A 57,671-nucleotide genomic window follows, 5' to 3' on the forward strand; every position below is an offset into this window, starting at 1 on the left:
CAGAAAAAGCACCAAATTATGTAAAATGCCACATTGTAGGGGTGTATAGTTCTGGGTTTCAGGATTTGGATAAACAATACCTCATTGGAAATCTGCGCCACATTCAACGCTTAAATAAATGGGATGAAGATGATATAGGCAATTTTGAGGTTTTTATTGACGATTATAGTGAGTTGGAGAAAAAGGGTATTGAAATCTATAAAAACACACCATCAGAATTAAATACCCAAACCGTTTCCGATAAATATTATTCCATTTTTGAATGGATTAAGATTTTCGATACTAACATTTATGGCATTATTGGTATTATGATTCTTATTGCTGGCATCAACATGATAACTGCTTTATTGGTGCTTATTTTAGAGCGTACCCAAATGATAGGCATCTTAAAAGCATTGGGTAGCGATAATTGGAGTATCCGAAAATTATTTATTTATAATGCTTACTATTTGATAATCCTTGGGTTGTTTTGGGGAAATAGTATTGGATTAGGACTTCTTTTTGCTCAAAAATACTTTAAATTGTTTCCGTTGGATCCTAGTGTTTATTATGTTACCGAAGCCCCTGTGTTTATTAACGTGGGCTATATTGTTGCTTTAAATTTTGGTACAATGGCAATATGTTTGTTAATGCTATTAGTGCCATCGTATATCATCACTAAAATTTCACCTGTTAAGGCAATTAGATTTGAATAAAAACTTATAAAATTTGGAGTTTCTTTCGGGCATTCTCTAATTATCTTTAATTTATTGAACCCCTCTTTCTAAACCGCCAAATTAAATGATGGAGCTACAATCTACCTGCGCAAAATAATTCTTAACCTAAAACCGTCTTCACAAAACCAGAAATTGAATTTGTTCCATGCGTCTTTAAATACTTAACGAATGCACTACCAATAATAGCGCCTTTTGCATAAGACGTGGCTTGTGTAAATGTTTGGTTATTACTAATACCAAAACCAACAATTTGTGGGTTTTTAAGGTTTAGATTGGCAATGCGCTTAAAGTATTGGTTTTGCTCATCGCCAAATCCAGATTTAGCTCCCGTAGTGCTGGCACTACTTACCATATAGATAAAACCGTTGGAAACAGAATCGATATACCTAATACGCTCGTGACTGGTTTGTGGCGTAATTAAAAAGATATTGGTTAACCCATATTTTATGAAAGTAGATTGATATTCTTCATGGTATACATCAACAGGAAGATCAGGAATAATGAGTCCGTCGATTCCAAGTTCTTGACATTTTTGGCAAAATGCTTCAACACCGTATTGTAACATGGGGTTGAAATAGCCCATAATAATTAGTGGAATGGAAACGGTTTGTCTAATGTCCTTTAATTGGTTAAATAGAATTTCTGTGGTCATTCCATTTTTTAAAGCCTGTGTTGAACTATCTTGAATGGTAGGACCATCGGCGAGCGGGTCACTAAATGGCAGGCCAATTTCAACTAAATCAACACCATTTTTTTCCAATTCTTGAATGATGGAAACGGTATCATATAGGTTTGGGTAACCTGCAGTAAAATATATGGATAATAACTTTTTGTTTTCTTGTAATTTTTGATTGATTCTATTCATTGTAAATGAATTGTTATTTTATTTCCGCGAAGGCGGAAATCTAAATTTTAAAATATTCAATATAATTCTGTAAATCCTTATCTCCCCTTCCTGAAAGGCTCAATACCACTACATCACTAGGTTTAAACTGTTTTTGTTTAAAAATGGCCAAGGCATGCGAGCTTTCAATGGCAGGGATAATACCTTCCAATTTACAGAGTTCTAATCCTGCTTTCATGGCTTCATCATCGGTAATCGACATAAATTGGGCACGGCCCGTTTTACACAAATGAGCATGCATGGGTCCAACACCAGGGTAATCCAATCCAGCCGAAATGGAGTAGGGCTCTGTAATCTGTCCATCTATGGTTTGCATCAACAAAGTTTTACAACCATGAATAATACCATCTCTACCAAGAACTGAAGTTGCTGCACTCTCCCCTGAATGTACACCTAAACCGGCCGCTTCAACCGAAATGATGTTCACATCTTCTTCATGTAAAAAATGATAATAAGTGCCGGCGGCATTGCTACCACCACCAATACAAGCAACCACGTAATCTGGGTTTTCTTTGCCTTCGTGTTCCTTTAACTGCCATTTTATTTCCTCTGAAATGATAGCCTGAAAACGAGTCACCATATCTGGGTATGGATGGGGACCTATCGCAGAACCGATAATATAATGTGTGTTGACGGGGTTATTTATCCAATCGCGAATTGCTTCATTGGTAGCATCTTTTAAGGTTTTGCTTCCCGATGTTGCAGGAACCACTTTGGCGCCCAGCATTTTCATACGGGCTACATTAGGGGCTTGTCGCGCTATGTCTATTTCTCCCATATATACAATACATTCCAATCCCATTAAGGCACACACGGTAGCAGTGGCCACACCATGTTGTCCAGCTCCTGTTTCGGCTATAATCCGGGTTTTACCCAAACGTTTGGCCATAAGGATTTGTCCAATGGTATTGTTTATTTTATGGGCACCTGTATGGTTGAGGTCCTCACGTTTTAAGTAGATTTTGGTTTTGTATTTTTCTGAAAGGCGTTTGGCATAGTACAAAGGTGAAGGCCGTCCTACATAATCCTTTAAAAGTTGGTTGAATTCCTTTTGAAATTCGGTTTCGGCCATGACCTTTAAATAGTTTTGGCGCAATTCCTCTACATTGGGATACAACATTTCGGGGATGTAAGCACCTCCAAATTCACCATAATAACCCTTTTCGTTTACGTTGTAGTTCATTTTATTGTGTTAATGTATGTTGAACAAAGTGAAGTATTACTGATAAAATGTTTCGACTGCGTTCAGCATGACAGATGTTGTTTAAATTCCTTTAATAATTTTATATCTTTTAAACCAGGTTTAATTTCAAACTTACTGTTAACATCTAGGGCAAAACAGTAATATGAAGCTTTGCTTTGTTGAAATGATTTTATATCATTTATTTGGTCGATACCAATTCCGCCACTTAAAAAGAACGGTTTAGTTGATGGGTATTGGTTTAGTACATCCCAATTAAATGTATAACCATTCCCTCCGGGGAGTTTGCCTTTAGTATCGAACAAATAATAGTCACAAACCGTTTCGTATGGTTTTAAAGCTTCAAAATTAAACTCATCCTTTATGGAAAAGACTTTTATGATTTCGATATCTTCTAAATATTCAATTCTTTGTCTATGTGTATTGGGTTTCCAAACATTATCTTTCCATTGTTGTTTAATTAAATCCAATTTGGATTTTAATTCTGTACAATAATTAGGTGATTCATTGCCATGTAATTGTACGGCCTGTAAATCATGCTTTTTTATGATTTTGAATACATCCTCTAAATCAGCATCCACAAAAACACCTACTTTTTTTATAGTATTAGGGACTTCAGGGATATTAGCATTAAAAAACCTTGCAGACTTATCATAAAATATTAAGCCCAAATAATCGGGTTGCAAAGTAGTAACCTGTTTAATGTTATCTGGATATTTCATGCCGCAAACCTTGAGTTTCATTTTCTTAATTTTCTAATTCATTTATAAAAACTTTTGCACAGGCTCCTGGATTATTGGTGTTCATAAAATTTTCACCTATTAAAAAACCTTGGTAACCATAATGCTGAAGCTCTTTTATGGCTTCAACAGTACTAATGCCGCTTTCAGAAACTTTCACAAAATCATCTGGAATTAAAACGCTTAAGGTTTTGCTGGTATCAAGACTTACCTCGAACGTTTTTAGGTTTCTGTTGTTCACTCCAAGCATATCCAGACTAGGCACTAAGGATTTATATAATTCTTCTTCATTATGAACTTCAAGAAGTACATCCAGATTTAGGCTTTTTGCAAATTCTGAAAAATGTTTGATTTCTTCTCGTGTTAAAATAGAGGCAATCAATAAAATAAGATCAGCACCATAGCTTCGAGCTTCTAATATTTGGTATTCATCAATAATGAACTCTTTTCGTAACAATGGCAAATTACAACTGGCTCTTGCCATTAGTAAATCATCCAAAGAGCCCCCAAAATACTTGCTGTCGGTTAAGACAGACATACCACATGTTCTAGCATTTTCATAACCAGATGCAACATCAAATACATTCAAGTTGTTATTGATAACCGGTTTCGATGGTGAACGACGTTTGTGCTCTGCAATAATACCAGAATTACTGTTCCTTAATTTTGAGGCTAAAGAAATTGTCTTTCTTTCAAATAAAGCAGATTGCTCTAATTGTTGTATTGGGATTAAACTTTTTTTAAGGGCTACTTCCTTACGTTTGTCTTGTACTATTTTATCTAGTATATTCACTCTAAAAGTCTTAATTTTTACTTAATTCAATCAACTTATCTAAGCTAGCTTTTGCTTTCCCAGAGAATAACGATGCTTTTGCAAGTTCAAACCCTTCTCTGTGTGAGATTTGTTTGGTGGTCGCTATGGCTAATCCGGCATTGGCACATACTACATTATTTTGTGCTTCGGATCCTTTACCTGTAATCACATTGATAAATATTTTGGCAGCGTCTTTAACGGTGCTTCCTCCAAATATTTCTTCTTGCTTAATTTCAGATATGCCTAGATCGTTGGCACTAAACATGGTTTCCGCTTGATTTGAAATCACCTTAGTCTTCCCTGTAAGTGAAATTTCATCATAGCCATCAAGAGCATGAACTATGCTATAGTTTTTATTGGTTTGTTGGTATAGATAACCATATAAGCGTTGCAATTCTAAATCGAAAACCCCAACCATTTGATTTTTAGGAAATGATGGGTTAACCATAGGTCCTAACATGTTGAAAAAAGTTTTTACGCCTAATTCACGACGTATAGGAGCAACATTCTTCATGGCGGGATGAAATAAAGGTGCATGTAACACACAAATACCTGCTTGGTCTATAGAACGTTTTAAAAAATCTTCATCATTTGAAAATTTAATGCCCAAAAATTCCATCACGTTAGATGAGCCGCAGGCCGAGGACACACCATAGTTGCCATGCTTGGCCACATGAACACCGGCACCTGCAGTTACAAAGGATGCTAAAGTTGAAATGTTAAACGTATCTTTACCGTCACCTCCCGTACCACATAAATCAATAGCGTTAAAATCTTTTAAATCTATAGCAATACACAGTTCTAAAAGCGCATCCCTGAACCCTTGTAATTCTTCTAGAGTAATACTTCGCATCATAAATACCGTTAAGAATGAAGCAATTTGGTTTTGGTTATACAAGCCGTTGGAAATATTCACCAACACTTGTCTGGCTTCTTCTGTAGATATATTTTCGTGGTTTATGAGTCTGTTTAGTAATTGTTTCATGTGTTTATATATTGTTTTTTAAAGGACACATGCTACATCCAAATGGTAATTATTGCTATGAACAAAAAACTTAGCCATGGATGTTTCATATCTTAACTGTTTACTGCTAACTGGATATCCAGTTTTCTAATATCTTTTTCCCATGAGGTGTTAATACCGATTCCGGATGGTATTGTACTCCTTTTACATCGAATATTTTATGGCGTAAGGACATGACTTGTCCATTAGCATCAAAGGACGTGGCTTCCAATTCCTTAGGTAAATTAGGATGAACTACCCATGAATGATAGCGTCCAACATCGATACTTTTGTCCAATCCTTTAAACAGGATTTCGTCATCAACACAAATATTTACTTTTGTAGCCACACCGTGATAAACTTCATCTAAATTAATGAGAGAACCACCAAAAACCTCTCCAATAGCTTGTTGGCCAAGGCACACACCTAAAATACTTTTTGTAGAAGCATACGCTTTGATGATTGGTTTTAATAGTCCTGCTTCATCTGGGATACCTGGACCTGGTGATAATACAATTTTATCGAATGGCATTACATCGTCCAATGTTAATTTATCATTTCTATATACAGTGACATCACAGTTCAAATCTTCTAAATAATGAACAAGATTATATGTGAAACTGTCGTAATTATCTATAACTAATACCTTTATCATGATTAAATCTCTTCCGCTAGTTTAATAGCTTTGTTTAATGCGCCTAGTTTGTTATACACTTCCTGTAATTCATTTTTGGCATTGGATTTTGATACCAGTCCTGCACCTGCTTGCCAATGTAGTTTATGATTTTTACTCAAAAAGGTACGGATCATTATGGCATGGTTAAAGTTGCCGTCAAAGTCCATAAATCCAATGGCTCCACCATAAAATGTACGGCTTGTTTTTTCGTATTGCTCTATGAGTTGCATGGCTCGATGTTTTGGGGCACCACTTAAGGTTCCTGCAGGAAAAGTATCTGCCACCACCTGCATAGTTGAGGTGTTTTTATGTTTATTCCCAGTTACTTTGCTAACCAAGTGGATAACATGCGAGAAAAACTGAACCTCACGATAGGTCTCAACCGTTACATTGCTGCCATGTCTGCTCAAATCGTTACGAGCTAAATCTACCAACATGACATGCTCGGCATTTTCTTTATCGTCTATGGTTAACTGTTTAGCAAGTTCAGCATCTTTAGAATCCTTTCCTGTTCTTTTAAATGTTCCTGCGATAGGATGGATTTCAGCTTTGCCTTGATTTACTATGAGTTGAGCTTCAGGAGAACTGCCAAAAATTTTAAAATTCCCGTAATCGAAATAAAATAGGTAAGGTGAAGGGTTAATGCTACGCAATGCCCTATAAACGTTAAATTCGTCACCTTTAAATTGTTGCGCAAAACTTTTAGAAAGCACCAATTGGAAAACATCACCTCTTGCACAATGTTTTTTGGCCAATTCCACATGCTCTTTAAATTCTTCATCGGTTAAGTTTGATTCAATATTACCATTAGAAGAAAAACTGTAAGAGGCAAAATTTTTAACTTTTATAAGATGGTCAATATCATCAATGTTATTTTTTGCTTCATAACAATGAGCAAAAATATAAGCTTCGTTTTTAAAGTGGTTGATAGCAATGATGTTTTGATAAACAGCATAATACACATCAGGTATTTGTAATGAATTTTCCTTTTTTGAAATTTCAATATCCTCAAAATAACGAACGGCATCATAAGCTAGATAACCAAACAACCCATTGTTTATGAATTTGAAATCTTGACTAGAACTCGCATTAAATCGTTTTGTGAACCCATGGATTTTCTCAGTAACATTGGTATGGTCGTCTATTATGGTTGTAATGTGGCTCCCATCTGGAAAAGTTTCCATGATTACTTCATTTTCAATCTTGATGGAAGCTATCGGGTTAAAGCAGACGTATGAGAAGCTATTATCGTTAGCATGATAGTCACTACTTTCCAATAAAATACTGTTAGGGAATTTATCTCTTATTTTTAAATAGACACTTACCGGTGTAATGGTATCGGCTAGAATTTTTTTATAATGAGTTTGTATGTTGTATGCTTTCATCTGTTAATGTTTATTTTTTATTGGTCAGATGTAATTCGTAAATAATCATTTTGTTATCAATTAAACTACCATAGCTCATTTCACATATTAAAATTTTAGTGAATATTTTTGATCATCGATTTATCTTACTATCAACAAAAAAGGCTTGTCGTGAATGACAAGCCTTTTATATTTTTTAAGTTTTAAAAATACGAGGTTTACTTCACGAAATTTAGTTTCGTAAGCACCACCACCAAGTATTATTTAAAATCGTTTTCATTTAATTTTTGTTTAACGGTTCAAATATAGAAATGAAAAAATAATTACGCAATAATTAAAACGGTTTTTATTTGTGTTTAATAAAAAAACTACCATAATTAGTATGGTAGTTTTAGATGGTCATAAGGTCTAGGACGAATTCTAGTTTGCTGTTAACCTTATTTTGCCTAATAATCAAATGAGCTCTTAAGCCTCATTGTTACTTCTATATACATTTACCCGTTGTTGTTTATACAGATGTATGCTGATTGCATAAAATTAAACTTTTGTTAAATTAAGTAAGATTCATTTTACGAATATTTAAATTTAATGGTTGTATTGTTTAACAGCGTTTATTCATGAAAATTTTCAAGTCACTTTATTTTTTAACATTATTCTTTTTATTCTCTAACTGTGGTAATAAAAAAAGTAGCCATGATTCTGTTAATTTAATTGGTGATAATCATAATACTGTACAAAGCACTTCTTCTATAGATTTGGAAGTTTATACTTTTGATGAGTTTTCTAAATTTTTAAATAAAAAAGATGATAGGGTTTATATTATTAATTTTTGGGCCACTTGGTGTGCTCCTTGTGTTAAGGAACTGCCTTATTTTGAGAAGATTAAAAAAGAATATGAAGGAGAAAATGTTGAGGTTCTATTGGTAAGCTTGGATTTTCCTCATTTATACGAGACAAAATTAAAGCCTTTTATAGTCAGTAAAAAATTAAAATCTAAAGTTGTTGCTCTAGACGATCCAGATATGAATGGCTGGATACCAAAAGTAGATAGCACCTGGACAGGTTCTATACCAGCTACAATGATATATAAAAATAACGCAAGGAAATTTTTTGAACAATCATTTACTTATGATGAGTTAAATACCGCATTGAAACAATTTTTAAAATAAACATACAGTTATGCAACAGATTAAATATATAGCACTTGTATTAGCCTTATTTACGATGCTTAGTGCTTTTAAAAATTCAAAAACCAGTTTAGACAACGGATATAGAATAGGAGATGTAGTTAACGACTTTAAGTTAGAGAATATAGATGGGAATATGGTTTCCCTATCAGATTATAAAGATGCCAAAGGGTTTATAATAACTTTTACCTGTAATACTTGTCCTTATGCAGTAATGTACGAGGATAGAATTATTGAACTTAATAATAAATATGCACCTAAGGGGTATCCAGTAATCGCCATTATGCCAAATAATATTATTGCCAAGCCAGGAGATAATTTTGAGGCCATGAAAAAACGTGCAAAAAGCAAAGGCTTTACTTTTCCCTATTTAATAGATAAGGAACAAACTGTTTTTCCTCAGTTTGGAGCAACGAGGACACCTCAGGTTTTTGTTTTGCAAAAAACTAAAAAAGGGAGTGTAGTAAAATATATTGGAGCTATCGATGACAATTATAAAGATGCTTCTGAAGTTAATACCAAATATGTCGAAAATGCAGTTAAAGCTCTTTTAGAAGGTAGGGAAGTTGAACAAAAAGAAACAAAAGCTATTGGCTGTTCCATAAAGGCTTAAAGAAAAATACTTCAATAAAAAATCCGAGTTGTAATTTACTCGGATTTTTTTTGTTTATATTTAAATAAGATATATTAATTTTGTATCTCATCCTAATTACTAACCAATGGAAGATTTAACACAAGAAGAATGGGCTGAACAACTTGCTAAAGACAATAATGCAGTTGTTTTAGATGTTCGAACTGATGATGAAATAGCCGATGGAATGATTCCAAACGCCATTCATCTAGATATTTATAAAGGACAAGATTTTATTAATGAACTTGAAGAATTAGATAAGGGCAAAAGTTACTATGTATATTGTAGATCAGGTAATAGAAGTGGCCAAGCCTGCCGCATTATGGATGAGTTAGGTTTTGATAACGTATTTAACCTTGAAGGAGGTATTTTAGAATGGCAAGGGGATATTGTAGATATAGACTAAAACATTATAAAATGAGGTTGGTTTTATTTTTATTTGGGTTAATGGTTTTTGTAGGATGTAAACAACCTACGGCATCCCAGACCAAAATTGTTACCCAAGAAGAGATGGAAGCTTTATTGCAAAACAAGGGCGTTCAATTGGTAGATGTTAGAACACCTGAAGAATATAGTGAAGGTTTTATACCGGGTGCTATTAATATCGATTTTTTATCACCTACTTTTTTAGAAGATATTGAAAGCCTAGATAAGGAAAAACCTATTATTGTGTATTGCCAAAGTGGTGGCAGAAGTGGTAAGTGCTCAAAAAAGCTGGAAGAAGCTGGCTTTAAAAAAATTTACGATTTACAAGGGGGGTACTCCAAATGGAAGTATAAAGGCCCTGATGCTGAAACAAAATAGTACAAAGCTCTCATTATGAGAGCTTTTTTTATCATCTGCTTTTTTTTATTATATTTAGTAATCCAAATTAAGAGCCTGTATCTTAAATAAAAGATTTAGTTTTTCATTTAATATAATTCGATTTTCCCCAAAACATTTTTAGCAATCAATATGGTATAATAGTGTATCATATTTAATCAACTAATTTTTTTTATTATGATTAAAAAAACAATTTCCCAATGTTTAATGGTTCTTTTAATAATGGGAGCCAGTATTACTTTGAGTGCACAAGATGATTCAAAGGATTATGTTATGTTTGAGAGCATGATGATGACTCCAGATTACACCAAACTAAAAATTTTAGGAGACAATATGCGGGCCCATAATGCAAAATATCATAAAGATGGGCCTTACAAAGCAGCTGTATATACTATTTCTACCGGACCAAATTCAGGTAGGATGGTTTGGATGATGGGGCCTACAACTTATACGCATTTAGATTCTCGACCTTCAAATAATGGTCATGATGAAGATTGGAGAGATAATGTTATGCCTTATATCAAAAAAATTCATACTTCAGAATATTGGAAAATGAATGGTGAACTATCTAATACGTCTATGCTAGATGGAGATAACTCCAAGTATCCATTAATATTGGTAAGATATGGTGAAATTGATGAAGATCACGCATATTCACTTCACTCGTTTTTTGAAATGGTAAGTAAAACGGTAAAGGCCATGGAAGGAGAGAATCCTTGGGGCTTATACTATAACGAGTTTAGGCAAGGAAATTTAGGAAGGCATGTGGCATCTGTTAGTTTCTTTAAAAATTGGGCGGAATTAGATGACGACTCAGTAAGCTTTAAGGATACTTTTGAAGCGACCATAGGAAAAAACAAATGGCGAAGCTTTATTGAGATGGGAGATGGTGTTTTTTCAAATTCATGGGACGAAATATGGTCTTATAGTGCTCATATGAGTGGTGAGTAAACCTATTGTAAAATTGTTTGTATTTTATCTATAAAAGTATAATCTTTAACAGTAAAGCATATCGACAATTTTGGTTTTGTCTTGTTTTTGAGTTATTTAACTTAAATATTTTTTAGCTTAAACACTTTTGTTTAATTTTATTGAGTAACTTAAAATATAAGGTTATGAACATGATGAATGGTTGGGTAATTTTATCCATTGTCGCTTTACTTTTTTTAAGCATGTATGTCTATGCTAATATTTTTGTTTTTTTAGAAAGAATTAAAGAAAAGAAAAAAAGGAAGAAAGAAGCACACAAACTTGAGTTAATCGCGCAAGAGAAAGAAAGAAAGCGTCAAATTAGAGAGGAAAAATTCAAGAAAATACGTGATAGAAGTGAGGAAATCAAACAAGAACTAAAGCGTTTAGAGTTATTAAAATCCAATAGGATGAAAGCTGAAAAGGCGCAATAGTTATCTTTATATTTTATTGAGAAACGGTCCCAAAATAATTTTATCTTGGGACCGTTTTTTATATAGTTAGTTAATCAATAATTACTGGTGCTCCAGCCTGTATTAGTTGTTTTTCTATATAAGGAATAGCAACGGCAGCAAATTCTATTATTTTTGGTTTTACTCTATTGTATAATATTTTAGCTATGTCAAAACTTTCTAAATGCATTTTTGTTGGGCCATAAGTACCCTTAAATAGAGCAGATTGGGCAGTAGATAATCTGCCCATAATGGAAATTACATCCTTTTCACCAATTTCTTGTTTTGAAGAGCTTCCCTCTAAAATAGTTTTTATATCCTGCATGGTTTTATTTAAATCAAAAATTTGCTGTTCTAAGTTACCGGGTACTTTTTCTAAGTATGTTAGTGCTTTTTCAAAAGTTTTTAATTTAGTTGAAGCTTTTTCAAACTGATTTTTTGATTGTTGTACAGCAACGAGAAATATTTCCAATTCGTTGATGTAATTATTGATTTCAATATTAGAAATTGGGTTTTTTAATGTATTTTTTCTAATGCGTCCCACTTCAAAAGTTTGAGTAGTTCCTAGTGTTTTTACGCCACCTTCAATAACAGAATACAAAGTCACTTTATAGGTTCCAGGACTAACATGTATTTGCCTGAATTGTGATCTATTTGAATTTGTGTCAAGATATGGTGTAAACGGTTTTTTAAGGTTCCAGGCCACACGGTTTATACCTTTTTTGTATGGTGTATTGATTCTGGTAATAATATTATTATCTAGGTCGCTTATAACTAAGGTTGCTGTAGGTTTTTCTTGATTCTTTTCGGCATCAAGGGCTTCCCAGCCTGGAAAAGGAATATCCTTATTTTCTTTTTTTAGGGTCTTTTCCTTTTTTTGTCTAATAGCTTTCTTTGTATTAAAATTTTCGGGAATATAGAATGTAAAAATAGCGCCATAGTCAGGATTCTTTGCAGTGAAAAAACTTGCGCCTTGACTTGATGTGCCTCCTGTTATAGGTTCATACTGAAGCGCTTTCCTTGGTTTAAATAATTGTGCATTTTGTAATTGCTTTGGATCAATGGTCCTTAGTGGTGTATAATCGTCCAGAATGTAAAACCCTCTACCAAAAGATGCGGCAACCAGATCATTTTCTCTTTTTTGAATGGCTAAATCCCTTATTGGAATAGTTGGAAGTCCACTGGAAAATTTATGCCATGAATTCCCTTGGTCTAAGGATGTATAAATGCCATACTCTGTGCCTAAAAACAAGAGGTTAGGATTGATGTGGTCTTGAACCATTCTCCAAACCAAACTATTGTTGGGAATACCTTTGGTCATTAAGGTCCATGATTTACCTCCATCATTACTCTTTAAAAAATAGGGTTTGTAATCTCCAAATTTATGATTGTCTAAAGCAACATACACTTTGTTAGTATCGTGTAAATCTGTTTTAATATCATTTACAAAAGCGGTAGCTGGCACTCCAGGCAGGTCATCAACTAAAATTTTATTCCAAGATTGGCCACCATTCTTGGTGTATTGAATAATACCGTCGTCAGTTCCAACAAAAATAAGGTTTTCATCAATTGGTGACTCCGATATTGAAGTAATGGTATTATAAGTAGACATGGCATACACATCCCAAGCTTCATCCCAACTTTGTACTTTACCCATAATAGGCAAACTTAAACGCTCTTCATTTTTAGTTAAATCTTCAGAAATAGGCGTCCAACTATCGCCTCTGTTGTTGGAACGCCAAACACGTTGAGAACCAAAATACACCCGTTTAGGGTCATGTTGACTAACTAAAATAGGGGAGTCCCAATTAAAACGTTCGTAAGGATCATCAGTACTAGCTTGCGGTTTTATATACACAGATTCAAGGGTGTTGCGTTCTATTCTCCTAATTTCACCTTGTTGGGATTGGGCATATAAAATGTCTGGATTACCAGGTTCGGTGGCAGGTTGGTGTCCGTCGCCACCAAGTACCACATACCAGTCTGAATTTGATATACCGCTCGATTTGAATGTTCTTGATGGTCCTCCCTGCGAATTATTATCTTGGGTGCCACCATAGATATTGTAGAAGGGTTCTGAATCGTCTACTGCTAGTTTATAAAATTGTGTAATTGGTAAATTGTTAACAAATTTCCAAGTCTTGCTATCATCAAAAGATTCATATATGCCACCATCAGTTCCAATTAAAAGATAGTTAGGATCATTAAGTTTGAAGGTCAATGAATGGTTATCCGAATGTTTATCTGCCTCTTTCATGGTGTAAAAGGTTTTACCGCCATCTTCAGAAACCAACACCCTAACATTCATTAAATAAATTTTATCCAATACGTGTGGTGATGCCACTAACTCTTGATAATAATGTGGTCCCGTGCCACCTGAAACAGTATTAGACATTTTGGTCCAACTGGCACCTTGGTCACTCGATCTGTAAACAGCTCCCTTTTTTCTTTCAAGCTCTATAGCGGCATATAGAATATCAGGATTTATGGGTGAAATAGCCAAACCTATTTTCCCCATGTTGGTATTTGGTAAGCCATGGGATAACTTATCCCAAGTTTCTCCTCCGTCAATACTTTTGTAAAGCGCAGTGCCCTCTCCACCACCTATATAGGCCGCTACATTTCTATGACGCTGCCAAGTGGCAGCATATAGTATCTTTTCATTTCTAGGGTCGATAACAATATCTGTAACACCAGTCCATTCATTGCTTTTTAAGGTTAGTTTCCAGGTTTTACCCCCATCAACAGATTTATAAAGTCCCCTTTCGCCACCAGAACTCCATAAAGGCCCTTGTGCTGCTACCCAAATTTCCTGAGAGTTTTTTGGGTTGACGATTATTTTAGAAATGTGCTCCGATTTTGTTAATCCACTTTGCTTCCAGCTTTTACCACCATTATAGCTAACATAAATACCATGACCAATGCCCACATGGCGACCACCAACATTTTCTCCTGTTCCCAACCATACAGTATTGGAATTATTAGGATCTATCGTTAAGCAGCCTGTAGAATAAAAAGGTTGGTTTTCTGTAAGACAGGACCATGTTGTACCGGCATTTACGGTTTTCCATACACCACCAGAGCCTACAGCGACATACCAAACATTTTGATTATTAGGATCTATAGCAATATCGGCTATTCTACCAGACATAAATGCTGGGCCAATACTTCTAAATTTTAACCCATTTAACGCTTGTTCTATTTTGGTGGTGTCTTTGTCTTTTTCTTGAGCTGTTGCTGTTATTTTAGCAGATAAGAAAAGTGAAAAGAACAATAAAAATACTATTGAAGAAGTAATTCTTGAGATTATCATATTAGTTTTTTAAGGGGCAATTTAACCAATAACCGCTTTCCATGTCATTGTTTTAAAGTAATTTTAACATCAGAAAATTTTAGATTCCAGTTTCCATCTGCATTTTTATGATCCAGAGCGATTTTAATACCTTTAAAATCTTTATAATTTTCAAATGTGTTAATCAGTGAAGGAGTTGTACTATTTCCTTTTCTAAAGATCCATTCTTTTATAAGGTATGTATCGTCAAAAAACAGATCGTATGCGTCCCCGGGTGTATAACCTCCTATATTGGAGTAGGTTAGGGTTACTTTATTTAGGCTGTCTTTACTAATGGGAGCCTCAACTTTAGTTGGATTTGAAATTTCTAGACCATCATCCCAAACCAACTGAAAAGGGATTAGCAGCCAAAACTTATCATTTATAAAAGCACGGTCTATTTGTATTACTGTTGAATCTATATTAGAACGGTTATAATTTAGGGTAATGGTGTCTTTGGTATAGGTAACGGCATTAGTTTTAGGGTTCCATTTCCAATGTCTTTTGCCATTAAAATTAAAAGCAACTTCAGATACGTTTTTCCAGTTTTCGAAACCATGGGCATTGGCAATATTTTGGGCAATACTAAGCTTATTTTCTTTTTTATGGTTATTGCATGAAACAAAAAATAAAACTAGGAGAAGGGCAAGACATAAGTTTTTCATTATTTTAGTTTTTGTAAATATAATACATCGTGACGAATGTAAATCATAACTATATTATATGTAATAGTCTACAATAAAGAGGGTTTTTATTGAGGTCGTAAAACCCTAACTTATTACTGTTCTAAGGGGTTTTAATTTGGTTTTTTTGATTGTTGTTATAAAGACTTGTTAGCCATATTTCAGGATGGGTCAATATTGTAGCCAACGGTTTGGTGTATGATTTTGTTGCGTGAAAATCTGTGAGGATTTTCAGAGAGGAAAATCAGAAACAATGAATTATAGGACACGTTATTAGCTAACTTTAAGAACTGGAACTTTCAAAGTCTTTTAAAGATTTTCCATTCTTTAGTTTCCATTCTGTAAGACCATTGGCATTTCTACCCATCACAATGCTAGCTGCTGCCGAAGCACTGGAGAATACATAGTCATTCGGGAAAAATAACTCTCCATTAACAGTTTCCAAAACGCCATCATCAATAAGTTTATTACGAATTTTTATTAGATTTTCGGTCATTGATGGAGTTGTGCTCAAAGCAGCTTTCGATTTTTTGTGAACCAAAAAACCGTCTGATGTGATTTCTCCACTAGCGTCTGCACCTCTTGCTGCTTTAATGTAAAAGGTTTCTTCTTTTCTTTTTTTAGACGATTTAACCACTCTAATTTCTTCAAAAACTCGATGTCCCAGAGTGCTAACTAACATCTTGATATTCTCTAGAAATTCTTCCATTTCAGCTCTATCCGATTCCGAAATTGAAGGAAGATTAGGTGTAGTATTGTTTATTATTTCGTATCGATTTATGTTATTGGCAATTGAGAACAATCTGTTTTCTAGATATTTTATATGAGCCTTGTTAAGATTTTCATCTTTGCTGGTAAAGGAAATTTCTTCGGTCCAAAAGTCTTTTTGAGTTAAATGTTGGAGAAGTCTTTTCAAAACGATTTCAGCTTCACCAATATACACTAGATCTTTACCTGACTCATTTTTTCCAAATAGTAGATAAATACCTGGATTTTGTAAATCATCTCTATCCACGCAATCTTTTATTTTTGTTCTTGGAATTTTATATGCTTTTCCAGTCCAATTCGATAATTCACAGATCATACGACCGTTTGGATCTCCATCAATTAGAAATAGTTTAATTGTTTTTGCGAATTTCATTTAAGTTCTTAAATGTTTTACAACGGTTTGCTATGATTTCGGCGTGGATAAAATCCGCAGGATTTGTCCGAAGAGAAATAAGCTTGGTTAAAAGTACAAATTTTCTAAAATAGTGCATAAGCCACGCTGAATGATAGCCGTGTTATGGCTTTTTATTTTCTTAATTTTATTTTTCTTGTTTGTGCCACTTTAAGTTTTTTCTTTTTCAATTTGCCATTTTCTACTTTAATATAGCTATATCTTTTTTGTGACACCCAATTTCCATTCTCATCATATCTATATTCAAGTGTATAACAAACATTATCATCCTTGTTCAAATTTCGTTCCCAATAGATTATGTCTCCATGTTCGTTATATTTTTTTGTTGATTTTTGCTTGTACTCGCCCTCATGCTTGATTGGTCTAACATTAGAAGATTTTAAGTTATGCCGATTGTCATAAACATTCACCTTCATTTTATTGTTTTCAACATCGTACTCAGCTGTTTCATAACCATATAAATTTCCGTTTTGATCATAGTTAGCCAATTGAATCAAATTTTGTTTGTCATCAAAGTCATACTTCCAATATTCTAGTGGTTGATTACCTGCATTATATTGTATTTGAATGAAATTATTTTGATTATCATACTCATAGATTGTGTAACTGGTTTGATAACCTAAAGTATTAATCCATTTTTTGTTATCTATCCTAACTATTCTTCCTAAGCTATCGTACTTATAGAGATTTAACCAAATCAATTTATTTTCTTCATTGAATCTTTGTAGACTCATTAAGCCCATAGAAGAATTAAATTTTTTATGTTCGATTTCTGTTTCAGAACCATCAGAATTGTAAAAAGTGGTTTTCTCGATTATTTCTTCAATTCCTTCATATTTATCATACATGTGCAGATTTGATAAATAGCTACCAATAGATTGTGAAAATGTTATTTGGGTAAAAAACAAAAGAAAGATTAGATGAAATGTTTTCATAGATTAATTAGTAGTTTATAATGTGCCTTAGATATAATATAAGCCTAAGGCACTTATGTGCTACTATTAGTACACAATATAGATAAAGATAATTACAAGATCAAAAAAGGCATATATTAATGCGATACATTTTTTAACACCTCTGGCATTTTTGCCTTAAAGCGTTTTAAGCGTGGTATGGAAACGCTTTTAATATAGCTGTTGTTTGGGTGCAGGCGCTCGTAATTTTGGTGGTAGTCCTCTGCTTCCCAAAACTTTTTAAAAGGCAATACTTCGGCAGCGATTTTTGCATTTAATGCTTTGGATAAAACGTCTTTCTTTTTTAAAATAATGTTCTTTTGGGTGTCATTTTGATAGAAAATTATGGAACGGTATTGGGAGCCATAATCGGGATGCTGTCCATTAAACTGAGTAGGGTCTTGTGATGCGAAATAGACATCTACCAAGGTTTCAAAGCTAACTACATTGGGGTCGTATATAACTTCTACAGCTTCGGCATGTCCAGTACGGCCAGTGTTGCTGGCTTCATAAGTCGGGTTTTTGGTATGCCCACCAGAGTAACCACTTATGGCGTCTTCTACACCTCTTACACTTTCGTAAATGGCTTCTACACACCAAAAGCAACCACTTGCAAAATAGGCACGGGCCTTTCCATTTTTTATAGGAACTTCAACAGGGGTCTTATTTTCTGCAGATTGTTGTGATGCCTGTTCTTGGGCATTGTTTTTACAATTAAAGAGAAGTATAAATAATACTAGGGCTGCTATACGATTCATAAAATTTATTTTTTGCTTTAGACGTATTAATTTATAAAAACTTAATTTAAAATTATAAAACAATAAAAAAGCCCTCATTAAAAATGAAGGCTTTAATGTATTTTGTTTTAATGGATTATAGTTTAGCAAATAACTTTTCCATTTTAGATTTTTGTTCTTCGGCTAAAGCAGCGTCAACTAAAATACGCCCACTATGCTCATCGGTAATTACTTTTTTACGGGAAGCAATTTCAACCTGTACTTGTGGTGGAATGGTAAAGAAAGAACCGCCAGAAGCCCCTCTTTCAATAGGTACGACCGCTAAACCATTTTTAACACTGCTACGAATTCTATTGTAAGCGGTCACCAGTCGGTCTTCAATTTGGTCTTTATATTCTTCTGATTTTTGAATTAAAGCCTGTTCTTCTTTCTCGGTCTCGGCTAAAATTGCGTCAAGCTCCCCTTTTTTGTGCTTTAAATGAGTTTCACGTTCTTTTAAACGCTCTTTGGTTTCAGCAATTACTTCTTTCTTCTGCTCTATTTGCGCTTTAAATTCCTTGATGTGCTTTTCAGCCAATTCTATTTCCAATTCCTGAAATTCAACCTCTTTGGTAAGCGAGTTATACTCTCTGTTATTTCTAACATTCTTTTGCTGTTCGGTATACTTTTTTATAAGCGCTTTGGCTTCTTCAATAAGATTTTTTTTAGAAGCTATATCGTTGTCTATTAACTCTAGGCTTGAAACTAATTTTTCAAGTCTAATGTTTAGTCCAGCTACTTCATCTTCTAAATCGCGCACTTCTAAAGGCAGTTCTCCACGAACATTTCTAATTTCGTCAATACGGGAATCGATTAATTGTAAATCGTATAAAGCTCTTAAACGCTCTTCTACAGTTGCTTCTTTCTTTTTAGCCATACTTTAAAAATACTTAACAGGATTGGTGTTTGTGTTTGATAAAACGACTGCAAAATTAGTAATTTTTTTTGTAAGATACGCTACTAGAAGGTTTTTTGTGAAGTGTTCACTTTCATAATGCCCAATATCTGCTAAAAGGATATTGTTTTCGGCCGTAAAAAAGTCATGATATTTTAAATCGGCAGTTATAAACGCATCAGCACCTGCACGTTTAGCTGCTTGGATGGCAAAACTACCCGAGCCTCCAAGAACGGCTATTTTCTTTATGGATTTACTGGTCAAAGCCGAATGCCTAATACACTCCGTTTTCATAGTTTTCTTAACATACCTTAAAAAATCAATTTCACTTAATGCTGTTTCAAGTTCACCAATCATTCCCATACCAATGTTTTGGTTTGCATTATCTAGAGTAGTTACTTCGTAGGCAACTTCTTCATAGGAGTGTGTTTCGAAAAGGGTCTTTAATATTTTTGATTCTAAATGCTTTGCAAACGTAATGGTAATTTTGGTTTCCTTTTCGGTATGAGTTTTCCCTTTGGAACCTTTTGTAGGGTTGGAATTTTCGTTGCCATTAAACGTGCCATAACCCTCTACATTAAAACTACAGTCATTATAGTTTCCAATACTACCTGCTCCTGCTTGAAATAATGCCTTTCGTAATTGATCTGCTTCGGCAAAAGGAACATAGGTGGTTAATTTTTTAATGGTGCCCGGTTGTGGGATGAGGATTCGTTTATTGGTTAATTGAAATTGGTTGCATATCATGTCGTTTACGCCTAATAATGAATTATCTAAAGCCGTATGCATGCTATAAATCGCAATATCATGCTTTATGGCTTTCATAACAACACGTTCAACATATGTTTTTCCGTTAAGTTTTTTTAGACCTTTAAAGATAATAGGATGGAAGCTTACTACTAGATTGCAGTTGTTTTCGATAGCTTCGTCGATAACCGCTTCAAGAGTGTCCAAGGTCACTAATATGCCTTTTAATTTAGCCTTTTTGTCTCCAACTAAAAGACCTACATTGTCAAAATCCTCAGCATAATTTAGAGGAGCCAACGATTCTAAATGATTAATGACATCTTGAATAAGCATATTATTTTCATTTATTGATTATTAAACAAATATAAAATATTTACTTTGCTATTATGAACTTATTGCGGAAGATAGTATTTCCTGTAGTCCCCATTTATTATTTGGTGACCAGTGTAAGAAACAAATTATACGATTTAGGGTTAAAGACCTCTAGGTCATTTAATTTTCCAGTAATTTGTGTTGGGAATTTAAGTGTTGGAGGGACCGGTAAGACCCCCATGATTGAATATTTAATCCGTTTGTTTAGGGAAGACTACAAAGTAGCAACGCTTAGTAGGGGTTATGGCCGAAAAACGAAAGGGTTTCTCTTGGCTAATGAAAATGCTGATGCTGAAAGTCTAGGGGATGAACCTTTTCAGTTTTATAATAAGTTTAAAGGAAATATACAGGTAGCGGTTGATGCCAATCGAATTAATGGTATTGAGCAGTTAAGGTCATTGCCCGAAAAGCCAGAACTTATTTTGTTAGATGATGCTTTTCAGCATAGAAAGGTAAAGGCGGGCTTAAATATTTTGCTTACTACTTACGATAATTTGTATACTCATGATTTTATGTTGCCGTCTGGAAATTTAAGAGAACCTAAAACAGGGGCCAACCGAGCTGATATTATCGTAGTTACAAAGTGTCCGATGCAGTTAAGTAATCTTGAAAAAAAAACTGTTTTGAGGCAGATTAACCCAAAGGGTAATCAACAGGTATTTTTTAGTTATATTCAGTATGCTGATGAAGCAAAATCTTTAGTAAAGACCATTAAAATTGATGCTTTGCAGCATTTTACTTTGGTAACAGGTATTGCTAATCCAACACCGTTGGTTGAATTTCTAAAAAACAAAGGGCTTCGTTTTGAGCATTTAAGCTTTAAGGACCATCATAATTTTTCTGTTCAGGATATTGAAAAGCTTAAAGTAGAAACAATTATTTTAGCTACAGAAAAGGATTTTGTAAGATTGAAAAAGTACAATGTTTTAAGGGGTAAGTTGTATTACTTGCCAATAGAAATTAAAATAGAAAATGCAAAAGTGTTTGATAACCTTTTGAGAAGTTTTGTAAAAAGTTATTAGGCAGATTTTTTCTTTTTGTTAAGAGCATTGAATAGTTTCTTTTCAAACTCTTCCTGTTTAAAAGGTTTAGGGATTATATCGGTAAATCCAGCTTCATCAAACTCTTGCATTCTATCCTCGATAGTTACGGCAGTTAGTGCAAAAATGGTTAATTCTTTATCAAATGTTCTAACAATTTTGGTCGCTTCAATACCACTAATGCCGGGCATGTGAATATCCATTAACACAATATCGTAATTATTGGTTTTAATCTTATCTACCGCATCTTCACCATTGTCTACAATATCGCATTTTAGATTCATTTTAGTTAGAATCTTTTTGGTGATCATTTGGTTGATTTTGTTGTCCTCGACTACCAATATTTTAACTTTTGTTAAATCAACTTCATTTGTTTCTTCAGAAAAATACGATTGTTTTGTTTCCTTAATTTCACCTTGTTCTGTATATTCCAGTGGAATTTCGAAATAGAAGGTTGTGCCTTTACCCAATTCACTAGTAAGATATATTTTACCATTGAGTATGTCTATCAACCCTTTAACAATAGAAAGCCCTAAGCCAGTACCACCATATTTTCTATTAATTTGAATTGATCCTTGGGAGAAGCTTTCAAACATATTGTCCTGTTTTTCTTTGCTAATACCTATACCATTATCTTCAACCTCAAACCTTAGGGTGTAAGTATTGTTTTGCTGTTCAATTTTATAAACCCTTATCCAAATATCACCATCTTTTGTAAACTTAATGGAGTTGCCAATAAGATTGATTAAGATTTGTGATATCTTAATTTGATCTGCAATAAAGTTTTTAGGTAAATCTTTAGGGTAATCAAAATGTATTTTAATATTGTTATCCAATGCCGAATTGTTTAAGGCCATAACAATATTGCTTATTTTGTTTTTTAAGTTAAACGGTTCGGGTTCTATATTTACCTTATTGGCCTCTATTTTATTGAGTTGAAGAATGTCGTTAATAAAAGTAAGCAAATAATCTCCTGAAAATTTTAGTGATTTTAAGTGTTGGATTTGTTCAGGTTTAGGATCTTCGTCCAATAACATATTGCTCAGTCCAGTTACAGCATATAATGGTGTGCGTAACTCGTGCGTCACGGTTGACAGAAAATTGGCCTTGGTCTTAGAGGCCAACTCGGCCTTTTCTTTAGCAATAATAAGCTCACTGTTTTTTTTATGGAGCATGTTATTGGTCTTTAATCTGATATTGTTGTTTTTGTATAATGACAAAGTTAACAGGGACAAAATAGTAATTAAGGCAACACTTAGTATTGATATAAGGTTTACCATGTGATTTTTGTTTTCGGCTTCCTTTATATCTTCGTTTGCTTTTTTCAATTCTTCAGTGGTATCTGCCATTAAATATTCAATACGTTTTTCTGGAGAAAGGTTTTCGAGCTGTAAAGATCTTAATGAGTCAGATAGTTTTATATGACTTTTAAGATAGCTGTAGGACGTCTTATAGTCATCTAACTTTCTACTTATATCACTCAAAATCAAATAACAATCATTTAAAACACTAGTATAGTTGTATAGTTTTGCTAGCTTTAAACTTTCATTTACTAAAGTTGAAGCTCGTCTGGTGTTACCTTGTACAAGATACACTTCACTAAGGTTAACTAATCCTTTGCTTTGGATTTGGGATTGGTTTGAATTTTTTGATAGGTAGATGGATTGATCTAGGTGTGTTATGGCGTTTTTGTAATTTTTTAGTTTTATGTAAGTAATGCCTTCGTAAAGTAATATTTCTGCTAACTTTTCATTTAGCTCTTCTTCTTCAAATTTAGATTTCGCTGCTCTATATTGTTCTAAAGCAAGATTGTATTCTTGTTTTTTTAAATAAATATCGCCAAAGATTTTATGGGAATCTCCAAGATTGATATTATCATTATTTAGTCGTTGAATTCTAATAGCTTGGTTAATGGACTTAATGGCCTTGTCCTCTTCTTCTACAATTAATTGTAACTTTCCTATAGCAGCATAAATGATTCCTAAACGGGATTGATTATTGGCATCAGTAGCTAATTTTAGAGCAATGTCAAGTTTTTTTTGTGCTTCAAAATAATCGAAGTTTTCAATATCGTTTATAGACCCCTGGATATGGTAATCAATGCGATTCTGAATGATTTCTGGATCCTCTTCTATTGAGTTTTGCGCAAAGGACAGTAGACCAAAGCATATTAAAAATACAGGTATGTAAAGTTTTATATGGGGCATTATAAAATAATCTTACCGACAAATATAATTATTTTACCGACAAAACACACTTTTTTTCCGATAAATTGCATAATAAATCAATTATTCTTTGAGAATAACCTGTTTCATTATCATACCAGCCAATAATTTTTACCATGTTTCCAATTACCGAGGTCATTAACGAATCGAAAATACAGGAATGTGTATTTCCAATAATATCAATAGAAACAATGGGGTCTTCAGTATATTGGATAATATTTTTGAAATGATTATTTGAAGCTGTTTTAAAAGCAGCGTTTATTTGGTTGATTGAAACCGTTTGTTGTACATTAAACGTAATATCGGTTAAGGAACCATTTATTACGGGAACCCTAATGCCACATCCGCCAATAACATTAGAAAGTTCGGGGAAAATTTTAGTAAGAGCTTTAGCTGCACCTGTTGTTGTGGGAACTATTGATTGTCCAGCAGCTCTGGCACGTCTTAAGTCGCGATGTGGTTGGTCGTGAAGGCTTTGGTCTGTGGTATAAGAGTGTACTGTAGTAATATAAGCTTGATCAATACCACATAGTTTGTTGATTACATCTATCATAGGTGCGGCATTGTTTGTTGTGCACGAGGCATTTGAAATAATGGTTTCTGTTCCATCTATAATACTATCATTAACACCCATTACAATAGTTTTAATGTCGCTGTCTAGTGGAGGTACACTTAAAATAACACATTTTGCACCATTGATTAAATGGTAATCTAAATCAGGGGTAGATTTAAATTTTCCTGTAGATTCTATAACAAAATCAACATTAAAAGGCTCCCAATCTATTTGTTTTGGATGATTTTTATTTAAGAGCGGGATGGATTCATGGTCTACTATAATAGAATTAGTGCTATGTTTAATTTCAGCAGGGAAAATGCCATGTATGCTATCGTATTTAAGTAAGTGGCTTAAGGTTTTGCTATCGGATAAATCGTTAATGGCAACAACCTTAATGTATTTATGATTTTGAAGTAATCTAAAAATACGTCGGCCTATTCGGCCAAAGCCATTAATGGCAACATGTGTCATAGTCTAATGAATGTGTTTTTGTGCATGGTAGGAAGAACGTACCAAAGCACTACTTTCTACATGCCTAAAACCAAGTCCTAAGGCAATTTGTTTGTACTCGTCAAACTGTTCAGGGCTTATAAACTGTTTTACTGGTAAATGTTTTTTACTAGGTTGTAAGTACTGCCCAATAGTTATAACATCTACCTCATTAGATTTTAAATCGTGCAAGGTCTCTATTACTTCCTCTCTAGTTTCTCCAAGTCCTAGCATGATTCCCGATTTCGTTCGGCGTTGCCCTTGTTGTTTTAAATATTTTAAAACACCGAGGCTTCTATCATATTTTGCTTGTATGCGTACTTCGCGTGTTAAGCGACGCACCGTTTCAATATTATGAGACACAACTTCCGGAGCTACATCAATAATCCTATCAATATGCTGTTCTATACCTTGAAAATCTGGGATAAGTGTTTCAAGGGTGGTTTTTGGGTTCATCCTACGCACTGCTTTCACGGTTTCTGCCCACATGATGCTTCCCATATCCTTAAGATCATCTCGGTCTACACTGGTAAGTACGGCATGTTTTATGTTCATGATTTTAATGGAGCGCGCCACCTTTTCAGGTTCATCCCAATCTATGCTTTCTGGTCTTCCTGTTTTAACGCCACAAAAGCCACAGGAACGGGTACAAATGTTTCCTAGGATCATGAAGGTTGCCGTGCCTTCTCCCCAGCACTCACCCATGTTCGGACAACTACCCGATGTACAAATAGTGTTTAAGTTATATTTATCAACTAAACCCCTTAATTCAGTGTATTTTTTTCCTGTTGGTAATTTTACACGGAGCCACTTTGGTTTTGGTACTCTTTCTTTTGGTAAGATGTTTGAAACGGTTTCTGTATTCATGCTATTAAATAAGGCACAAAGATACAAAGTATTGTGTTAATCTTGAATGGTTTGGTGTGCCTAAAGTTAGAAAGTGTCTTATGGGTAAAAGCTTCCATTTGTGTTATGTTGAGCTTCTCTTTTGCTTTTTTATTATGTCTGCCAGTAATTTTTTTGCCCTTAAGAGTTTTACCTTAACATTGTTTATAGGTTCCCCTAATTCCATGGATATTTCTTTATAACTCAATTCCTGAAAATACCTTAAGTTAATAATTTTTTGATAATGAGGCTTTAGCTTTTTTATGTCCAACAGCAATTTGGCCAAATGCTGTTCGGTAATAATTTTATCTTCGGGAGAAGGTGATTCATCTAAAACTCTATAGGCTTTGTCATCATCACGGGAAATGATTTTTGATATCGATTTTTCTTCTTTTCTTAATAAATCGATATGGATATTTTTTGATATAGTGATTAGCCAAGTTTTAAATTTGTAGGATTCATCAAAAGTATCAATCCTATCAAATGCTTTAGAAAATGTTTGAATGGTAATATCTTCTGCATCATTTTCGTTTTGTATACGTTTTAATTGAAAGCCATATACATCATCCCAATATAAGTCTAGTAAAAAATTGAATGCTTTTTGGTCGTTCTTTTTGGCGCGTTTAATGGCTTCTTTTATTTCCAATGATTAGGCTTTGAAACAAGATTGTTTATAAATATAAATAATTGTATGCTAATTAAGAAAATTTCTAAAAAAGGAATTAATACTATTAGGTCTTTACTGTTTAATTTTTTAGAAGCTACACCAACTATTATATATTGTGCCATTAGTCTAAAACTTAAAAAAATAATAACCAAAAGCCATTGGTGTGTAGTAAACAATAGTATCAAAGTCAATATCCAAAAAACAAGTTGTATAATGTAAATTAATGCCAAAGATAATTTATGCTTTAATTTATAATGTCTAGCAGTAGATATATGGCGTTTTTTTTGTAAAAACCACTCTTTAAAGTTAGTTTTAGCAGGTGAGGTTGTGAAACTGTTTTTATTGAAACAAATGGAAACATTTTTAGATGTGGCTACTTGATTGATAAATAGATCATCATCGCCCGATTTAATGCGCATGTGATCCATAAAGCCATTGACTTTAAAAAACAGATTTTTTTTATAGGCTAAATTTCTGCCAACACCCATGTAGGGCATACCTATTTTAGTAAATGAAAAATACCGAAGTGCGGTTGTTAAGGTTTCAAACCTTATAAGTTTGTTTAAAAAAGAGTTTTTAATTCTTGTATGGCCCCCAAATCCTAATACTATTGACTTTTGGCTATTGAAATGTCCAACCATTTCACTAATCCAATATTTGGATACGGGCTTACAATCAGCATCGGTAAATAAAAGTAAATTATGTTTTGAAGCTTTGATACCAAGTGTTAAAGCATATTTTTTATTACCCCAAAACGCTTCAATAGGTTTAACATTTACGATTTTGATATTGTTGTGTTTTTCGGCAAACTTTTGCATGATTTCCAAACTGTCGTCATGCGAAGCGTCATTAATTAAAACAAGTTCAAATTCGGGATAGTTTTGTTGAATGATAGCTGGTAAAAACTGCTCTAAATTTTCTGCTTCATTTTTTGCACAAACAATAACCGAAACAGGTGTTCTGTTTAAATTTGTTTTGGTGGGTTTTGAAAACGAAAACCTACCATAAATAAATAGATAAATAGTAACTTGGATACATGCTACAATAATAAAAATGTAGAGTAGAATGTCAAGAATTTGCATGAACTAATTAGGAATGTTGAGGTTCGTTACATTCACTGTATTGGTCTGGAGTTCTTCCACAAAAGCCACAAGTTTCACCCTCTTTGTTAAGCATTGGGTTTTGACTGGCACAGGTGCCAGCAAACTTACCATCTTTTTTTGCCCAAATTTTTATGGCAATTCCAGCTAAGCCCAAGCCTAATAATATAAACGTTATTAAAAGAAGTTTCATCTGTGATAAATAATTTGTACAAAGATAGGTAGTTTTATAAAATTAAAAAGCCTCAATTTCAAATTGAGGCTTAATTAATATAATATTTCTTTTTCTATTGTAAGCTTATGTGAGCAACCGAATTATCTAATGATGCTATGGAATTACCACCCTTTGGTTCTATGGTAATGTTAAGAGCTAAAGCATCTTCGGTATAAGGTATTGCTCTTAACTGTCGGTCCTCTTCTGTTAAAATACCTAAACTTACCATTTTACCTTGTAATTCAGCCCATATTTGGAAACATTGTTCTTCAGGTAATTCTGGTAATGAAACCACATCAATCATAGATGTTTTTTCTCTTGGATTAATGTAGGCAACAGTTTTTAATTTGCTCGCACGATTATTGCCTTGAATAATATATTTATAGGTTTCGGGGTCATTAAGTTTTACAAACTGTTGCATTACGGCGTCTAATTTCGCATTGTTTTCCTCTATGTCACTACGTAAATCAAAAAGTTCATCAACTACCGTTTGGTTTTCTTCACTTAGTAAGTGATTGTAGTTACTAAGTTTTTGGTTTTGCTTGAAGAACAAAAAACTGGTGCCAGCAAAAATAATAGAGGCTACACAGGCTGCTACACCTATTTTATACCAAGATTTATATTTTTGAAAGGTGCTTATGTTTACAACTGGAGTGTCATCTAGTTCATCTAAAACAGCTTTTAAGATGTCTTTTGGAGCTTCAATTGCATTACTTTTAGCAATAACTTCTAGGTTAAATTGCATTGTATTGTAAGCATTTTGCACTTCTGGATATTTTGAGATATATGTCTCGACCTGTTCTGTTTCAGCAATAGTAGTTGTGCCAATTAGATATTTTTCTAAAAGTCCAGAATCTAAAAAAGTATTTATTTTTTCATCCATGACAATTTTTATTGCGGATCGTAAATTTTTTTCAGTTCACGCAATCCAATTTTTAATCTCGATTTTATAGTACCTAGTGGAATGTCTAATTCGTCACTAGCTTCTTGTTGTGTCATGCCCTCAAAAAAGAGAGCGTTTATTACAATTTGATATTTTTCGTCTATAGTTTTTAAATGCTTCTTAATATCTAATACGTCTTGGTTTAACGTGTTCGATGTAATCTTATATACGGATGAAACTTCTATTTGGACTTCCTTTTCGGTTTTATTTTTTAAGGACCGTACTTTGTCTATGGCCGTGTTATATGCAATTCTATATAACCAGGTAAAAAGTTTAGCTTTAGAGGCATCATATTTTTTTGCATAACGCCATATCTTAACAAAGCTTTCTTGTAAGACATCTTGAGCAATTTCGTCATCAATAATTATTTTTTTAATAACACCGTAAAGTGCATCAGCATAATTGTTATAAAGCAGTGTTATGGCCTTTTTATCACCGTTTCTAAGTAATGAAACTATTTCTTTTTCTATTTCTGAAATCAATCTTTTGTTAATTTAAAAGTATTAACTGCTTAATACTGGATTATATCAAATGTAGAAATTTCTTTTAATACTTTATAGAATATTTACTTCAGCTTCTAGGGTTATATTAAATAATCTTTTAATAGTTTTTTGAATTAACCTGGAAAGTTTCAATATATCTTCACCTTTTGCATTGCCATAATTGACCAACACCAAAGCCTGTTTATTATGAACGCCATAATCATTAAATCGTTTACCCTTAAATCCAGCTTTTTCAATAAGCCAACCGGCTGGGACTTTTATTTCATCTTCAGAAACAGGATAGCATGGAATAAGGTCAAAGCTTTTTAACAACTTATTGTAATGTGATTTTGATATAATAGGATTTTTAAAAAAACTGCCACTATTGCCAATCTCTTTTGGATTAGGTAATTTACTTTCCCTAATAGCAATAACTACTCGGGAAATGTCTTTTATGGTCGGGTTATTTACGTTCAGGGTTTCAAGTTGCGAAGCAATGGCACCATAGTTAATGTGCAACTCGTGGTTTTTTTTGGTTAGCCTAAATGTAACACTGGTAATAACATATTTGCCCTTGGATTGCTGTTTAAATATGGAATTTCTATAACCAAAGTTACAATCTTCTTTAGAAAAGGTCTTTAGAGTTTTGTTTGCAACTGATAAAGCCTCACAGGACACAAAAACGTCTTTAAGTTCAACACCATAGGCTCCTATGTTTTGAATGGGGGCAGTGCCTACATTACCTGGTATGAGTGACAAATTTTCAATACCGCCATACCCTTTGTTTAGGCACCAAAGTACAAATTCATGCCAGTTTTCGCCTGCATAGGCTTTAATTAAAACATTGTCTTCATTTTCTGAAATAATATCAATGCCTTTTATGTTGAGGTGAATTACAAGTGCGTCTTGGTTTTTTGTGAGCAACATATTGCTACCCCCTCCCAAAATAATTTTGTTTGGATATTTTTTTTGTGATAAAACAGACTTTAATTCGTCAATGCTAGATACGGAAACAAAATGTTTAGCAATAGCATCAATGCCAAATGTGTTATAAGGTTTTAAGGATATGTTGTCTTGAATGAACACTAATTGTTGTAAATCTTTAAAGCCTCTTTTATAATATTAACTGCTTTTATTAAACTTTCCTTATTAAGTACGTATGCAATTCGTATTTGGTTTAAGCCAACATTAGGTGTAGAGTAAAAGCCAGCAGCAGGAGCAACCATAACCGTTTCACCATTAATGTTAAAATCCTCTAATAGCCATTGCGCAAAATGATCGGCATTTTTTATTGGCAGTTCGACTACACAGTAAAAGGCACCATTGGGCTTAGCAACTTTAACACCTTCAATTTTTTCTAATTCATTAATTAAGGTATTGCGGCGGCCTACATACTCTTCTATAACGGCATCAAAATAACTTTGAGGGGTTTCCAGTGCAGCCTCGCTTGCTATTTGAGCAAATGTAGGGGGACTTAAACGTGCCTGTGCAAATTTTAATGCCGTTTGTATGATGGTTTTATTTTTTGAAACCAAACAACCTACACGAGCCCCACACATACTGTAACGCTTAGATACTGAGTCTATCATAATGGCGTGGTCTTCAATACCTGGTTCTTGCATAACTGAGTAGTGCTTGTGCCCATCGTAGGCAAACTCCCGGTAAACTTCATCAGCTATTAAAAACAAATCGTGTTTTTTAACCAAGCTAGCTAATTTTTGTATTTCTTCCTGAGAATATAAATAGCCCGTTGGATTTCCTGGGTTACATATTAGAATAGCTTTGGTCTTTGAGGTGATAAGTTTCTCAAATTCCTCAATAGGTGGTAAGGCAAAGTTGTCTTCAATCTTAGAAATTACAGGTACAATATTAATCCCTGAAGCTGTTGAAAACCCATTGTAGTTGGCATAAAACGGTTCTGGGATAATCACTTCATCATCGGCATCCATAATGGAACCAAAAGCAAATAATAGAGCTTCACTTCCACCTGTAGTCACTATAATATCATCGTGGGTAACTTCTATATTATTTTTTTCATAATAGTTGGCAATTTTAATGCGGTAGGTCTCTGAGCCTTCTGATCGTGAATAAGCGAGTATGTCCAATGATAGGTTCTTCACGGCATCGAGTGCAATTTGAGGCGTTTTTATATCGGGTTGGCCAATATTTAAATGATAAATGGTTTTTCCGTCCTTAATAGCTTGTTCTGCGTAAGGAACCAGTTTTCGTATGGGTGATTCTGGCATAGCCCCCCCCTTCTTTGATATATTTGGCATTTTAGTAAAATTTAATTTGAGATTGCAAATTTGGGAAAATTATCTTAAAGTTTTTTTAAAAAATGGGTTTAAATAATGTCTCTATTTTAAAGATTCGTAAATTGAATGAATAAATTTGTTTCTATCAATGCATAGAGTTTTAAGTTTTATTTTACTGATCTTTTGTTTTACTAATACAGCTTTTTCTCAAGGGAAGTTTACTGTACAAAATAAAAACAAATCAGATAAGGTTAGGTTTAAGTTTATCAATAACCTTATAGTTTTTCCAGTAGAAATAAACGGTGTAGAGCTTTCTTTTTTATTAGATACAGGCGTTAGCAAACCTATAATCTTTAACATATTAAATATTTCCGATTCCCTGAAGATTAAAGATACTGAGCTTATACAATTACGTGGTTTGGGAGATGGGGAGACGGTTGAAGCATTAAAGTCTACCAATAATGTTTTTAGAATAGGAGATGCTATTAAATTAAATCAGGACCTTTACGCAGTATATGATTCAAATTTAAATTTTGCTCCCAGATTGGGGATTCCGGTCCATGGTATTATTGGATTTGATTTATTTAAGGATTTGGTTGTGGAAATTAATTATACCCATAAATTTCTTAAGCTTACAGAACCAGATCATTACAGGTATAAAAACTGTAAGACATGTGAGCGATTTTATTTGGAGTTCTATAATAATAAGCCTTACATTAATGCATCGGTAAGTATTAATAACAAAAATATCCCCGTTAAGCTTTTACTTGATTCTGGCGGAAGTGATGCCTTGTGGTTGTTTGAAAATGAAGCTTTAGGTATAAAATCCAGTAATAAATTTTTCAATGATTTTTTGGGACTTGGTTTAAGTGGTAGTGTTTATGGAAAACGTTCTAGATTAGATGCTTTTTCTCTTAAAGGTTTTAGCTTGAAGGATGTAAATGTGGCATTTCCGGATTCATTGTCAATTTTTTATGCAAGGCGTTTTAAAAATAGAAATGGAAGCATTTCGGGAAATGTCCTCAAGCGATTTAATATTATAGTGGACTATCAACGGGGCATTATAACTTTAAAAAAGAATAGTAATTTTAATAGTAAATTTACGTATAATAAAAGCGGTATAGAGTTGGCCCATGATGGAGTTAGGTTAGTAAAGGAGAAAAATAATGACAGTAATACTATAGCAAATTCAAATAATCAAGAGTTAAACGGTACTAAAATTGTGTTGAATAATGAATATAAGCTGTTATTAAAACCAGCTTTTAAAATTGTTGAATTAAGGCGTGATTCCCCTGCTGATAAGGCAGGTCTCAAGCTTGGTGATATTATTTTATCTATTAATGGAAAACAAGCGCATCAACACAGTTTGCAGGATTTGACACATATATTTTATGATGACATAGGAAAACGTATTAGGTTAAAAATTGATAGGAATGGTTTGGTTATGGGATTTTCGTTTATTTTAGAAGACGTATTTTCTGATTAATGAGGCTTTATTATACTGTTTCCCAACAAAAAACCCGAACAGTGAGCTGTTCGGGCTTTTTGTTGCAAGTAAACAATTTATTTACTGCTGTACAATACTTTTATCTTTCTTTTCCAAGACGCTTTCCTTGCTCGAATCGACTACTAATCCTTTTATTTTTAAGGCTACGGTAGGGGTTTCAGCATTAGAAATAACTGTGATGGTCTTTCTAATAGGGTTCACTCTGTTGGTGTCGTATTTCACTTCAATTTCTCCAGTTTTTCCAGGTAAAATAGGGTCTTTTGGTTTTTTAGGAATAGTACAGCCACAGCTGGATTTTACTTGTGATATAATTAAAGGTTCATCGCCTGTATTGGTAAATTCAAAAACACGAACACCATCAGAACCTTTTTCAATAGTTCCATAATCAATAGTATCGCTTTTAAACTCAATTTTAGCTTGAGCATTCATTGAAAAACTCAATAAACCAATACATAACATAGTAATTAATTGTTTCATCTTTATAATTTTTTAGTTAATTAATTCAACATTCAATTAAGCATTTTTAAATGCTTTAGCTTCATAAACCAAGTCAAACATACTTACTTTTTCTTCAAACAACAAAAATATTAGACATACTGCACAAGTATTAACATATTCAACTTAGTGAAATGTACCATGCTTCTGTTGTTTTGCACTGTTTTTTGTAAACCTATTGGTTTCACAGCTAAAGAAATATAAGTACTTTTGCACTCTAATTGTCAAAAACTATTCCAAAGTATGCAAATTCCATCAAAATATGATGCAAGCCAAGTAGAAGGTAAGTGGTACGATTACTGGATGAAACATAATTATTTTCATTCTACACCAGACGAAAGAGAACCTTATACCATTGTAATACCTCCTCCAAATGTTACTGGTGTGTTGCATATGGGGCACATGCTTAACAATACCATACAGGACGTATTAATACGTCGTGCACGATTACAAGGTAAAAATGCCTGCTGGGTGCCCGGAACAGACCATGCTTCTATTGCTACTGAGGCAAAAGTAGTTGCTAGGCTAAAGGAGCAAGGCATCAATAAAAATGACTTAACACGCGATGAGTTTTTAAAATATGCTTGGGAATGGAAACATGAGTATGGAGGTATTATTTTAGAACAATTAAAAAAACTTGGCGCATCCTGTGATTGGGATAGAACAGCCTTTACCATGGATCCCGCTTTGTCTGAGTCTGTTATTAAGGTTTTTGTAGACTTATATAATAAAGGTTTGATATACAGGGGGTATCGGATGGTGAATTGGGATCCAGAAGCAAAAACGACTTTATCGGACGAAGAAGTGATTTATGAGGAACGTCAAGGCAACTTATATTACTTAAAGTATGATATAGTAGGGTCTGATGAAAAAGTGACCATAGCCACCACTCGCCCAGAAACCATTTTAGGTGATACTGCGATTTGTATTAATCCAAATGATGAACGTTTCATCCATTTAAAAGGGAAAAAGGCCATAGTGCCTTTGTGTGAAAGGGAAATACCGATAATTGAAGACGATTATGTTGATGTTGAGTTTGGTACGGGCTGTTTAAAAGTCACACCAGCACACGATGAAAATGATAAGGCTTTAGGGGATAAGCACAATTTAGACGTTATCGATATATTTAATGCCGATGCCACATTAAATTCCTTTGGGTTGCATTACGAAGGAAAAGATCGCTTTGTGGTACGAAAGGAAATTGCAAAGGAGCTGGAAGACAAAGGCTATTTGGTAAAAGTTGAACAATATACCAATAAAGTGGGGACTTCCGAAAGGACCAAATGTGTTATAGAGCCTAGATTATCAGATCAATGGTTTTTGAAAATGGAAGAACTCGCTAAGCCAGCTTTAGATGCTGTTTTAGGAGACGATAGGGAGGTAAAGTTGTTCCCAAGAAAATTTGAAAATACTTATCGTCATTGGATGGAGAATATACGTGATTGGAATATATCACGACAGTTATGGTGGGGACAACAAATCCCGGCCTATTACTATGGTGATGGAAAAGATGATTTTGTGGTGGCTGAAACCATGGAAGAAGCTTTAGAACTTGCCAAACAAAAAACCAATAACCAACAATTAACAACCAGTGACTTAAGGCAAGATGAAGATGCCTTGGATACTTGGTTTTCGTCTTGGTTGTGGCCCATGAGTGTTTTCGATGGGATTAGGAATCCTGAAAACGAAGATATAAAGTATTATTATCCTACCAACGATTTGGTGACGGGGCCCGATATTTTATTTTTCTGGGTTGCCCGTATGATTATTGCTGGTTATGAATACAAAGGAGAACGTCCGTTTAAAAATGTTTATTTAACAGGTTTAGTGCGCGATAAGCAACGCCGAAAAATGTCTAAGTCATTGGGTAATTCACCAGATGCCCTAAAACTTATTGAAGATTATGGTGCAGACGGTGTTCGTGTTGGGTTGTTGCTGAGTTCTGCAGCGGGTAACGATTTGTTATTCGATATAGCCCTTTGCCAACAAGGTAGAGGATTGGGTAATAAAGTATGGAGTGCCTTTTATTTAACAACACTATGGGAGGTTTCAGAAACTATAGATCAGCCCCAATCGAGCAAAATAGCTTTAGACTGGTACAAAGCTAAGTTTAATCAAACTTTGACTGAAATTGAAGATCATTACAGTAAGTACCGTTTGAGTGATGCTTTAATGGCAATTTATAAATTGATCTATGATGATTTTTGTGGTTGGTTATTGGAAATTGTAAAGCCGGCTTTTGAACAGCCCATAGATGCCAAAACATACCATGAGCTTCTTGCTGTTTTTGAGGATAATTTAAAAGTATTGCATCCGTTTATGCCTTTTATTACTGAAGAAATATGGCAAACCATGAAAGTGCGCACACCAAAAGAGGCTTTAATTATTGCCAAATATCCTAATGTTGAAGCATCAGATAAAGAACTTATATATCAATTTGATTTTGCTTCTGAAGTGGTTTCTGGAATTAGGACTATTCGTAAAGATAAAAATATACCATTCAAAGATGCAATAGATTTGATTGTGATAAATAATGAAGGTGTTTCAAAAAGTTTTGATGCGGTCATCAAAAAATTAGGAAATGTGGAAAACCTATCTTATTCAGGAGATGGTTTATACGGCGCAATGAGTTACCGAGTAAAGTCTAATGAATACTTTGTTCCTGTTTCATTGGATAACGTTAATAGGGAAGAGGAAATTAAAAGGCTTACAGAGGAACTAAACTATATTGAAGGTTTTTTGAAGTCGGTAAAAAAGAAACTGTCTAACGATCGTTTTGTTAATAATGCACCTGAACAGGTGGTGGCAATGGAGAAGAAAAAAGAGGCTGATGCTTTGGCTAAAATAGAAACCCTAAAGGCCAGTTTGGCCAGTTTGAAATAATAAAGATTTAGTTAGACTAAAGATTATCAGCTCCATTATTCTCAATATCACTTATGTGGTGTTCGAGTGCTTTTACAGAAATCTGTATTTCTACAATCAAGAGTGCTAAGGATAAAATGAGTAAAAGCAAAGCCAAACCAAATACCCAAATGGCTATGGTGTGTTGTTGAATGTAAATTAAAAACATGGTGAGCACGCAAAGCAATAAACTGGTAATGCCAAAAATTTGCATGGAACGGGTTAAGTAAAGCCGCTTCTTAATATTCTCTATTTGTTTTATAAATACTTTATTTTTTTTCTTTTGGTACTTATCATGGAGGTCCCTAACAACAGCAGCATAAGCCAAAAACCTATTGGTGTAAGCCAGCATGATTAAAGAAATAGCTGAAAATAATAGTGCAGGTGTTGTTAAAGTAAGTTGTTCCATAGTGGAATTTTGTGCAAATTTATCAATTTGTTTAATAATATGGATTTAGAATTTGTTAGTTTTAGAGTAAGTTTTATCTTTCTAATATGCAAGAAGACTTTTTACATTACCTCTGGAAATATAAAAAAATTGACCTTCATAGATTAAAAACTGTTCAAGGCGAAGTAATTGTAGTTAAGTCAGTTGGGCAACATAACTGTAATGCAGGCCCCGACTTTTTTAATGCCCAGTTACAAATTGGTGAACAGCTTTGGGCGGGCAACGTAGAAATGCATGTAAAATCGGCAGATTGGTTTTTACACAATCACGAAAAGGACAAAACTTATGATAATGTTATCTTGCATGTGGTATGGGAGCATGATACGGAAGTCTTTAGAAGTGATAATACCACTATACCAACATTACAGCTTAAAGATTATATTCGGACAAATGTATTGGGTAATTACAAAGCATTATTTGCTACGAAAAATAGTTGGATTAACTGTGAAAATGATTTCCATAGTATAGATAGTTTTTTATTGAGCAATTGGCTGGAACGTCTTTATTTTGAACGTTTGGAACGAAAAGCATTAACTATTGAATCGCTGTTAGAAACTTCAAAAAATGATTGGGAAGCTGTATTGTTTAAACTTTTGTCTAAGAATTTTGGTTTAAAGGTCAATGGTGAAGCTTTCTTTAGTATGGCAAACGCAACAGATTTTTCAATAGTTAGAAAAATTCAATCCAACCAGCAAAATCTAGAAGCCTTATTTTTTGGTCAGTCAGGTTTATTATTGGATACTATAGAAAATGGTTATTATAATATCTTAGTGAAGGACTATGAGTTTCTTAGGCAGAAATTTAAATTAGAGAACTCAAAAGTGCTGCCTTTGCAGTTTTTTAGGTTAAGACCCTCAAGTTTTCCAACTATACGCTTATCACAGTTGGCTAATCTGTACCATTTGCATCAAAATTTGTTTTCAAAAATTATCAAATCAACAACATTGAATGAGTTTTATAAATTGTTAAAGGTTGCAACTTCAACCTATTGGCAAAGCCATTACACCTTTCAAAGAGAATCTAAACCATCAATTAAAACTATTTCAAAAGCTTTTGTCGATTTATTGCTTATCAACACCATAATACCTTTAAAATATTGTTATGCCAAACAACAGGGAAATCCAGTAGATGATGAAATATTAAAACTCATTTCAGAAATCAAATCTGAACAGAATAGCATTGTAGAAGCCTTTCAAAAGTTAAACCCAATAGTAACATCAGCCTTACATTCGCAAGCTTTGGTTCAGTTAAAAACAGAATATTGCAGCAAAAACAGATGTTTGCAATGTGCTATAGGAAATAAGCTTTTGCACAAATAATGTAAGATTATAAATATTATGGTTAATATCAATTAACCATTAACTTCTTTAGAAATTAACTTTTAAACTAAAAAAGGAAATACTAAATTGCGACATGAATGTTTATAAACCATTACTTTTTTTTCAAAAGCATGGCTATTATGTATGCCAGCGTATTGCAGATCGATTGGGTATTAGAGCTAAGGTAGTGCGTACGTCGTTTATGTACCTAACCTTCGTGACTTTAGGTTTTGGTTTTGCATTATATTTGTTTTTAGCATTTTGGATACGCATTAAAGATTTAATTTATACGAAACGCTCATCAGTTTTCGATTTATAATTATATGACTAATCACCTAATCCGTTTTTTTAGAACCAAAATATACACAGCTTTATTTTTGTTATGTGTTATCATGTTAATTGGTGTAGTAGGCTATGTTGTAATATCTGGTTATTCATGGGTCGATGCCTTTTATATGACTGTAATAACCATGACTACCGTTGGTTTTGGAGAAGTGGTGCCATTAAATGAAGAGTCCAAGGTTTTTACAATATTTTTAATACTGGCTAGTATAGTAATTGTGGGATATGCCTTATCGGTTATTACGGAATATATCTTAAGTAAAAATAATTTAGAAGAATTAAAACACAGGAGAATGCAAAAACAAATTGATGGCTATAAAAACCATGTTGTGGTTTGCGGCTATGGAAGAAATGGGAAGCAGGCCGTTAAAAAGCTAATGGCACATAAAAAAGCTTTTGTGGTGATTGAAAAAAATAAGGAACTGGAAGAACGCCTTCAAATAGATGGAGTACCATATATAATTGGAAATGCTAATGAAGATGAGGTATTAATACAAGCTGGTGTGGATCGGGCTTCTAATTTTATTTCAGCATTACCAAATGATGCCGATAATTTGTTTGTGGTCCTCTCAGCTAGGCAAATAAATAACGAAATCAATATAATTAGCAGGGCATCTAGCGAGTCGTCTTATGATAAATTGAAGTTTGCCGGGGCGAATAACGTGATTCTTCCAGATAATATTGGAGGTAATCATATGGCATCGTTAGTAGTTGTTCCAGGATTAATGGAATTTGTCGATAATTTGAATATCATAGGTAAAAACAATATTAATATAGAGGAAGTAGCGGTTGAAAAGTTGCATACTAAAACATCTGGTAAAACCATTAAGGATTTAGATTTAAGAAAAAAGACAGGTTGCACGGTCATTGGTTATAAGGACGAGAATGGTGATTATTTTGTAAATCCTGAAGCAGAATTGGAGTTGGCTCCTAACTCCAAGATAATTGTTTTGGGGCGTCCAGAACAAATAGAAGCTTTAAATGCAGTTTATAATATAGATTAGCTTTTTCTATTTTAACAGCTTATGTTTTAAAAAACAAATAATTTTTAGCATCTTGCTACCTTTTAAAATAAAATTGTCAAAAACTAACCAATTTTTAATTTCTTATGAAGAAGTATCTCCTTACCATATTTTCAATACTTTCGCCAATTTTAATTTTTGCCCAAAAATCGACTTCTGAAAAGATCGATGAGACTTTCAAAGAATACACGAGTTGGTTTGTTGAGGCTATTTTTTATGAAATTCCATTTTCAGACGCATATCAAATTCCGTGGGTATTGATTGTATTAATAGGTGGTGCTCTGTTCTTTACATTCTATTTTAAGTTTATAAATATTACAGGCTTTAGAACGGCTTTGCGGGTTGTTCAAGGCAAATATGAGGATATTGAAAAACATGGTGCAGACACACTATATGGAGATCCTACTCCAAACGAAGACCATAATATTATTGAAACATTAAGGGACGATAGTGCCCATGGCGAAGTATCCCACTTTCAAGCCTTAACGGCAGCTTTGTCGGCGACCGTTGGGTTGGGAAATATTGCAGGAGTGGCAGTAGCACTATCAATTGGTGGTCCTGGAGCTACGTTTTGGATGATTCTTGCTGGTTTGTTGGGTATGGCATCTAAGTTTGCCGAGTGTACCTTAGGGGTTAAATATAGGGATGTTGGTGAAGATGGTACGGTTTACGGTGGTCCTATGTATTATTTAACCAAAGGACTCAAGGAAAAGGGTCTGACAGGATTAGGTAAAGTGTTGGCTGTTTTATTTGCCATTTTCGTAATTGGAGGCTCTTTTGGTGGTGGAAATATGTTTCAGGCTAACCAGGCAGCGGCTCAGTTTGTGAAATTATTTGATTTTGAAAGTTCTAACGCAGGAATGTATTTTGGTATTGTTATGGCAGTAATTGTTGCTATAGTAATTATAGGAGGCATAAAGAGAATTGCTTCAGTAACAGAAAAGGTCGTACCGTTTATGGCAGGAATCTATGTTTTGGCTGCTTTAATTATTTTAGGAGTAAATTGGAATTTAATAGATGATGCTTTTGGTTTAATATTTGAAGGTGCGTTTTCTGGGCTTGGTATCGCAGGAGGGCTAATAGGTGTTATGATTCAGGGTATAAGAAGGGGGGCGTTTTCCAATGAGGCTGGTGTGGGTAGTGCTGCAATAGCACACTCTGCTGTAAGAACAAAATATCCTGCAAGCGAGGGTATAGTAGCGTTATTAGAGCCTTTCGTAGATACTGTGGTTATTTGTACTATGACGGCTTTAGTGATTGTTATAACTAACTTTGACGGTAGTTTTATGGAGTATGGTGTACCAATTAAAGAGGGTGTTGAGCTAACAGCTACTGCTTTCGATAGTGTCATTCCCCATTTCTCGATTGTATTAACAGTTGCAGTAATTTTATTTGCTTTTTCTACTATGATTTCGTGGTCTTACTATGGTATGCAAGGTTGGGTGTATTTGTTCGGTAAAGGTAAAGTAAGTGACTTGGTCTACAAGGTGTTGTTTTTGATTTTTGTCGTAGTTGGTTCATCCATAAGTCTAGGAGCTGTGATTGATTTTTCAGATGCTATGATTTTTGCCATGGTGGTTCCCAATATCATTGGAGTGGTGCTGTTGTCGCCGGTAATTAGTAGGGAGCTTAAAAAATATTACAACGCCATCAATATAAAACATGATGCCTTAGATGAAGGAGCAGAGGACCTTACAAAGCATATGTAACTAACCAAAATAAATATGAAATCCCATTTTACGTTTACCAAACAACAAAGGAATGGGATTTTTTTATTGGTACTACTTATTGTAATAGTTCAGGTAAGTTATGTTTTTATTGATTTGCCTTCTGAAGCTGTTTCTTTTAATGAAGATGCCTATGAAACCTATACTAAAGAAATAGATTCTTTGAGACAAGCTGAAATAGTATTACAGCAACCAAGGATATTTCCTTTTAACCCCAATTACATAACCGATTATAAAGGGGCTACTTTAGGAATGAGTAATGAGGAAATAGATCGGTTATTGGTTTTTAGAAAACAAGACCAATGGATTAATTCTGCCAAACAATTTCAGGAGATTACCAAAGTATCCGATTCTTTATTGGATGCTATTTCTCCTTATTTTAAATTTCCGGATTGGGTAACTAACCCTAAGCTAAGTAATATTATTAATGAGAGTTATGGTAACAAGTCAAAAACCTATGCCCAAAAATTGGATTTAAACATAGCAACGGTACAACAATTACAAAAGGTTAATGGTGTTGGTGAGGTACTTTCAGATCGAATTGTTAAGTTCAGGAATAAGTTTGTTGGTGGTTTTATTGCCGATGTACAATTAGAAGATGTTTATGGCCTGTCCCCAGAGGTTATTGAACGTATCACCAACCATTTTACGGTTAAAACACCAAGACGCATCGAAAAAATTAATTTAAAAACTGCAACTGTAGCTCAATTGGTTACAGTGCAGCATATCGATTATGATTTGGCTTCAGAGATTATAGAAACGAGAACCTTAAGAGATGGCTTTCAGTCGTTAGACGAGTTGAAAAAAGTAAAAGATTTCCCGGTAAATAAATTAGAGATAATTAAATTATATTTGTCGCTCGAAAATTAGAATAAATGAATAAGTACTTTACCGAAGAACATCACCTCTTTAGAAAGAGTCTACAGGATTTTTTAAAGAAAGAAGTTGTTCCGCATATTGAATCTTGGGAAAAAACTGGAACTATTGACCGGTTTATTTGGAAAAAGTTTGGAGATATGGGCTTCTTAGGTATTAGTTATCCAGAGGCCTATGGTGGATTGAATCTGGGCCTATTCTATATGGTTATCCTATTGGAGGAACTTCAAAAAATAAACTCAGCTGGTTTTGCTGCGACAATTTGGGCGCATGTATATTTGGCAATGACACATCTCAATGCACAGGGCAACAAAACCATCAAGCAAAATTATCTTACATCCAGTATAACCGGAGATAAAATAGGCTGCTTGTGCATTACCGAGCCTTTTGGAGGGAGTGACGTAGCGGGTATGCGAACTACAGCTGTTAAAGAGGGCGACTATTATATAATTAACGGCTCTAAGACTTTTATCACCAATGGAGTTTATAGTGATTATTTAGTTGTTGCAGCTAAGACGAAACCCGAATTGGGCAATAAAGGATTGAGCATGTTTGTAATCGATAGGGAAACCAAAGGAGTGTCTGCTACAAAGTTGGATAAATTGGGTTGGCGTGCTTCTGATACTGGTGAAATTGCATTTGATAATGTAAAAATACCTGCGACTAACATTCTAGGTGAAGAAAATAAAGGTTTTGGGTATATTGTACAACATTTTTCACTTGAGCGTTTGGTTATGGGGATAAATGCCCATGCCCGTGCAGAATATGCTTTGGATTATGCCTTAAAATATATGTCTGAACGCAAAGCTTTTGGAAAAACTATTGATCAATTTCAAGCATTACGTCATAATGTAGCTGATTTATACGCCGATATTGAACTGTGTAAAAACTATAATTATATGGTGGCCTCAAGGCTGGATAAAGGAGAGTATGTTGTAAAAGAAGCGACTATATCCAAATTAAAGTCGACAAAGATGGCCGACGAGGTTATTTACCAATGCCTCCAATTTTTAGGTGGTTATGGTTATATGGAAAATTATCCAATGGCGCGATTGTTGAGAGATAGTAGGTTGGGGCCTATAGGGGGTGGTACTTCAGAAATACTTCGTGAGATTTTAGCTAAGATTGTAATTGACAAAAAAGAGTACAAGCCAGCTACTTAAGTTTAAAAAATAAGAATTAATGAGATGGGTAGGATTTAGCATTAAAATAATTCTTAAACTTTTAATTGTTCATTATTTTTTATTAATTATATTTGCATCCACAAAATCTAAAAGAGAGGAGGTTAAGACACTATGTTAATAATACCAATTAAAGAAGGAGAAAATATAGATAGAGCGTTAAAGCGTTTTAAGCGTAAGTTCGACAGAACTGGTGTTAAGCGTCAATTACAGATACGCAAGCAATTTACAAAGCCTTCAGTTGAGCGTAGGGCACAAATACAAAAAGCGCAGTACATTCAAAGTTTAAGGGACGCTGAAGAAATTTAACGTATACGTATACTACAATTATATATTATCCCGCTGTATGCGGGATTTTTTTTGTCCTAAATTTTTATGATGAATTAGTTTTAGAAACTAGTTTTTTATAACTTTAAACTTCAAACTACACAAACCTTGAACTTTCTAAAGCCTTTTAAAGATTACTTGTTGTTGGAAAAAAACTATTCAGCTTTGACTGTAAAGGCATACACTAAGGATATTGAATGTTTTTCAGAATTTATTGAGATAGAGTTTGGTTACAGTGATATCAATCAGATTAATTATGGTCAAATTAGAAATTGGATAGTATCATTGGTTGAAAAAAATATCTCAAATAGAAGTATAAACAGAAAAATTTCTTCACTAAACACCTATTGTAAATTCCTATTAAAAATAGGTGAGTTGGAAGTAAATCCCTTAGCCAAACATAGGGCCTTAAAAATGCAGAAGAAAGTACAGGTGCCCTTTTCGGAAACCGAAATTAATACGGTTTTGGACAACTTGATTTTTGATTCCAGTTTTGAAGGCTTTAGGGACAAATTAATTCTTGTGTTATTTTACTCAACTGGAATCCGTAGGATAGAATTGATTAATTTAAAACTTAGTAATGTTAATTTTCATAATAAAACATTAAAGGTTTTAGGTAAAAGAAACAAAGAGCGTATTGTGCCTTTGTTGGATTTTACCTTACAAACCATGCGCGAATATTTAGCATTTAGAGAGGACCTGCTAAAAATAGTAGATAAAGAGCATTTATTTTTGACTAAAAAAGGAGTAAAAATTTATGAAACGCTTGTGTACAGAATAATAAATAATTATTTTAGTAAAGCATCTTCTAAAGTAAAAAAGAGTCCGCACATATTACGGCACTCTTTTGCGACCCATTTATTAAACCAAGGTGCTGATCTAAATGCTGTTAAAGAACTTCTTGGACATTCTAGTTTAGCTGCGACTCAAGTGTACACTCATAATAGCATTTCAGAGTTGAAAAAAGTACATGTAAAAGCGCACCCAAGAAGTAAAAAATAGTATTCATTATTATTGTCTAACCAAAAAAAGTAGTAATATGAAAGTAAACACGCAATCGGTAAATTTTAATGCTGACAAAAAATTGTTGGATTTTATTCAAAAGCGAATGGATAAGTTAGAATTGTTTTATGATAAAGTTATACAATCTGATGTGTATTTAAAGGTAGAAAACACAAGTGACAAGGAGAATAAAATATTTGAAGCAAAGGTTAGTGTTCCTGGTGATAGTTTTGTGGTAAAAAAGCAATGCAAAACTTTTGAGGAAGGAGCCGATATGGCAGTATCATCGTTAGAAAGACAGCTTATAAAGCGAAAAGAAAAATTAAGGGCGCATTCCTAACAAATATTTTAAAAAAAATGTTTTGAATAAAAAAATAAATATATACATTTGCAGTCCGTTAGAAATAGCGGGCTTTTTTTGTGAAAAAAAAGTAGGTAAAAGCCTCCATAGCTCAGCTGGCTAGAGCAGCTGATTTGTAATCAGCAGGTCGTGGGTTCGAGTCCCTCTGGAGGCTCTTTAATTTCTTTAAGAAAGGGATTTTAAAGTTGATAATTTGGAATATGTTCTTTTAAATACTGGAATTTTAAACAAATAGGGAAGATACTCAAGCGGCCAACGAGGACAGACTGTAAATCTGTTGGTTTTCACCTTCGCAGGTTCGAATCCTGCTCTTCCCACTTATAATTTCTAATAAGGATTTGTCAAAAGTTCACTTTTGTAAAGTTGCGTTTAGAAATTATTTAGATTGGGTCGCCAATCTAGGATCATTGAGCGAAGCGAGATAATCCTATAATAAAACCAAGCAGGTTTGTGCTTGCTAAATTGCGGGAGTAGCTCAGTTGGTAGAGCGTCAGCCTTCCAAGCTGAATGTCGCCGGTTCGAACCCGGTCTCCCGCTCTAAAATTTACGAGTTACGATATACGAGTTACAATCGTAAATCTAAAATCGGCAATCGTAAATGAAACGCCGGTGTAGCTCAGGGGTAGAGCGTTTCCTTGGTAAGGAAGAGGTCACGGGTTCAAATCCCGTCATTGGCTCTGTTTTAAAAAACATTTAGAAATACACTAATATTATTATATAACTAAGATTAAATTATTTTAACATGGCAAAAGGAACTTTTGATCGTTCAAAACCACACTTAAATATAGGTACAATTGGACACGTAGATCACGGTAAAACAACTTTAACAGCTGCTATTACTAAAGTATTGGCAGACGCAGGTTTATCAGAAGCAAGGTCGTTTGATCAAATTGATAACGCTCCTGAAGAAAAAGAAAGAGGTATTACAATTAACACGTCTCACGTAGAATACCAAACTGCGAATCGTCACTATGCACACGTTGACTGTCCAGGTCACGCCGATTACGTTAAGAACATGGTAACTGGTGCAGCACAAATGGATGGTGCTATTTTGGTTGTTGCTGCTACTGATGGTCCTATGCCACAAACTCGTGAGCACATCCTTTTAGGTCGTCAAGTTGGTATTCCTCGTATCGTTGTTTTCTTAAACAAAGTTGATATGGTGGACGATGAAGAGCTTTTAGAGCTTGTTGATATGGAAGTTAGAGATTTACTAAACTTCTATGAATATGATGGAGATAACGGTCCTGTTATTTCTGGTTCTGCTTTAGGTGCACTTAACGGTGAGCAAAAATGGGTAGATACAGTAATGGAATTAATGGAAGCTTGTGATACTTGGATTGAAGAGCCAGAAAGAGATATGGATAAGCCTTTCTTAATGCCTATCGAAGACGTATTCTCTATTACTGGTCGTGGTACTGTTGCAACTGGTAGAATTGAAACTGGTGTAGCTAATACTGGAGATCCAGTAGAAATTATTGGTATGGGTGCAGGGAAGTTAACTTCAACTATCACTGGTATTGAGATGTTCCGTCAAATATTGGATAGAGGTGAAGCAGGTGATAACGCTGGTATTTTATTAAGAGGTATCGATAAAAACCAAATCTCTAGAGGTATGGTTATTACCAAGCCAGGTTCTGTAACACCACACAAACAATTCAAAGCTGAGGTTTATATCCTTAAGAAAGAAGAAGGTGGTCGTCACACACCATTCCATAATAACTACCGTCCACAGTTCTATGTGCGTACAACTGACGTAACTGGAAACATTTCTCTTCCAGATGGTGTTGAAATGGTAATGCCAGGTGATAACTTAACAATTACTGTAGACTTAATTCAACCAATTGCAATGAACGTAGGTTTACGTTTCGCTATCCGTGAAGGTGGTAGAACAGTTGGTGCTGGTCAGGTAACTGAAATTTTAGACTAATACAATACTAGTTTATAAATAAAGACTCAAGGTATCCGCCAAAGGCGGATGCCTTTTGACTTATAATTACGGGTTTAGCTCAGTTGGTAGAGCACTGGTCTCCAAAACCAGGTGTCGGGAGTTCGAGTCTCTCAACCCGTGCTAAACAAGAGACAATAAATTATCTCATTAAGTACACTTGAAAAGTGTTTAAAAGATTAAACGAATGGCTGGAGTAATAAATTACATTAAGGAATCATTTGAAGAGTTAAAAAATAATGTGACATGGACACCTTGGGCAGAAGCTCAAAGACTAACAGTTCTTGTGGCTGTTTTTTCAATTATTTTTTCACTAGCTATTTGGGGTGTAGATACAGTTTTTAGCAAAGTTATTACACTTTACTTTGATTTGATTAACTAACGGCTAAAACGGAATTATGTCTGAAGTAAGTGAAAAAAAATGGTATGTAGTTAGGGCTGTAAGTGGTCAGGAAAACAAAATTAAAACCTATATCGAGAACGAAATTACGCGATTAGGTTTGCAGGATTATGTTGATCAGGTTTTAGTGCCTACCGAAAAAGTAATACAAATCCGTAATGGAAAAAAAATTAGTAAAGAAAAGGTTTTTTTCCCAGGATATATTATGATACAGGCCAATTTATCTGGTGAGATTCCCCATATTATAAGATCTGTAACTAATGTTATTGGTTTTTTAGGTGAAACAAAAGGGGGTGACCCTGTACCGTTAAGACAGTCTGAGGTTAACAGAATGTTAGGTAAGGTGGATGAACTTTCGGTTGAGGAAACAGCAAATGTTGCTATACCATTTACTAAAGGAGAAACAGTAAAAGTAATCGATGGGCCTTTCAATGGGTTTGATGGTACTATAGAAAAGATAAATGAAGAAAAGCGTAAACTAGAGGTAATGGTTAAGATTTTTGGAAGAAAAACACCATTAGAGCTAAGTTATATGCAAGTTGAAAAAGTATAATAATTGTTACATTATATATTAGGTATAAATCTTACGCTTCCAAAAATTAAGAGCTATACCGACTTAAATTATTAAAAATGGCAAAAGAATTAAGTAAAGTAGTTAAGTTACAAGTTCGGGGAGGTGCTGCGAATCCGTCGCCACCGGTTGGACCCGCTTTAGGTGCTGCTGGAGTAAACATTATGGAGTTCTGTAAGCAATTTAACGCGAGAACCCAGGATAAGCCAGGTAAGGTATTACCTGTTGTTATCTCTGTTTACAAAGACAAGTCGTTCGACTTTGTTATTAAAACACCTCCAGCTGCAGTACAATTATTAGAAGCGGCCAAAGTAAAGAAAGGTTCAGGAGAACCAAACCGAAAGAAAGTAGCTAAAGTTTCGTGGGATCAAATCAAGACCATAGCTGAAGACAAAATGCAGGATTTAAATGCATTTACTGTTGAATCTGCTATGAAAATGGTTGCTGGTACCGCAAGATCAATGGGTATAACCGTAACAGGGCAGTTCCCTTCTTAATCTATTAAAGACATTAAAAATGGCAAGATTAACAAGAAAGCAAAAAGAAGCTTTAGCAAAAATAGAAAAGGGCAGATTATATTCATTAGATGAAGCATCTGCTTTAGTGAAAGATATTACCAATACAAAATTTGATGCATCGGTAGATATTGCTGTTCGATTAGGTGTAGATCCAAGAAAAGCAAATCAAATGGTGAGAGGTGTTGTATCGCTTCCTCACGGTACTGGTAAAGACATGAAAGTTTTAGCATTAGTTACTCCAGACAAAGAAGCAGAAGCAAAAGAAGCTGGTGCGGACTATGTTGGTTTAGATGAATACCTTGATAAAATTAAAGGTGGTTGGACCGATGTAGATGTTATTATTACTATGCCGAGTGTTATGGGTAAGTTAGGACCATTAGGACGTATTTTAGGACCTCGTGGTTTAATGCCTAACCCGAAAACGGGTACAGTAACTATGGATGTTGCTAAAGCTGTTAGTGAGGTAAAAGCTGGTAAAATTGACTTTAAAGTTGATAAAACCGGTATCGTTCATGCTGCAATTGGTAAGGCATCATTTAGTGCCGATAAAATTGCTGGTAATGCACACGAATTAATCCATACATTAATAAAATTGAAACCAACTGCTGCTAAAGGTACTTATGTTAAGAGCATTTTCTTATCTAGTACAATGAGTCCTAGTGTTGCAGTAGATCCAAAAATTGGTTAATTATAGTTAAAAACTTTTATTATGACAAGAGAAGAAAAATCACAAGTAATTGAAGACTTAACTGCGCAATTAGCCGAGAACCCAAATATCTATTTAACAGATATTTCTGGATTAAATGCAGGAACGACTTCAGATTTAAGACGTGCTTGTTTTAAAGCAAACATTAAACTAGCGGTTGTTAAGAACACATTGCTTGCAAAAGCCATGGAAGCTTCAGACAAGGAGTTTGGGGAACTTCCTACAGTATTAAAAGGTAATACTTCGGTAATGTATTCTGAAACTGGTAATGCACCAGCAAAGGTTATTAAGACCTTCAGAAAGAAATCTGAAAAACCTTTATTAAAAGGTGCTTTTATTGAAGAGGCTATTTACATTGGTGATGATCAATTAGATACTCTTGTAGACATTAAGTCTAGAGAAGAATTGATAGGAGATATTATTACATTATTACAATCTCCAGCCAAAAATGTGGTTTCAGCACTTCAATCAAGTGGAGGAAAACTTGCTGGTATTATTAAAACCCTATCCGAAAAAGAAGGATAGTAATAACAAAGTACGCACTTTATTACAATTATATTAAAATTAAAAATTTATTAAAACGATAGAAAAATGGCAGATTTAAAAGATTTCGCAGAACAATTAGTTAACTTAACAGTAAAAGAAGTAAACGAGTTAGCTACTATATTAAAAGATGAGTATGGTATAGAGCCTGCTGCTGCAGCTGTAGCAGTTGCTGCTGGCCCTGCTGCTGGTGGAGACGATGCTGGTGAAGCTCAAACTGAGTTTGACGTAATATTAAAAGCAGCTGGTGCTTCTAAATTAGCAGTTGTAAAATTAGTTAAGGAATTAACTGGTTTAGGCTTAAAAGAAGCTAAAGAATTAGTTGACAGTGCACCTAGCGCAATTAAAGAAGGTGTTTCTAAAGATGAAGCTGAAGGTTTAAAATCTTCTTTAGAAGAAGCAGGAGCTGAGGTTGAGCTTAAGTAAGCTTAAAACCCAAACAATACAAAGGTTTAGGTCTGTCCCGCTAATGCGGGATAAGTCCTAAACCATTTTGCGTATATAATAATATACCCAAATAGGCACTTAATAGCACATTGATTTTAGCATTGCTATTTAGTCCGTTTTACTAGTGTTTATAGGCACTATCACTATTTTTTTAATCAAAATTTCGTCCATTGATGTTGTCAACACAAGCTGAAAGATTAAATTTCTCTTCTATTGTAAATAGAACAGAATATCCAGATTTCTTGGATATTCAGATTAAGTCCTTCCAGGATTTTTTCCAATTAGAAACTAAATCTGAAGAAAGAGGTGATGAAGGGTTGTATAATACCTTCATGGAAAACTTTCCAATTACAGATTCACGTAATCAATTCGTATTAGAATTTTTAGATTATTTCGTAGATCCACCAAGATATACTATTGAAGAATGTATTGAGAGGGGATTAACTTATAGCGTTCCGCTTAAGGCTAGGTTAAAGTTGTATTGTACGGACCCTGAACATGAAGATTTCGAGACCATTGTTCAAGATGTATACTTAGGGACCATACCTTACATGACACCTAGTGGTACATTTGTTATTAATGGAGCCGAGCGTGTAGTTGTTTCCCAATTACACCGTTCACCAGGGGTGTTCTTTGGTCAATCGTTCCATGCGAATGGAACCAAGTTATACTCTGCAAGGGTTATACCGTTTAAAGGGTCTTGGATAGAGTTTGCTACAGACATCAACCAGGTAATGTATGCATACATCGATAGAAAGAAAAAATTACCTGTAACAACTCTTTTCCGTGCTATTGGTTTTGAGCGTGATAAGGATATCCTAGAAATTTTTGATTTAGCTGAAGAAGTTAAGGTTTCTAAAACTGGATTAAAGAAATATTTAGGGCGCAAGCTTGCAGCACGTGTACTTAATACATGGCATGAAGATTTTGTTGATGAAGATACAGGAGAAGTTGTTTCTATCGAACGTAACGAAATTGTGTTGGATCGTGATACCGTTTTAGATAAAGAAAATATTGAAGAAATTCTTGATGCTGAAGTAAAAACAATCCTTTTACACAAGGAAACTTCAGAGCAAGGCGATTATGCTATAATTCATAACACACTTCAAAAGGATCCAACGAATTCCGAAAAGGAAGCAGTTGAACATATTTACCGTCAGTTACGTAATGCAGAGCCACCAGATGAAGAAACGGCTCGTGGTATTATTGATAAATTATTCTTTAGTGACCAACGTTATTCTTTAGGCGAAGTTGGTCGTTACAGAATGAATAAAAAATTAGGTCTTGATATAGGAATGGATAAGCAAGTGCTTACCAAGGAAGATATCATTACCATCATAAAATATTTAATTGAGCTAATCAATTCTAAGGCAGAGATTGATGATATTGATCATTTATCAAACCGTCGTGTACGAACAGTAGGTGAGCAATTATCACAACAATTTGGTGTTGGTTTAGCGCGTATGGCACGTACCATTCGTGAGCGTATGAACGTTCGTGATAATGAGGTGTTTACACCTATCGATTTAATTAACGCCAAGACCTTATCGTCTGTAATCAATTCATTCTTTGGTACAAACCAGTTGTCTCAGTTTATGGATCAAACCAATCCATTGGCAGAGATAACCCATAAGCGTCGTTTATCTGCTTTAGGACCAGGTGGTCTTTCCCGTGAAAGAGCTGGTTTTGAGGTGCGTGATGTTCACTACACACACTATGGTCGTTTATGTCCTATTGAAACACCTGAAGGACCAAACATTGGATTGATCTCTTCACTTGCTGTATATGCTAAGGTGAATTCCATGGGATTCATAGAAACGCCTTACCGCCCTGTTGAAAATGGGGTTGTTGATATCAAAGGAGCTCCTGTATATTTAAGTGCAGAAGAAGAAGAAGAAAAATTGATTGCTCAGGCAACAGTAAAGGTAGATGATATTGGAAAGATATTGCATGATAAGGTAATTTCTAGAATGGAGGGTGATTTTCCTGTTACCGAACCAGATAATGTACATTATACCGATGTAGCACCTAATCAAATAGCTTCTATTTCGGCATCTTTAATTCCGTTCTTGGAACATGATGATGCAAACCGTGCTTTGATGGGATCGAACATGATGCGTCAGGCCGTACCATTATTATTACCGCAATCACCAATTGTTGGTACCGGTTTAGAGCGTCAAGTAGCATCAGACTCTAGGGTATTGATTAATGCTGAAGGAAATGGAGAGGTGCTTTATGTAGATGCAAACGAAATAAAAATTAAATACGAACGCTCAGAAGATGAAGCTAAGGTAAGTTTCGATAGTGATATTAAAACTTACGAATTGGTGAAGTTCAGAAAAACAAACCAAGGGACTTCTATTAACTTAAAGCCAATTGTGGTTAAAGGTGATAAGGTAACTAAAGGTCAAGTGTTGTGTGAAGGATATGCAACACAAAGTGGTGAGTTGGCACTTGGAAGAAATATGAAAGTAGCCTTTATGCCTTGGAAAGGTTATAACTTCGAGGATGCGATTGTGATTTCTGAAAAGGTTGTTCGTGAGGATATATTTACCTCAATACATATTGACGAATATTCGTTAGAGGTAAGGGATACTAAACTTGGTAATGAAGAACTTACCAACGATATTCCAAATGTTTCAGAAGAAGCCACAAAGGATTTAGATGAAAATGGAATGATTCGTGTTGGTGCAGAAGTAAAACCAGGCGATATCCTTATTGGTAAAATTACACCAAAAGGGGAAAGCGACCCAACACCAGAAGAAAAGTTATTACGTGCAATATTTGGTGATAAGGCAGGAGATGTAAAAGATGCCTCTTTAAAAGCGTCTCCATCATTAAATGGTGTTGTAATCGATAAAAAGTTATTTGCCAGAGCCGTTAAAGATAAGAGAAAACGTGCTCAGGACAAAGACGATATATTACAATTAGAAGGTGTTTACGATGCTAAGTTTGATGATTTAAAGAACGTTTTAATCGATAAACTTTTTGCTATAGTAAATGGCAAAACGGCTCAAGGTGTATACAACGATTTAGGTGAAGAAGTATTGCCAAAAGGTAAAAAATTCACACTTAAAATGTTAAACGCTGTTGATGATTATGCACACTTAGTGTCAGGAAAATGGACTACAGATGATCATACTAATCAGTTAGTAGCCGATTTACTGCATAACTATAAGATAAAGGAAAACGATTTGCAAGGAGCTTTGCGTCGTGAGAAGTTTACCATTTCTGTAGGTGATGAGTTACCAGCTGGAATCATCAAGTTGGCTAAAGTTTATATTGCTAAAAAACGTAAGCTTAAAGTAGGAGATAAAATGGCCGGACGTCACGGAAACAAAGGTATTGTAGCTCGTATTGTACGTGAAGAGGATATGCCATTCTTGGAAGACGGAACGCCTGTTGATATTGTACTGAATCCACTTGGTGTACCGTCACGTATGAACATTGGTCAGATTTATGAAACCGTTCTTGGATGGGCAGGACAAAAATTAGGACGTAAATTTGCGACCCCAATTTTTGACGGAGCAACCATCGATCAGATTAATGAATTGACTGATGAAGCTGGTATTCCACGTTACGGTCATACACATTTATATGATGGTGGTACTGGTGAACGTTTTGACCAAGCAGCGACAGTGGGCGTTATCTACATGTTGAAGTTAGGACATATGGTAGACGATAAGATGCATGCACGTTCTATAGGACCTTACTCATTAATTACACAACAGCCTCTAGGTGGTAAAGCACAATTTGGTGGTCAACGTTTTGGTGAGATGGAAGTTTGGGCACTTGAAGCTTATGGTGCTTCAAGTACTTTACGTGAGATTTTAACCGTAAAATCAGATGATGTAATTGGAAGGGCAAAAACATACGAAAGTATTGTAAAAGGTGAACCAATGCCAGATCCAGGACTACCTGAGTCATTCAACGTATTGATGCACGAATTGAAAGGCCTAGGGTTAGATATTAGATTAGAGGAGTAGTTAATTAAAAATCATTTCAACCATATATTATGGCAAGAAAACAAGATAAGAACGCAGTAAAGAGGTTTAACAAAATCTCCATTGGTTTGGCTTCACCAGAGTCTATTTTAGCAGAGTCTAATGGTGAGGTTTTAAAGCCAGAAACTATCAATTATCGCACGCACAAACCAGAACGCGATGGTTTGTTTTGCGAGCGTATTTTTGGTCCGGTAAAGGATTATGAATGTGCCTGTGGAAAATATAAGCGTATTCGCTATAAGGGTATTGTTTGTGACCGTTGTGGTGTAGAGGTTACTGAAAAGAAAGTACGTCGTGATCGCGTAGGACACATTAACTTAGTGGTTCCTGTGGCTCATATTTGGTATTTCCGTTCGTTACCTAACAAAATAGGTTATTTGTTAGGCTTACCATCTAAGAAATTAGATATGATTATATACTACGAACGTTACGTAGTTATTCAACCAGGTATAGCTAAAAATGAAGAAGGGGAACCATTGCAAAAAATGGATTTCCTAACGGAAGAAGAATATTTAAACATTCTTGAATCATTACCGCAGGATAATCAGTATTTAGACGATAACGATCCTAATAAGTTCTTGGCTAAAATGGGAGCCGAATGTTTAATAGAGTTGTTGGCAAGAATCGATTTAGAATCTTTGTCATACGAATTACGCCATAAAGCCAATACTGAAACGTCTAAACAACGTAAAACAGAAGCTTTAAAACGTTTGCAGGTGGTTGAAGCTTTACGTGAAGCTAACAACAATCGTGAAAATCGTCCAGAGTGGATGATTATGAAAGTTATTCCGGTAATTCCACCTGAATTACGTCCGTTAGTACCTTTAGATGGAGGTCGTTTCGCTACGTCCGATTTGAACGACTTATACAGAAGGGTAATTATCCGTAATAACCGTTTGAAACGTTTGGTGGAAATCAAAGCTCCAGAAGTAATCTTACGTAACGAAAAACGTATGTTGCAGGAATCTGTAGATTCGTTATTCGATAATACACGTAAGTCTTCAGCTGTAAAAACTGATTCTAACAGACCATTAAAATCTTTATCCGATTCCCTTAAAGGTAAACAAGGCCGTTTTCGTCAAAACCTTTTAGGTAAACGTGTTGATTATTCTGCACGTTCGGTAATTGTTGTAGGGCCAGAATTAAAATTATATGAGTGTGGATTGCCAAAGAATATGGCAGCAGAGCTTTATAAGCCTTTCGTCATCAGAAAATTAATTGAAAGAGGTATTGTTAAGACTGTTAAATCTGCAAAGAAAATTATAGACAAAAGAGAGCCAGTGGTTTGGGATATCTTGGAAAATGTGCTTAAAGGCCATCCAGTATTGCTAAACCGTGCTCCTACCTTACACCGTTTGGGTATTCAAGCTTTCCAACCAAAATTAATTGAGGGGAAAGCTATTCAGTTACATCCATTGGTATGTACCGCATTTAATGCGGATTTTGATGGTGACCAAATGGCTGTACATTTACCGTTAGGACCAGAAGCTATTTTAGAGTGTCAGTTATTAATGTTGGCATCACATAATATCCTTAACCCAGCAAATGGTTCCCCAGTTACGGTACCATCTCAGGACATGGTTCTTGGGTTGTATTATATGACCAAAGAGCGTAAGTCTACACCAGATAATCCAATTAAAGGAGAAGGATTAACATTTTATTCTCCAGAGGAAGTAGAAATTGCGTTCAACGAAAAGAAAGTTCACCTAAATGCAGGTATTAAGGTAAGAACATTGGATATTAACCAAGATGGTAAGTTAGAGCCAATGATTATTGAAACTACTGTTGGCCGTGTGTTGTTTAACCAACATGTGCCTCAGGCAGCGGGTTACATCAATCAGGTATTGACTAAAAAATCGTTACGTGATATTATTGGGGATATCCTTAAAGTGACTTCAGTTCCTGAAACAGCTGATTTCTTGGATGCGATTAGAACTTTAGGATTCCAGTTTGCATTCCAAGGCGGTTTATCATTTAGTTTGGGAGATATTATCATTCCACCAGAAAAACAAAACATGATAGTCAGTGCTAACCAGCAAGTAGATGGTATTATGGCCAACTATAATATGGGACTGATTACAAATAATGAACGTTATAATCAGGTTATTGATATATGGACTTCTACCAATGCAGAGTTGACTGAGTTGTCCATGAAGCGTATTCGTGAGGATCAACAAGGGTTTAATTCGGTATTCATGATGCTTGACTCTGGAGCTCGTGGATCTAAAGAACAGATTCGTCAGCTTACCGGTATGCGTGGATTGATGGCCAAGCCTAAAAAATCAAACGCTGGTGGAGGAGAGATTATTGAAAACCCGATTCTTTCTAACTTTAAGGAAGGGCTTTCTATTTTAGAATATTTTATTTCTACCCACGGTGCGCGTAAAGGTCTTGCGGATACAGCTCTTAAAACTGCTGATGCGGGTTACTTAACAAGACGTTTGGTTGATGTATCTCAAGATGTTATTATTAATTCTGAAGACTGTGGAACCTTAAGGGGTGTTGAAGTAGAACCATTAAAGAAAAACGACGAAGTTGTTGAAACACTGGAAGAAAGAATAGTAGGTCGTGTGTCTTTAAATGATGTATATAATCCATTAACGGATGAGTTGTTAGTAGCATCTGGTCAGTTAATTGAAGATGATATTGCTAAAGCGATTGAAGAATCTCCAATAGAAAGTATTGAGGTACGTTCTGCACTTACCTGTGAAGCCTTGCAAGGAATTTGTGCGAAGTGTTATGGTCGTAACCTAGCTACAGGTAAAATGGTACAGCGTGGTGAAGCTGTTGGTGTTGTTGCAGCACAATCTATTGGTGAACCTGGTACACAGTTAACATTGCGTACCTTCCACGTGGGGGGTATTGCAGGTAACATTTCAGAAGAAAATAAATTGGCCGTTAAGTTTGATGGTATTGCAGAAATTGAAGACCTAAAAACGGTAAAAGGTAAGGACGCTGAAGGTAATGAAATAGATATCGTTATTTCACGTACTTCTGAAATTAAGTTAATCGATAAGAAAACAGGTATTACATTAAGTACTAATAACATACCTTATGGTTCAACATTATACATAAATAGTGGCGATGAACTTAAGAAAGGTGATGTGGTTTGTACTTGGGATCCATATAACGGTGTAATTATTTCAGAATTTGCTGGTAAAGTAAAGTATGAAAACATTGAACAAGGGGTCACTTACCAAGTTGAAATAGATGAACAAACAGGTTTCCAGGAAAAGGTGATTTCGGAATCAAGAAACAAGAAACTTATTCCAACGCTTCATGTAGAAGATGGTAAGGGAGAGGTTATCCGTTCCTACAATTTACCAGTTGGTGCCCACTTAATGATTGATGATGGTGAGAAGATTAGTGTAGGTAAGATTTTAGTAAAAATACCTCGTAAGTCGGCTAAAGCTGGCGATATTACTGGTGGTTTACCACGTGTAACAGAGTTGTTTGAAGCACGTAACCCATCTAACCCTGCAGTTGTTAGTGAGATTGATGGTGTTGTTTCTTTTGGTAAGATTAAGCGTGGTAATCGTGAGATTATCGTTGAATCTAAATTAGGTGAAGTTAAAAAATACTTGGTGAAGCTATCTAATCAGATCCTAGTTCAGGAAAATGATTATGTAAAAGCAGGTATGCCTTTATCTGATGGTTCAGTAACTCCAGACGATATACTAAATATAAAAGGACCTTCAGCAGTACAACAGTACTTAGTAAATGAAGTACAGGAAGTTTACCGATTACAAGGGGT

54 protein-coding genes and 5 tRNA genes (2 of these 59 cut by a window edge) are annotated in these 57,671 nt (G+C 34.6%); 33 read left to right on the plus strand and 26 right to left on the minus strand.

The window, feature by feature from the left end; genetic code table 11:
• A protein-coding gene (locus K7G79_RS08345) for an ABC transporter permease (protein ID WP_223550962.1) crosses the window boundary here: on the plus strand, window positions 1-695 show its 3' portion. 541 nt of this gene lie to the left of the window's left edge; only the last 695 of its 1,236 coding nucleotides appear in the window; its start codon lies beyond the left edge, outside the window; it ends in the stop codon at window positions 693-695.
• Window positions 696-816: 121 nt separating this feature from the next.
• Here K7G79_RS08345 and trpA read toward each other — a convergent pair whose 3' ends face one another.
• The 7 genes from trpA to K7G79_RS08380 all read right to left on the minus strand — a co-directional run bounded on the left by trpA (window position 817) and on the right by K7G79_RS08380 (window position 7,439).
• Window positions 817-1,581 carry a tryptophan synthase subunit alpha gene (gene trpA, locus K7G79_RS08350; protein WP_223550964.1) on the minus strand — a complete coding sequence of 255 codons (765 nt, stop codon included), beginning with the start codon at window positions 1,579-1,581 and terminating at the stop codon, window positions 817-819.
• Between the two features lie 40 nt (window positions 1,582-1,621).
• Window positions 1,622-2,803, minus strand: a complete 1,182-nt coding sequence (gene trpB, locus K7G79_RS08355) for a tryptophan synthase subunit beta (RefSeq protein WP_223550966.1) — start codon at window positions 2,801-2,803, stop codon at window positions 1,622-1,624.
• Between the two features lie 62 nt (window positions 2,804-2,865).
• Window positions 2,866-3,564, minus strand: a complete 699-nt coding sequence (locus K7G79_RS08360) for a phosphoribosylanthranilate isomerase (protein ID WP_223550968.1) — start codon at window positions 3,562-3,564, stop codon at window positions 2,866-2,868.
• A gap of 4 nt (window positions 3,565-3,568) precedes the next feature.
• Window positions 3,569-4,354 carry an indole-3-glycerol phosphate synthase TrpC gene (gene trpC / locus K7G79_RS08365; RefSeq protein ID WP_223550970.1) on the minus strand — a complete coding sequence of 262 codons (786 nt, stop codon included), beginning with the start codon at window positions 4,352-4,354 and terminating at the stop codon, window positions 3,569-3,571.
• Window positions 4,355-4,364: 10 nt separating this feature from the next.
• Window positions 4,365-5,360 carry an anthranilate phosphoribosyltransferase gene (gene trpD, locus K7G79_RS08370; RefSeq protein ID WP_223550972.1) on the minus strand — a complete coding sequence of 332 codons (996 nt, stop codon included), beginning with the start codon at window positions 5,358-5,360 and terminating at the stop codon, window positions 4,365-4,367.
• A gap of 106 nt (window positions 5,361-5,466) precedes the next feature.
• Window positions 5,467-6,033 carry an aminodeoxychorismate/anthranilate synthase component II gene (locus K7G79_RS08375; protein ID WP_223550974.1) on the minus strand — a complete coding sequence of 189 codons (567 nt, stop codon included), beginning with the start codon at window positions 6,031-6,033 and terminating at the stop codon, window positions 5,467-5,469.
• A gap of 2 nt (window positions 6,034-6,035) precedes the next feature.
• Complete coding sequence (locus tag K7G79_RS08380; protein WP_223550976.1) at window positions 6,036-7,439, minus strand: anthranilate synthase component I family protein; 1,404 nt, start codon at window positions 7,437-7,439, stop codon at window positions 6,036-6,038.
• 596 nt (window positions 7,440-8,035) lie between these two features.
• Between K7G79_RS08380 and K7G79_RS08385 the strand changes: the two genes are divergently transcribed.
• The 6 genes from K7G79_RS08385 (at window position 8,036) to K7G79_RS08410 (ending at window position 11,461) form a co-directional block, all read left to right on the plus strand.
• Window positions 8,036-8,587 (plus strand): TlpA disulfide reductase family protein, encoded by a 552-nt coding sequence (locus K7G79_RS08385; protein WP_255575956.1) that lies wholly within the window; start codon window positions 8,036-8,038, stop codon window positions 8,585-8,587.
• A 10-nt stretch (window positions 8,588-8,597) separates the two neighbouring features.
• On the plus strand, window positions 8,598-9,218 hold the full coding sequence (locus tag K7G79_RS08390; protein ID WP_223550977.1) for a thioredoxin family protein: 621 nt from the start codon (window positions 8,598-8,600) through the stop codon (window positions 9,216-9,218).
• A gap of 106 nt (window positions 9,219-9,324) precedes the next feature.
• On the plus strand, window positions 9,325-9,642 hold the full coding sequence (locus K7G79_RS08395) for a rhodanese-like domain-containing protein (RefSeq protein ID WP_223550979.1): 318 nt from the start codon (window positions 9,325-9,327) through the stop codon (window positions 9,640-9,642).
• Between the two features lie 11 nt (window positions 9,643-9,653).
• Window positions 9,654-10,040, plus strand: coding sequence for a rhodanese-like domain-containing protein (locus K7G79_RS08400; RefSeq protein WP_223550981.1), 387 nt, complete (start codon window positions 9,654-9,656; stop codon window positions 10,038-10,040).
• Window positions 10,041-10,235: 195 nt separating this feature from the next.
• On the plus strand, window positions 10,236-11,009 hold the full coding sequence (locus K7G79_RS08405) for a hypothetical protein (RefSeq protein WP_223550983.1): 774 nt from the start codon (window positions 10,236-10,238) through the stop codon (window positions 11,007-11,009).
• Between the two features lie 164 nt (window positions 11,010-11,173).
• A complete protein-coding gene (locus K7G79_RS08410; RefSeq protein ID WP_223550985.1) occupies window positions 11,174-11,461 on the plus strand; it encodes a hypothetical protein in 288 nt (95 codons plus the stop codon).
• Window positions 11,462-11,531: 70 nt separating this feature from the next.
• Here the strand turns inward: K7G79_RS08410 and K7G79_RS08415 are convergent, their stop codons facing one another.
• From K7G79_RS08415 to K7G79_RS08445, 7 genes are all read right to left on the minus strand, one after another.
• Window positions 11,532-14,792, minus strand: coding sequence for a sialidase family protein (locus K7G79_RS08415; protein ID WP_223550986.1), 3,261 nt, complete (start codon window positions 14,790-14,792; stop codon window positions 11,532-11,534).
• A gap of 44 nt (window positions 14,793-14,836) precedes the next feature.
• Complete coding sequence (locus K7G79_RS08420) at window positions 14,837-15,475, minus strand: hypothetical protein (protein ID WP_223550988.1); 639 nt, start codon at window positions 15,473-15,475, stop codon at window positions 14,837-14,839.
• Between the two features lie 301 nt (window positions 15,476-15,776).
• Window positions 15,777-16,634: a GIY-YIG nuclease family protein gene (locus K7G79_RS08425; RefSeq protein WP_223550990.1), complete on the minus strand. Its 858-nt coding sequence runs from the start codon at window positions 16,632-16,634 to the stop codon at window positions 15,777-15,779.
• 152 nt (window positions 16,635-16,786) lie between these two features.
• Window positions 16,787-17,608, minus strand: coding sequence for a hypothetical protein (locus K7G79_RS08430; protein WP_223550991.1), 822 nt, complete (start codon window positions 17,606-17,608; stop codon window positions 16,787-16,789).
• Window positions 17,609-17,724: 116 nt separating this feature from the next.
• The gene (gene msrA / locus K7G79_RS08435) at window positions 17,725-18,384 is read right to left on the minus strand and encodes a peptide-methionine (S)-S-oxide reductase MsrA (RefSeq protein ID WP_223550993.1); all 660 of its coding nucleotides are present in this window, start codon (window positions 18,382-18,384) and stop codon (window positions 17,725-17,727) included.
• Between the two features lie 115 nt (window positions 18,385-18,499).
• Complete coding sequence (locus tag K7G79_RS08440; protein WP_223550995.1) at window positions 18,500-19,279, minus strand: zinc ribbon domain-containing protein; 780 nt, start codon at window positions 19,277-19,279, stop codon at window positions 18,500-18,502.
• A gap of 3 nt (window positions 19,280-19,282) precedes the next feature.
• Window positions 19,283-20,377, minus strand: coding sequence for a Nif3-like dinuclear metal center hexameric protein (locus tag K7G79_RS08445; RefSeq protein ID WP_223550997.1), 1,095 nt, complete (start codon window positions 20,375-20,377; stop codon window positions 19,283-19,285).
• Between the two features lie 53 nt (window positions 20,378-20,430).
• On the opposite strand from K7G79_RS08445, the gene lpxK reads away from it, so the two are divergent.
• A complete protein-coding gene (gene lpxK, locus K7G79_RS08450; protein WP_223551000.1) occupies window positions 20,431-21,438 on the plus strand; it encodes a tetraacyldisaccharide 4'-kinase in 1,008 nt (335 codons plus the stop codon).
• Here the strand turns inward: lpxK and K7G79_RS08455 are convergent.
• The 10 genes from K7G79_RS08455 to K7G79_RS08500 form a co-directional block, all read right to left on the minus strand.
• Window positions 21,435-23,663 (minus strand): ATP-binding protein, encoded by a 2,229-nt coding sequence (locus K7G79_RS08455; RefSeq protein WP_223551001.1) that lies wholly within the window; start codon window positions 23,661-23,663, stop codon window positions 21,435-21,437. The two genes, lpxK and K7G79_RS08455, sit on opposite strands and share 4 nt — an antisense overlap.
• Before the next feature lie 28 nt (window positions 23,664-23,691).
• Window positions 23,692-24,708, minus strand: coding sequence for a type I glyceraldehyde-3-phosphate dehydrogenase (gap, locus tag K7G79_RS08460; protein WP_223551003.1), 1,017 nt, complete (start codon window positions 24,706-24,708; stop codon window positions 23,692-23,694).
• A 3-nt stretch (window positions 24,709-24,711) separates the two neighbouring features.
• The gene (lipA, locus tag K7G79_RS08465) at window positions 24,712-25,593 is read right to left on the minus strand and encodes a lipoyl synthase (protein WP_223551005.1); all 882 of its coding nucleotides are present in this window, start codon (window positions 25,591-25,593) and stop codon (window positions 24,712-24,714) included.
• Window positions 25,594-25,696: 103 nt separating this feature from the next.
• Entirely contained in the window at window positions 25,697-26,257 is a 561-nt protein-coding gene (locus K7G79_RS08470; protein ID WP_223551007.1) for an RNA polymerase sigma factor, read from the minus strand.
• Window positions 26,248-27,360: a glycosyltransferase gene (locus K7G79_RS08475; RefSeq protein ID WP_223551008.1), complete on the minus strand. Its 1,113-nt coding sequence runs from the start codon at window positions 27,358-27,360 to the stop codon at window positions 26,248-26,250. Before K7G79_RS08475 ends, K7G79_RS08470 begins: the two co-directional genes overlap by 10 nt.
• 7 nt (window positions 27,361-27,367) lie before the next feature.
• A complete protein-coding gene (locus K7G79_RS08480) occupies window positions 27,368-27,571 on the minus strand; it encodes a membrane or secreted protein (protein ID WP_223551010.1) in 204 nt (67 codons plus the stop codon).
• A gap of 94 nt (window positions 27,572-27,665) precedes the next feature.
• On the minus strand, window positions 27,666-28,475 hold the full coding sequence (locus K7G79_RS08485; protein ID WP_223551012.1) for an anti-sigma factor: 810 nt from the start codon (window positions 28,473-28,475) through the stop codon (window positions 27,666-27,668).
• Window positions 28,476-28,483: 8 nt separating this feature from the next.
• Window positions 28,484-29,017: an RNA polymerase sigma factor gene (locus K7G79_RS08490; protein ID WP_223551014.1), complete on the minus strand. Its 534-nt coding sequence runs from the start codon at window positions 29,015-29,017 to the stop codon at window positions 28,484-28,486.
• Window positions 29,018-29,089: 72 nt separating this feature from the next.
• Window positions 29,090-30,103, minus strand: coding sequence for a UDP-N-acetylmuramate dehydrogenase (gene murB, locus K7G79_RS08495; RefSeq protein WP_223551017.1), 1,014 nt, complete (start codon window positions 30,101-30,103; stop codon window positions 29,090-29,092).
• A complete protein-coding gene (locus tag K7G79_RS08500) occupies window positions 30,103-31,293 on the minus strand; it encodes a pyridoxal phosphate-dependent aminotransferase (RefSeq protein ID WP_223551019.1) in 1,191 nt (396 codons plus the stop codon). Before K7G79_RS08500 ends, murB begins: the two co-directional genes overlap by 1 nt.
• 127 nt (window positions 31,294-31,420) lie before the next feature.
• Here K7G79_RS08500 and K7G79_RS08505 point away from each other — a divergent pair, with 127 nt between their 5' ends.
• The gene (locus K7G79_RS08505; protein ID WP_223551021.1) at window positions 31,421-32,758 is read left to right on the plus strand and encodes an aspartyl protease family protein; all 1,338 of its coding nucleotides are present in this window, start codon (window positions 31,421-31,423) and stop codon (window positions 32,756-32,758) included.
• An 81-nt stretch (window positions 32,759-32,839) separates the two neighbouring features.
• Here the strand turns inward: K7G79_RS08505 and K7G79_RS08510 are convergent, their stop codons facing one another.
• Window positions 32,840-33,256 (minus strand): DUF1573 domain-containing protein, encoded by a 417-nt coding sequence (locus tag K7G79_RS08510; RefSeq protein ID WP_223551023.1) that lies wholly within the window; start codon window positions 33,254-33,256, stop codon window positions 32,840-32,842.
• A 261-nt stretch (window positions 33,257-33,517) separates the two neighbouring features.
• On the opposite strand from K7G79_RS08510, the gene K7G79_RS08515 reads away from it, so the two are divergent.
• On the plus strand, window positions 33,518-36,157 hold the full coding sequence (locus tag K7G79_RS08515; RefSeq protein WP_223551025.1) for a valine--tRNA ligase: 2,640 nt from the start codon (window positions 33,518-33,520) through the stop codon (window positions 36,155-36,157).
• A gap of 16 nt (window positions 36,158-36,173) precedes the next feature.
• On the opposite strand, the gene K7G79_RS08520 is transcribed toward K7G79_RS08515, so the two are convergent.
• On the minus strand, window positions 36,174-36,584 hold the full coding sequence (locus K7G79_RS08520) for a DUF2721 domain-containing protein (RefSeq protein ID WP_223551027.1): 411 nt from the start codon (window positions 36,582-36,584) through the stop codon (window positions 36,174-36,176).
• Between the two features lie 86 nt (window positions 36,585-36,670).
• Between K7G79_RS08520 and K7G79_RS08525 the strand changes: the two genes are divergently transcribed.
• The 23 genes from K7G79_RS08525 to rpoC form a co-directional block, all read left to right on the plus strand.
• Window positions 36,671-37,942, plus strand: a complete 1,272-nt coding sequence (locus K7G79_RS08525; RefSeq protein WP_223551030.1) for a DUF2851 family protein — start codon at window positions 36,671-36,673, stop codon at window positions 37,940-37,942.
• Between the two features lie 94 nt (window positions 37,943-38,036).
• The gene (locus tag K7G79_RS08530) at window positions 38,037-38,261 is read left to right on the plus strand and encodes a PspC domain-containing protein (RefSeq protein ID WP_223551031.1); all 225 of its coding nucleotides are present in this window, start codon (window positions 38,037-38,039) and stop codon (window positions 38,259-38,261) included.
• A 4-nt stretch (window positions 38,262-38,265) separates the two neighbouring features.
• Complete coding sequence (locus K7G79_RS08535; protein ID WP_223551033.1) at window positions 38,266-39,288, plus strand: TrkA family potassium uptake protein; 1,023 nt, start codon at window positions 38,266-38,268, stop codon at window positions 39,286-39,288.
• Between the two features lie 104 nt (window positions 39,289-39,392).
• Window positions 39,393-41,015, plus strand: a complete 1,623-nt coding sequence (locus K7G79_RS08540) for a sodium:alanine symporter family protein (RefSeq protein WP_223551035.1) — start codon at window positions 39,393-39,395, stop codon at window positions 41,013-41,015.
• Between the two features lie 15 nt (window positions 41,016-41,030).
• Window positions 41,031-41,903 (plus strand): ComEA family DNA-binding protein, encoded by an 873-nt coding sequence (locus tag K7G79_RS08545; RefSeq protein WP_223551037.1) that lies wholly within the window; start codon window positions 41,031-41,033, stop codon window positions 41,901-41,903.
• A 5-nt stretch (window positions 41,904-41,908) separates the two neighbouring features.
• Window positions 41,909-43,072: an acyl-CoA dehydrogenase family protein gene (locus K7G79_RS08550; RefSeq protein ID WP_223551040.1), complete on the plus strand. Its 1,164-nt coding sequence runs from the start codon at window positions 41,909-41,911 to the stop codon at window positions 43,070-43,072.
• Between the two features lie 132 nt (window positions 43,073-43,204).
• Window positions 43,205-43,399 (plus strand): 30S ribosomal protein S21, encoded by a 195-nt coding sequence (gene rpsU / locus K7G79_RS08555; RefSeq protein WP_223551042.1) that lies wholly within the window; start codon window positions 43,205-43,207, stop codon window positions 43,397-43,399.
• A 126-nt stretch (window positions 43,400-43,525) separates the two neighbouring features.
• Window positions 43,526-44,419, plus strand: a complete 894-nt coding sequence (locus K7G79_RS08560) for a tyrosine-type recombinase/integrase (protein WP_223551044.1) — start codon at window positions 43,526-43,528, stop codon at window positions 44,417-44,419.
• Between the two features lie 37 nt (window positions 44,420-44,456).
• Window positions 44,457-44,759, plus strand: a complete 303-nt coding sequence (gene hpf, locus K7G79_RS08565; RefSeq protein ID WP_223551046.1) for a ribosome hibernation-promoting factor, HPF/YfiA family — start codon at window positions 44,457-44,459, stop codon at window positions 44,757-44,759.
• A gap of 101 nt (window positions 44,760-44,860) precedes the next feature.
• Window positions 44,861-44,934, plus strand: a tRNA-Thr gene (locus K7G79_RS08570).
• Window positions 44,935-45,014: 80 nt separating this feature from the next.
• Window positions 45,015-45,097 (plus strand) — tRNA-Tyr (locus K7G79_RS08575).
• Window positions 45,098-45,244: 147 nt separating this feature from the next.
• Window positions 45,245-45,317: transfer RNA gene (locus K7G79_RS08580), tRNA-Gly, on the plus strand.
• Window positions 45,318-45,385: 68 nt separating this feature from the next.
• Window positions 45,386-45,457: transfer RNA gene (locus K7G79_RS08585), tRNA-Thr, on the plus strand.
• Window positions 45,458-45,522: 65 nt separating this feature from the next.
• Window positions 45,523-46,710 carry an elongation factor Tu gene (gene tuf, locus K7G79_RS08590; protein WP_223551047.1) on the plus strand — a complete coding sequence of 396 codons (1,188 nt, stop codon included), beginning with the start codon at window positions 45,523-45,525 and terminating at the stop codon, window positions 46,708-46,710.
• A gap of 68 nt (window positions 46,711-46,778) precedes the next feature.
• A tRNA-Trp gene (locus K7G79_RS08595) sits at window positions 46,779-46,851 on the plus strand.
• Between the two features lie 64 nt (window positions 46,852-46,915).
• Window positions 46,916-47,110, plus strand: a complete 195-nt coding sequence (secE, locus tag K7G79_RS08600) for a preprotein translocase subunit SecE (RefSeq protein WP_223551049.1) — start codon at window positions 46,916-46,918, stop codon at window positions 47,108-47,110.
• A 16-nt stretch (window positions 47,111-47,126) separates the two neighbouring features.
• A complete protein-coding gene (nusG, locus tag K7G79_RS08605; protein ID WP_223551051.1) occupies window positions 47,127-47,681 on the plus strand; it encodes a transcription termination/antitermination protein NusG in 555 nt (184 codons plus the stop codon).
• A 77-nt stretch (window positions 47,682-47,758) separates the two neighbouring features.
• On the plus strand, window positions 47,759-48,196 hold the full coding sequence (rplK, locus tag K7G79_RS08610) for a 50S ribosomal protein L11 (RefSeq protein ID WP_223551053.1): 438 nt from the start codon (window positions 47,759-47,761) through the stop codon (window positions 48,194-48,196).
• 19 nt (window positions 48,197-48,215) lie between these two features.
• The gene (gene rplA / locus K7G79_RS08615; protein ID WP_223551055.1) at window positions 48,216-48,905 is read left to right on the plus strand and encodes a 50S ribosomal protein L1; all 690 of its coding nucleotides are present in this window, start codon (window positions 48,216-48,218) and stop codon (window positions 48,903-48,905) included.
• Window positions 48,906-48,926: 21 nt separating this feature from the next.
• The gene (gene rplJ, locus K7G79_RS08620; RefSeq protein WP_223551057.1) at window positions 48,927-49,448 is read left to right on the plus strand and encodes a 50S ribosomal protein L10; all 522 of its coding nucleotides are present in this window, start codon (window positions 48,927-48,929) and stop codon (window positions 49,446-49,448) included.
• 66 nt (window positions 49,449-49,514) lie between these two features.
• Window positions 49,515-49,892 carry a 50S ribosomal protein L7/L12 gene (gene rplL, locus K7G79_RS08625; RefSeq protein ID WP_223551059.1) on the plus strand — a complete coding sequence of 126 codons (378 nt, stop codon included), beginning with the start codon at window positions 49,515-49,517 and terminating at the stop codon, window positions 49,890-49,892.
• Window positions 49,893-50,086: 194 nt separating this feature from the next.
• Complete coding sequence (gene rpoB, locus K7G79_RS08630) at window positions 50,087-53,899, plus strand: DNA-directed RNA polymerase subunit beta (RefSeq protein WP_223551060.1); 3,813 nt, start codon at window positions 50,087-50,089, stop codon at window positions 53,897-53,899.
• Window positions 53,900-53,928: 29 nt separating this feature from the next.
• Window positions 53,929-57,671: the 5' portion of a DNA-directed RNA polymerase subunit beta' gene (gene rpoC / locus K7G79_RS08635; protein WP_223551062.1), read on the plus strand. 559 nt of this gene lie beyond the right edge of the window; only the first 3,743 of its 4,302 coding nucleotides appear in the window; it begins with the start codon at window positions 53,929-53,931; the stop codon falls past the right edge of the window.

The organism is Aestuariivivens sp. NBU2969 (assembly GCF_019931125.1).
Taxonomy (GTDB): domain Bacteria; phylum Bacteroidota; class Bacteroidia; order Flavobacteriales; family Flavobacteriaceae; genus Aestuariivivens; species Aestuariivivens marinum.

Coding starts and splice junctions, on each gene's coding strand:
- rpoB (WP_223551060.1), top strand. CDS start 50,087: ATGTTGTCAACACAAGCTGAAAGATTAAATTTCTCTTCTATTGTAAAT.
- trpB (WP_223550966.1), bottom strand. CDS start 2,803: ATGAACTACAACGTAAACGAAAAGGGTTATTATGGTGAATTTGGAGGT.
- rplK (WP_223551053.1), top strand. CDS start 47,759: ATGGCAAAAGAATTAAGTAAAGTAGTTAAGTTACAAGTTCGGGGAGGT.
- K7G79_RS08390 (WP_223550977.1), top strand. CDS start 8,598: ATGCAACAGATTAAATATATAGCACTTGTATTAGCCTTATTTACGATG.
- rpsU (WP_223551042.1), top strand. CDS start 43,205: ATGTTAATAATACCAATTAAAGAAGGAGAAAATATAGATAGAGCGTTA.
- K7G79_RS08530 (WP_223551031.1), top strand. CDS start 38,037: ATGAATGTTTATAAACCATTACTTTTTTTTCAAAAGCATGGCTATTAT.
- K7G79_RS08515 (WP_223551025.1), top strand. CDS start 33,518: ATGCAAATTCCATCAAAATATGATGCAAGCCAAGTAGAAGGTAAGTGG.
- rplL (WP_223551059.1), top strand. CDS start 49,515: ATGGCAGATTTAAAAGATTTCGCAGAACAATTAGTTAACTTAACAGTA.
- K7G79_RS08545 (WP_223551037.1), top strand. CDS start 41,031: ATGAAATCCCATTTTACGTTTACCAAACAACAAAGGAATGGGATTTTT.
- K7G79_RS08440 (WP_223550995.1), bottom strand. CDS start 19,279: ATGGCTAAAAAGAAAGAAGCAACTGTAGAAGAGCGTTTAAGAGCTTTA.
- K7G79_RS08400 (WP_223550981.1), top strand. CDS start 9,654: ATGAGGTTGGTTTTATTTTTATTTGGGTTAATGGTTTTTGTAGGATGT.
- K7G79_RS08455 (WP_223551001.1), bottom strand. CDS start 23,663: ATGCCCCATATAAAACTTTACATACCTGTATTTTTAATATGCTTTGGT.
- K7G79_RS08535 (WP_223551033.1), top strand. CDS start 38,266: ATGACTAATCACCTAATCCGTTTTTTTAGAACCAAAATATACACAGCT.
- K7G79_RS08475 (WP_223551008.1), bottom strand. CDS start 27,360: ATGCAAATTCTTGACATTCTACTCTACATTTTTATTATTGTAGCATGT.
- K7G79_RS08505 (WP_223551021.1), top strand. CDS start 31,421: ATGCATAGAGTTTTAAGTTTTATTTTACTGATCTTTTGTTTTACTAAT.
- K7G79_RS08405 (WP_223550983.1), top strand. CDS start 10,236: ATGATTAAAAAAACAATTTCCCAATGTTTAATGGTTCTTTTAATAATG.
- trpA (WP_223550964.1), bottom strand. CDS start 1,581: ATGAATAGAATCAATCAAAAATTACAAGAAAACAAAAAGTTATTATCC.
- rplJ (WP_223551057.1), top strand. CDS start 48,927: ATGACAAGAGAAGAAAAATCACAAGTAATTGAAGACTTAACTGCGCAA.
- K7G79_RS08360 (WP_223550968.1), bottom strand. CDS start 3,564: ATGAAACTCAAGGTTTGCGGCATGAAATATCCAGATAACATTAAACAG.
- tuf (WP_223551047.1), top strand. CDS start 45,523: ATGGCAAAAGGAACTTTTGATCGTTCAAAACCACACTTAAATATAGGT.
- K7G79_RS08395 (WP_223550979.1), top strand. CDS start 9,325: ATGGAAGATTTAACACAAGAAGAATGGGCTGAACAACTTGCTAAAGAC.
- K7G79_RS08520 (WP_223551027.1), bottom strand. CDS start 36,584: ATGGAACAACTTACTTTAACAACACCTGCACTATTATTTTCAGCTATT.
- K7G79_RS08445 (WP_223550997.1), bottom strand. CDS start 20,377: ATGCTTATTCAAGATGTCATTAATCATTTAGAATCGTTGGCTCCTCTA.
- msrA (WP_223550993.1), bottom strand. CDS start 18,384: ATGAATCGTATAGCAGCCCTAGTATTATTTATACTTCTCTTTAATTGT.
- K7G79_RS08385 (WP_255575956.1), top strand. CDS start 8,036: ATGAAAATTTTCAAGTCACTTTATTTTTTAACATTATTCTTTTTATTC.
- K7G79_RS08540 (WP_223551035.1), top strand. CDS start 39,393: ATGAAGAAGTATCTCCTTACCATATTTTCAATACTTTCGCCAATTTTA.
- K7G79_RS08380 (WP_223550976.1), bottom strand. CDS start 7,439: ATGAAAGCATACAACATACAAACTCATTATAAAAAAATTCTAGCCGAT.
- lipA (WP_223551005.1), bottom strand. CDS start 25,593: ATGAATACAGAAACCGTTTCAAACATCTTACCAAAAGAAAGAGTACCA.
- K7G79_RS08430 (WP_223550991.1), bottom strand. CDS start 17,608: ATGAAAACATTTCATCTAATCTTTCTTTTGTTTTTTACCCAAATAACA.
- K7G79_RS08410 (WP_223550985.1), top strand. CDS start 11,174: ATGAACATGATGAATGGTTGGGTAATTTTATCCATTGTCGCTTTACTT.
- secE (WP_223551049.1), top strand. CDS start 46,916: ATGGCTGGAGTAATAAATTACATTAAGGAATCATTTGAAGAGTTAAAA.
- K7G79_RS08550 (WP_223551040.1), top strand. CDS start 41,909: ATGAATAAGTACTTTACCGAAGAACATCACCTCTTTAGAAAGAGTCTA.
- K7G79_RS08420 (WP_223550988.1), bottom strand. CDS start 15,475: ATGAAAAACTTATGTCTTGCCCTTCTCCTAGTTTTATTTTTTGTTTCA.
- K7G79_RS08375 (WP_223550974.1), bottom strand. CDS start 6,033: ATGATAAAGGTATTAGTTATAGATAATTACGACAGTTTCACATATAAT.
- hpf (WP_223551046.1), top strand. CDS start 44,457: ATGAAAGTAAACACGCAATCGGTAAATTTTAATGCTGACAAAAAATTG.
- K7G79_RS08480 (WP_223551010.1), bottom strand. CDS start 27,571: ATGAAACTTCTTTTAATAACGTTTATATTATTAGGCTTGGGCTTAGCT.
- gap (WP_223551003.1), bottom strand. CDS start 24,708: ATGACACATGTTGCCATTAATGGCTTTGGCCGAATAGGCCGACGTATT.
- K7G79_RS08510 (WP_223551023.1), bottom strand. CDS start 33,256: ATGAAACAATTAATTACTATGTTATGTATTGGTTTATTGAGTTTTTCA.
- K7G79_RS08500 (WP_223551019.1), bottom strand. CDS start 31,293: ATGCCAAATATATCAAAGAAGGGGGGGGCTATGCCAGAATCACCCATA.
- K7G79_RS08425 (WP_223550990.1), bottom strand. CDS start 16,634: ATGAAATTCGCAAAAACAATTAAACTATTTCTAATTGATGGAGATCCA.
- trpD (WP_223550972.1), bottom strand. CDS start 5,360: ATGAAACAATTACTAAACAGACTCATAAACCACGAAAATATATCTACA.
- rplA (WP_223551055.1), top strand. CDS start 48,216: ATGGCAAGATTAACAAGAAAGCAAAAAGAAGCTTTAGCAAAAATAGAA.
- K7G79_RS08415 (WP_223550986.1), bottom strand. CDS start 14,792: ATGATAATCTCAAGAATTACTTCTTCAATAGTATTTTTATTGTTCTTT.
- nusG (WP_223551051.1), top strand. CDS start 47,127: ATGTCTGAAGTAAGTGAAAAAAAATGGTATGTAGTTAGGGCTGTAAGT.
- lpxK (WP_223551000.1), top strand. CDS start 20,431: ATGAACTTATTGCGGAAGATAGTATTTCCTGTAGTCCCCATTTATTAT.
- K7G79_RS08525 (WP_223551030.1), top strand. CDS start 36,671: ATGCAAGAAGACTTTTTACATTACCTCTGGAAATATAAAAAAATTGAC.
- K7G79_RS08485 (WP_223551012.1), bottom strand. CDS start 28,475: ATGGATGAAAAAATAAATACTTTTTTAGATTCTGGACTTTTAGAAAAA.